The organism is Pseudodesulfovibrio pelocollis, assembly GCF_030282845.1.
Taxonomy (GTDB): Bacteria; Desulfobacterota; Desulfovibrionia; order Desulfovibrionales; family Desulfovibrionaceae; genus Pseudodesulfovibrio; species Pseudodesulfovibrio pelocollis.
In genome coordinates, this window is record NZ_JASTWE010000014.1 from 1 (window position 1) to 57,671 (window position 57,671).

At 61.8% G+C, this 57,671-nt stretch carries 42 protein-coding genes (1 of these 42 running past the window's edge); 25 read left to right on the top strand and 17 right to left on the bottom strand.

The genetic code is table 11. The features are described 5' to 3' along the window. Positions 1-236 precede the first annotated feature (236 nt). The 4 genes from QQS14_RS06770 to QQS14_RS06785 form a co-directional block, all read right to left on the bottom strand. Positions 237-1,037 (bottom strand): sulfite exporter TauE/SafE family protein, encoded by an 801-nt coding sequence (locus QQS14_RS06770; RefSeq protein WP_285906210.1) that lies wholly within the window; start codon positions 1,035-1,037, stop codon positions 237-239. 49 nt (positions 1,038-1,086) lie between these two features. Beyond that, positions 1,087-2,109: an alpha-hydroxy-acid oxidizing protein gene (locus tag QQS14_RS06775; RefSeq protein ID WP_285906211.1), complete on the bottom strand. Its 1,023-nt coding sequence runs from the start codon at positions 2,107-2,109 to the stop codon at positions 1,087-1,089. Next, positions 2,106-2,831: a FadR/GntR family transcriptional regulator gene (locus tag QQS14_RS06780; RefSeq protein ID WP_285906212.1), complete on the bottom strand. Its 726-nt coding sequence runs from the start codon at positions 2,829-2,831 to the stop codon at positions 2,106-2,108. Before QQS14_RS06780 ends, QQS14_RS06775 begins: the two co-directional genes overlap by 4 nt. Before the next feature lie 411 nt (positions 2,832-3,242). After that, positions 3,243-4,475 (bottom strand): metallophosphoesterase, encoded by a 1,233-nt coding sequence (locus tag QQS14_RS06785; RefSeq protein ID WP_285906213.1) that lies wholly within the window; start codon positions 4,473-4,475, stop codon positions 3,243-3,245. 142 nt (positions 4,476-4,617) lie between these two features. Here QQS14_RS06785 and QQS14_RS06790 point away from each other — a divergent pair, with 142 nt between their 5' ends. The 7 genes from QQS14_RS06790 (at position 4,618) to QQS14_RS06820 (ending at position 12,736) form a co-directional block, all read left to right on the top strand. Beyond that, complete coding sequence (locus tag QQS14_RS06790) at positions 4,618-5,838, top strand: mechanosensitive ion channel family protein (protein ID WP_285906214.1); 1,221 nt, start codon at positions 4,618-4,620, stop codon at positions 5,836-5,838. A gap of 600 nt (positions 5,839-6,438) precedes the next feature. Then, positions 6,439-7,146 carry an anaerobic ribonucleoside-triphosphate reductase activating protein gene (locus QQS14_RS06795; protein ID WP_285906215.1) on the top strand — a complete coding sequence of 236 codons (708 nt, stop codon included), beginning with the start codon at positions 6,439-6,441 and terminating at the stop codon, positions 7,144-7,146. Next, positions 7,094-9,151 (top strand): ribonucleoside triphosphate reductase, encoded by a 2,058-nt coding sequence (locus tag QQS14_RS06800; protein WP_285906216.1) that lies wholly within the window; start codon positions 7,094-7,096, stop codon positions 9,149-9,151. Before QQS14_RS06795 ends, QQS14_RS06800 begins: the two co-directional genes overlap by 53 nt. A gap of 310 nt (positions 9,152-9,461) precedes the next feature. Continuing rightward, positions 9,462-10,778 carry a multiheme c-type cytochrome gene (locus tag QQS14_RS06805; RefSeq protein WP_285906217.1) on the top strand — a complete coding sequence of 439 codons (1,317 nt, stop codon included), beginning with the start codon at positions 9,462-9,464 and terminating at the stop codon, positions 10,776-10,778. A gap of 31 nt (positions 10,779-10,809) precedes the next feature. After that, the gene (locus QQS14_RS06810; protein WP_285906218.1) at positions 10,810-11,472 is read left to right on the top strand and encodes a hypothetical protein; all 663 of its coding nucleotides are present in this window, start codon (positions 10,810-10,812) and stop codon (positions 11,470-11,472) included. Beyond that, the gene (locus QQS14_RS06815) at positions 11,469-12,302 is read left to right on the top strand and encodes a formate dehydrogenase subunit gamma (protein WP_285906219.1); all 834 of its coding nucleotides are present in this window, start codon (positions 11,469-11,471) and stop codon (positions 12,300-12,302) included. Before QQS14_RS06810 ends, QQS14_RS06815 begins: the two co-directional genes overlap by 4 nt. Positions 12,303-12,484: 182 nt before the next feature. Next, positions 12,485-12,736, top strand: a complete 252-nt coding sequence (locus QQS14_RS06820) for a hypothetical protein (protein ID WP_285906220.1) — start codon at positions 12,485-12,487, stop codon at positions 12,734-12,736. Positions 12,737-12,790: 54 nt separating this feature from the next. Here the strand turns inward: QQS14_RS06820 and QQS14_RS06825 are convergent, their stop codons facing one another. The 6 genes from QQS14_RS06825 to QQS14_RS06850 form a co-directional block, all read right to left on the bottom strand. Continuing rightward, positions 12,791-12,988 carry a YgaP family membrane protein gene (locus QQS14_RS06825; RefSeq protein ID WP_285906221.1) on the bottom strand — a complete coding sequence of 66 codons (198 nt, stop codon included), beginning with the start codon at positions 12,986-12,988 and terminating at the stop codon, positions 12,791-12,793. 279 nt (positions 12,989-13,267) lie between these two features. Further along, entirely contained in the window at positions 13,268-13,972 is a 705-nt protein-coding gene (locus QQS14_RS06830; RefSeq protein WP_285906222.1) for a hypothetical protein, read from the bottom strand. Further along, positions 13,969-15,225 (bottom strand): L,D-transpeptidase family protein, encoded by a 1,257-nt coding sequence (locus QQS14_RS06835; RefSeq protein WP_285906223.1) that lies wholly within the window; start codon positions 15,223-15,225, stop codon positions 13,969-13,971. Before QQS14_RS06835 ends, QQS14_RS06830 begins: the two co-directional genes overlap by 4 nt. Positions 15,226-15,291: 66 nt before the next feature. Continuing rightward, the gene (gene pyrE, locus QQS14_RS06840; protein ID WP_285906224.1) at positions 15,292-15,852 is read right to left on the bottom strand and encodes an orotate phosphoribosyltransferase; all 561 of its coding nucleotides are present in this window, start codon (positions 15,850-15,852) and stop codon (positions 15,292-15,294) included. A gap of 6 nt (positions 15,853-15,858) precedes the next feature. Further along, the gene (purB, locus tag QQS14_RS06845) at positions 15,859-17,154 is read right to left on the bottom strand and encodes an adenylosuccinate lyase (protein ID WP_285906225.1); all 1,296 of its coding nucleotides are present in this window, start codon (positions 17,152-17,154) and stop codon (positions 15,859-15,861) included. A gap of 96 nt (positions 17,155-17,250) precedes the next feature. After that, positions 17,251-17,661, bottom strand: a complete 411-nt coding sequence (locus QQS14_RS06850) for an FmdB family zinc ribbon protein (protein ID WP_285906226.1) — start codon at positions 17,659-17,661, stop codon at positions 17,251-17,253. Between the two features lie 332 nt (positions 17,662-17,993). Between QQS14_RS06850 and QQS14_RS06855 the strand changes: the two genes are divergently transcribed. Further along, on the top strand, positions 17,994-18,497 hold the full coding sequence (locus QQS14_RS06855; protein WP_285906227.1) for a hypothetical protein: 504 nt from the start codon (positions 17,994-17,996) through the stop codon (positions 18,495-18,497). Between the two features lie 70 nt (positions 18,498-18,567). Here QQS14_RS06855 and QQS14_RS06860 read toward each other — a convergent pair whose 3' ends face one another. Both QQS14_RS06860 and QQS14_RS06865 read right to left on the bottom strand, forming a co-directional pair. Continuing rightward, the gene (locus QQS14_RS06860) at positions 18,568-18,903 is read right to left on the bottom strand and encodes a hypothetical protein (RefSeq protein WP_285906228.1); all 336 of its coding nucleotides are present in this window, start codon (positions 18,901-18,903) and stop codon (positions 18,568-18,570) included. Between the two features lie 218 nt (positions 18,904-19,121). Next, positions 19,122-19,706, bottom strand: a complete 585-nt coding sequence (locus tag QQS14_RS06865; protein WP_285906229.1) for a hypothetical protein — start codon at positions 19,704-19,706, stop codon at positions 19,122-19,124. 184 nt (positions 19,707-19,890) lie between these two features. Here QQS14_RS06865 and QQS14_RS06870 point away from each other — a divergent pair, with 184 nt between their 5' ends. From QQS14_RS06870 to QQS14_RS06890, 5 genes are all read left to right on the top strand, one after another. After that, positions 19,891-20,163, top strand: a complete 273-nt coding sequence (locus QQS14_RS06870) for an acylphosphatase (RefSeq protein WP_285906230.1) — start codon at positions 19,891-19,893, stop codon at positions 20,161-20,163. Between the two features lie 103 nt (positions 20,164-20,266). Beyond that, entirely contained in the window at positions 20,267-21,724 is a 1,458-nt protein-coding gene (locus tag QQS14_RS06875; protein WP_285906231.1) for a HAMP domain-containing sensor histidine kinase, read from the top strand. After that, entirely contained in the window at positions 21,721-23,100 is a 1,380-nt protein-coding gene (locus QQS14_RS06880) for a sigma-54-dependent transcriptional regulator (protein ID WP_285906232.1), read from the top strand. Before QQS14_RS06875 ends, QQS14_RS06880 begins: the two co-directional genes overlap by 4 nt. A gap of 122 nt (positions 23,101-23,222) precedes the next feature. Next, complete coding sequence (locus QQS14_RS06885; protein ID WP_285906233.1) at positions 23,223-24,179, top strand: chemotaxis protein CheV; 957 nt, start codon at positions 23,223-23,225, stop codon at positions 24,177-24,179. A gap of 25 nt (positions 24,180-24,204) precedes the next feature. Beyond that, positions 24,205-25,788 carry a DUF885 family protein gene (locus tag QQS14_RS06890; RefSeq protein ID WP_285906234.1) on the top strand — a complete coding sequence of 528 codons (1,584 nt, stop codon included), beginning with the start codon at positions 24,205-24,207 and terminating at the stop codon, positions 25,786-25,788. Between the two features lie 119 nt (positions 25,789-25,907). Here the strand turns inward: QQS14_RS06890 and QQS14_RS06895 are convergent, their stop codons facing one another. The 5 genes from QQS14_RS06895 to QQS14_RS06915 form a co-directional block, all read right to left on the bottom strand. Further along, a complete protein-coding gene (locus QQS14_RS06895; protein ID WP_285906235.1) occupies positions 25,908-27,641 on the bottom strand; it encodes an HD domain-containing phosphohydrolase in 1,734 nt (577 codons plus the stop codon). 15 nt (positions 27,642-27,656) lie between these two features. Beyond that, the gene (locus QQS14_RS06900) at positions 27,657-28,037 is read right to left on the bottom strand and encodes a response regulator transcription factor (RefSeq protein WP_285906236.1); all 381 of its coding nucleotides are present in this window, start codon (positions 28,035-28,037) and stop codon (positions 27,657-27,659) included. 110 nt (positions 28,038-28,147) lie between these two features. Next, the gene (locus tag QQS14_RS06905; protein ID WP_285906237.1) at positions 28,148-30,670 is read right to left on the bottom strand and encodes an ATP-binding protein; all 2,523 of its coding nucleotides are present in this window, start codon (positions 30,668-30,670) and stop codon (positions 28,148-28,150) included. Further along, positions 30,667-31,947 (bottom strand): ABC transporter substrate-binding protein, encoded by a 1,281-nt coding sequence (locus tag QQS14_RS06910; RefSeq protein ID WP_285906238.1) that lies wholly within the window; start codon positions 31,945-31,947, stop codon positions 30,667-30,669. Before QQS14_RS06910 ends, QQS14_RS06905 begins: the two co-directional genes overlap by 4 nt. Positions 31,948-32,069: 122 nt before the next feature. Continuing rightward, on the bottom strand, positions 32,070-34,790 hold the full coding sequence (locus QQS14_RS06915; protein WP_285906239.1) for an ATP-binding protein: 2,721 nt from the start codon (positions 34,788-34,790) through the stop codon (positions 32,070-32,072). A gap of 288 nt (positions 34,791-35,078) precedes the next feature. On the opposite strand from QQS14_RS06915, the gene QQS14_RS06920 reads away from it, so the two are divergent. The 12 genes from QQS14_RS06920 to QQS14_RS06975 form a co-directional block, all read left to right on the top strand. Next, positions 35,079-37,904 carry an SIS domain-containing protein gene (locus QQS14_RS06920; protein ID WP_285906240.1) on the top strand — a complete coding sequence of 942 codons (2,826 nt, stop codon included), beginning with the start codon at positions 35,079-35,081 and terminating at the stop codon, positions 37,902-37,904. A gap of 122 nt (positions 37,905-38,026) precedes the next feature. Further along, complete coding sequence (locus QQS14_RS06925; protein ID WP_285906241.1) at positions 38,027-38,851, top strand: TnsA endonuclease N-terminal domain-containing protein; 825 nt, start codon at positions 38,027-38,029, stop codon at positions 38,849-38,851. Then, entirely contained in the window at positions 38,835-40,922 is a 2,088-nt protein-coding gene (locus QQS14_RS06930) for a DDE-type integrase/transposase/recombinase (RefSeq protein WP_285906242.1), read from the top strand. The genes QQS14_RS06925 and QQS14_RS06930 overlap by 17 nt, the downstream gene beginning before the upstream one ends. Further along, entirely contained in the window at positions 40,923-42,581 is a 1,659-nt protein-coding gene (locus QQS14_RS06935; protein ID WP_285906243.1) for an AAA family ATPase, read from the top strand. 4 nt (positions 42,582-42,585) lie between these two features. Next, positions 42,586-44,097 (top strand): TnsD family Tn7-like transposition protein, encoded by a 1,512-nt coding sequence (locus QQS14_RS06940; protein ID WP_285906244.1) that lies wholly within the window; start codon positions 42,586-42,588, stop codon positions 44,095-44,097. Beyond that, positions 44,094-45,698 carry a Tn7-like element transposition protein TnsE gene (locus QQS14_RS06945; RefSeq protein WP_285906245.1) on the top strand — a complete coding sequence of 535 codons (1,605 nt, stop codon included), beginning with the start codon at positions 44,094-44,096 and terminating at the stop codon, positions 45,696-45,698. The genes QQS14_RS06940 and QQS14_RS06945 overlap by 4 nt, the downstream gene beginning before the upstream one ends. A 722-nt stretch (positions 45,699-46,420) precedes the next feature. Further along, positions 46,421-46,624, top strand: a complete 204-nt coding sequence (locus QQS14_RS06950; protein ID WP_011927933.1) for a helix-turn-helix domain-containing protein — start codon at positions 46,421-46,423, stop codon at positions 46,622-46,624. A gap of 9 nt (positions 46,625-46,633) precedes the next feature. Next, positions 46,634-47,131: a BREX-3 system P-loop-containing protein BrxF gene (gene brxF, locus QQS14_RS06955; RefSeq protein ID WP_285906246.1), complete on the top strand. Its 498-nt coding sequence runs from the start codon at positions 46,634-46,636 to the stop codon at positions 47,129-47,131. 15 nt (positions 47,132-47,146) lie between these two features. Continuing rightward, positions 47,147-50,878 carry a DUF6079 family protein gene (locus tag QQS14_RS06960; protein ID WP_285906247.1) on the top strand — a complete coding sequence of 1,244 codons (3,732 nt, stop codon included), beginning with the start codon at positions 47,147-47,149 and terminating at the stop codon, positions 50,876-50,878. Between the two features lie 91 nt (positions 50,879-50,969). Beyond that, positions 50,970-53,774 (top strand): DNA methyltransferase, encoded by a 2,805-nt coding sequence (locus tag QQS14_RS06965; protein WP_285906248.1) that lies wholly within the window; start codon positions 50,970-50,972, stop codon positions 53,772-53,774. Beyond that, the gene (locus QQS14_RS06970) at positions 53,774-55,609 is read left to right on the top strand and encodes an ATP-binding protein (protein WP_285906249.1); all 1,836 of its coding nucleotides are present in this window, start codon (positions 53,774-53,776) and stop codon (positions 55,607-55,609) included. The genes QQS14_RS06965 and QQS14_RS06970 overlap by 1 nt, the downstream gene beginning before the upstream one ends. Then, on the top strand, positions 55,609-57,671 hold the 5' portion of the coding sequence (locus QQS14_RS06975) for a DEAD/DEAH box helicase (protein ID WP_285906250.1). Its footprint extends 832 nt past the window's final position; 2,063 of the gene's 2,895 nt are visible here — the first part of the coding sequence; its start codon is at positions 55,609-55,611; its stop codon lies beyond the right edge, outside the window. The genes QQS14_RS06970 and QQS14_RS06975 overlap by 1 nt, the downstream gene beginning before the upstream one ends.

The following is a 57,671-nucleotide window of genomic DNA, read 5'->3' on the forward strand; positions in this document are numbered from 1 at the left end:
ACTTGGCATATAGAGTAGATAAAGAAAAGGAACTCTACGGGTCATAAACGCCACTGATGAATAGGTTGCTTCCTTCAATGATAGCAACCGGGGAAAACATTTTTCCCATAAGATCAACCTTTATTCTTAATAAAGAATACTGGTTGCGATTTTTTTTGGCGTTTTCCTCAACATTTATGGGAAAGGCCGCCCCCTGCCGGGAGCGGCCTTTTCCTTCCATTCAATGCAACAACCCACTACACAAACACGGTCCAGAGCATCCGCGTGCCAACCAAAATGAGCAGGACGGCGAAGACGCGCTTGAGCTTGTCCACGGGCAGGCTGTGGGCCAGCTTGGCGCCCAGGGGGGCGGTGAGCATGCTCATGGCGATGATGCCGAGGAAGGCCGGGATGTAGACATAGCCGATGTGCGGGCCGGGGATGCCCGGCACGCTCCAGCCGCCGACCACGTAGCCCGCCGTGCCGGACAGGGCTATGGGCAGCCCCACTGCCGCGGCCGTGGCGATGGACACGTGCATGGTCTGGTTGCACCAGGAGAGAAAGGGCACGGTCAGGGTGCCGCCGCCGATGCCCACCAGGGCCGAGAACACGCCGATGCCCGTGCCCGCCGCCGAGGTGCCGACCACGCCGGGCAGCTCGCGGTTGGGCTTGGGCTTGATGTTCAGCAGCATCTGCACGGCCACATAGTAGAGGAAGAAGCCGAAGAACGCCTTGAGAAACCCGGTGGGCAGGGCCGAGGCGAGCATGGCCCCGATATAGGTGCCCAGCACGATGCCCGGGGCCAGCCGCCAGAAGGCGGGGTAGTTGATGGCCCCGCGCCGGTGGTGGGCGTACATGCTGGAGATGGAGGTGAAGATGATGGTGGCCATGGAGGTGCCCAGGGCCACATGCTGGATGTGCTCCTGCGGGAAGCTCTGCCACTCGAAGGCGATGTTGAGCATGGGCACGATGACCAGCCCGCCGCCGATGCCGAGCAGCCCGGCCAGGATTCCGGCCACGGCCCCGAGCACCATATAAATGATGTATGTCGTCAGCATTGTTACTCCGGCCCGCCTTGCGGCGGGCGATTCCCTGGATCTGGCGTCCCTAGCCGTTAAACAGGATGCGGGAACTCACCGAGGCCATGTCCGGGGTCCCGGTCAGGATCATGGCCTGGATCAGTTGCGCCTTGATGGTGGCCAGATACTGCTCCACAGCTTCCTGCAATCCGCCCACAGCGGCCACGGACACCGGGCGCCCGATCATGACCGCGTCCGCGCCCAGGGCGAGCATCTTGAGCACGTCCGCGCCGTCGCGCACGCCGCCGTCCACCAGCACGGTCAGCCGTCCGCGCACTGCCGCCGCCACCTCGGGCAGCACCTCGGCCGTGCCCGGAGTGTGGTCGAGCACGCGCCCGCCGTGGTTGGAGACCACAATGGCGTCGGCCCCCACTCGGGCGGCCAGCATGGCCTCATCCGGGGTCATGATCCCCTTGAGGATGAACTTGCCGCCCCAGCCGTGGACCCGGGCGATGATCGCCTCAAGCTCGGCAGGGGTCTTGGGCGACACCGGGCGGCCCATCTGGCGCAGGGTGATCAGCCCGGCCGCGTCCACGTCCATGCCGAAAACGGTGCAGCCCGTGGCCCGTGCCTTTTCGAGTTTCTCGTCCAGCTCGCCGCCCTCCCAAGGCTTGATGAAGGGGATGCCGTAGCCCTCGCAGGCGGTGATGGCCCCGAAGCCGGACTCATGGATGACCGGGGGCACGCCGTCGCCGGTGCAGCCGATGACTCCCGCGTTGCGACAGCCCGAGACCACGGCCTCGATGTAGTCCTCCTCGCTCACGCCGCCGCCCATGTTGAAGGACACGCCGCCGATGGGCGCGGCCAGCACGGGCATGGAAAGATCAAGCCCCAGAAGGGACACGGACGTGTCCGGCGCGGTGACCCCGTGCAGCAGGCGCATGTTGAGCCGCACCCAGGCCAGGGCCGTGACGTTGTTCTTGAACGAGGCGGCAGTGCCCAGCCCGCCCATGCCGGGCACCTCGCCCGCGCACGCCTTGCCGTCGCACACCCTGCACACGCGGCAGTATCCCTTCATCAGTTCCCTTGCCTTGTCGCGCGTTTCTTTCATGATTCCTCCATGGTTTGCGCCCCGGACCCGGAATCCCGGGCAAAGACGATGGTTTCTATTTCCTCAAGATGGTCGCGCATGGCCCGCTCGGCCTGCATGACATGGCCGCCCCTGACAGCCTCGACAATGGCCCGGTGCGCGGCCAGCGATGCCTCCCGCCGCTCCTGCGACTGGAGGGCCTCGACCCGGCTGCGGGTGAAATCCTCGTGCAGGGCCTTGACCACCTCGCCCAGCACCACGTTGCCCGACGCCTCGGCCAGCAGTACGTGCAGCAACTGGTCGTGATCTGCGGCCGGATCGCCGCGATGCACGGCCCGCTCCTGATCGGCCAAAGCGGCTTCGATGCGCGTGATGTCGCGCGGCGAGGCATTGCGCGCGGCCAGGGCGGCTATCTCCGGCTCGATGAGCTTTCTGGCCTCGAAAATATCGCGCAGGCCGGGCTTGGCACGCATGATCACCCCGGCCAGGGTGGCGGCAAAACGCGCCTCGTCCACGCTGCGGACAAAGGTGCCCGCGCCCTGGCGGCTCTCCACCAGCTCCTGCTCGGCCAGGGCCTTGATCGCCTCGCGCACGGTGTTGCGCGAGACCTCGAACATCTCGGCCAGCATGCGCTCGGGCGGCAGCCGATCACCGGGCCGCAGCTCGCCCCGGTCGATCATGGCCCGAATCTGGAGCACGATGTCTCCGTATATGCCCTTGCGGCTCACCGGCCTGACGTCCATTGACTGCTCCACTTTGCTCGCAGGTCTCTGCCCATCGCGTCACCTGCTGACCGATCTTTGCCGGGTCGTCCCTCCAGCCCCGGAGTCGGCCAGACAACCACAGGCGCCCAGCCAGCCTCCGGGGTCGGCAGGCAACCACAGGCGTCCAACCAACCCCAGGTCGCCCAGGCAATCCCACGACCGCCCGGTCCTGCACCATGCTCATGGGGCCTGACCCACACGGGCATGAAACCGCTGGCATTGGTTGGACCACTGATCCTGTTAGACCAATTCTCCCGGGTCGTCAACAGGCTGATGCACGCCTGGAGAAACCCGGACGCAATGCAACGCCCCACACGAGCACAGTCACCGGACATGGCGTGACATGGCGGGGACTGCGGCAAATGCGACCAAGGCCGTGGCGAACTTCGGCTAGGCGTCCATGCCAGAGGCACCGCCAGCGCCCGCCCTGAGGGTGTGCAGGGTAATCTCCGGGGCCGTGCCAAGGCGCATGGGCGGGCCCCAGTAGCCGGTGCCGGTGTTGATGTAGAGCAGAGTGGTGTCGTGCAGGTGCAGGCCGCGCACATAGGGATGGAAGAGATGGATGGCCAAGGTCCAGGGGAAGAACTGTCCGCCGTGGGTGTGGCCCGAAAGCTGGATGTCGAATCCGGCCCGGCTGGCCTCGTAAATCGACACCGGCTGGTGGGCCAGCAGGATGGACACGTCGTGGTCGGGCGCGCCATGCATGGCCGCCAGCGGCGAGGACTGATGGACTGGATGAAGCCGGTGGGCGGTGTAGTCGGCCACCCCGGCCAGCAGGACGCTGCCCCGGCCCGTGTCGATGAGCACATGCTCGTCCACCAGGGGGCGCATGCCCAGGCGCTCGGCCTCGGCCATCCACTCCTCGACCCCGGCGTAATACTCGTGATTGCCAAGGCACATCCAGACCCCGTGAGGGGCTGCAAGGTCGGCCAGGGGGGCCACGTGGTTGCGCAGCGAGGCCACAGAGCCGTCCACCATGTCGCCGGTGTGCACCACCATGTCCGCGCCCAGGGCGTTGATCTCGTCCACCACCATGCGCATCCAGCCGCCCCGCAATGTGGGGCCGATATGGGTATCGGAGATCTGGGCGATGGTGAACCCGTCAAGGCCGGGCGGCAGTCCGGGCACGAACAGATCATTGCGGACCACCTCGGGCGTGCGCCGGGCCTCGAATATGGAGTAGCCGGTCAGCGGCATGGCCACGACCATGATGGCCGCGTTGGAGGCGTTGAGCATGAAGCGCCGCCGCCGCAGATCCGGCTGGGTCGCGTCCTGGCACGATCGGCCGCGGCTGCCCCACCGCTCTCCGACCACGCACCGGAACAGGGCGAACACTCGCCCGGCAAGGAGGGGCAGATCGCGCAGGAGCATGAACATCACCACCATGGAAACCAGCCCGAGGAAGACGAAGACCACCCAGCTGAGTCCGTCGTAGAGCATGGTGTCCGCGCCGTCTTCGCGCAGGGTGCGCACCACGCGCTGGCCATAGAGCAGCGCACCCACGGCCAGCCAGGCCGCTATTCTGCGGCCCAGGCTCACGGGCAGAGGCATGATCAGCCGCCAGCCCAGGTACAGGGTCAGCAGCGTGGCAACGGTCAGGACGATATAGGACCACATGGCCATGGATACTCTCTCGGGTTGAATGGAGTGTTCATAGGAAATGGGTCGTGGCAGCCCGGTTGTCAATGCGTTGCACATGCCTGCACCCCTGGACGGTTCTCAGTCGGGATGCTTTGTGCTAGGTTCGGGTCAGCAAGGAGTGACAATGATTGCAGACCCCATCCCGACCCTGGCCGAGACAGCCCCGGCTCTGGAAACGGCCATCCGGGCGGCCGTGCTGCTGGCGGCGGCGCTGGCCGCCTACCTCATCGCCCGGTTCGTGGCCGTTCGCCTGGCCCGGACCCTGGTCCCGCGTTCCCAGAGCGTCTTCGCCATCCTGCTCATGGAAGAGGGCGTGTTCGCCCGGGCCGCCCTGCTCGCGCCTGCCCCGGTGCTGTCCATGGGCGCGGAGCTGTTCCCGGCCTCGGCCACCCTGCTGCGCGAGGCCGTGGGCGTCTACCTGTCCGTGACCGTGGTCCTCATCCTCCTGCCCACCATCAACGCCCTGGTCCGGCTCTACGAAACCTACGAGGTCTCCCGGCGCAGGCCCATCAAGGGCTACGCCCAGCTCTTCAAGCTCTTCATCTCCATCCTCGGCGCGGTGTCGGTCATCGCCCTGCTGCTGGGCCAGTCGCCATGGGGCCTGCTCTCGGGCATCGGGGCCATGACCGCGGTGCTCATGCTCATCTTCCGCGACACCATCCTCTCCCTGGTGGCCGGGGTGCAGATCGGGGCCAACGACCTGCTCAGAAAGGGCGACTGGATCGAGATGCCGGCCATGGCCGCCGACGGCGACGTCATCGACGTGGCCCTGCACACGGTCAAGGTCCAGAACTGGGACAAGACCATCACCGCCATCCCCACCCACAAGTTCCTGGATACGCCCTTCAAGAACTGGCGCGGCATGACCCAGGCGGGCGGACGGCGCATCAAGCGCTCCCTGCTCATCGACCTCTCGTCCATCCGCTTTGCCGACGACGCGCTGCTTGAGAGGCTCGCTGCTGTCCAGTCCCTGGCCCCGCACATCGCCCGGCGCAGGACGGAGATCGAGGAGCACAACGCGCGCGTCGGGGCCGACGCCAGATCACCACTCAATGGGCGGCGCATGACCAATGTCGGGCTCTTCAGGCTCTACGCCCTGGACTATGTGACCAACCACCCGGGCACGCGAACGGACATGACCTTGCTCGTGCGCCAGCTCCAGCCCGCGGCAGAGGGCGGCCTGCCCCTCGAGATATACTGCTTCACCAACGACACGGCCTGGAGCGCCTACGAGGGCATCCAATCGGACATCTTCGACCACCTGCTGGCGGCCCTGCCCCACTTCGGCCTGCGCGCCTACCAGCGCGATGCCCTGGTGGACGTCCGGGCCACTGACTGCGCCTAACGGCCTGGCGAGCAGCAAGAGCCATGCCGCCCCAGAGGCACGGTCGCGGCCGCACAAGGCCGCCACCGCCCTGACCCCTTGGGGGCCGGGCACTGCCGGGAACCCGGGAAAATGTCACGATTTATCTGTTCCTTTCCCTGTGGATTCCTGCCACAAAGCTGTTCCCAACCCCTGTCCCTTGTGGTAAGACGTTTTCACGCATTCGCCACTATCATTTCCCACCCCGCCACAAGCCCCCGCTGTCGAAAACCGATCACCTCGGAATGGCCGATAATTTTTTCTAAACTTGTTCTAGAAAAAAGTTAAGAATATGGAGCAACAGCCGTTGCCAACATCTGTTGAAAAAAAACACCAATCACCCATAATCGCTATAAACTGCCCATAAACACCTGCAAAGAACCGAGTGCCCGAATTTTTCCCAAAATCCCCCTGTACAAAAAGAGCCGCCTGGGTTAATTAAGCAGACACGTTCCGACAGCTTCTTCATCCACTTGAAGCGCACGGAATCGCGAGCGGCAGATGCGGGGGGAGCTGCGGCCGTTCGCCAGACCAGACCCCGGCGTTATCAACCCGGGTGATTTTTTTGAACCGAGGAGAGCGATGAGGACGAGCGAGCCCGCAGGGGCCTGGAAATACGTGCGGGGTTTCGAGAACCTGAGCCTGTGCGACTGGCCCGGCCGCCACTGCAGCATCCTCTTCCTGGGCGGCTGCAACCTGCGCTGCCCCACCTGCCACAACGCCCTGCTCGCCTGGGACATGCACGCCCTGCCCGGCGTGGACCCGGCGCGCATCAAGGCATATTTGCGCGACAGGGCGGGGTGGCTGGACGGCGTGACCATCACCGGCGGCGAGCCCACCGTGACCCCGTATCTGGCCGAACTGCTCCTTGAGGTCCGCAAGTGCGGCCTGCCCGTCAAGCTCGACACCAACGGCATGCGGCCCGACGTGGTCCGCGAGCTGCTGGAGCTGGGCCTCGTGGATGTCTTTGCCGTGGACGTCAAGGGACCATACGCCGCCTACCCGGCCCTGACCGGCCACGCTGTCTCCGAGATCGCGGCCCGGGCCAACCTCGAGCGCACCTTCGCCATGGCCGTTGCCCGGCCCGAGGCCTTCTACTTCCGCATCACCCGGGTGCCCGCCCTCTCGGACGGCGACATCGCCACCGCGCAAGGCTACCTGCCCCCGAACTTCACGCTGACCATACAGAACTATGTAGCCCCCCAGACCCATCTGCCTTCAAGGAGGACGTCGGAGCATGCCCAGCCAGATCATGAAGAGAGACGGCCGGTTGGAAACGTGGTCAACTGACCGCATCGCCCAGGCCATTTTCAAGGCGCTCGCCGCCAGCGGGATCAAGGACCCCATCCTTGCCAAACGGCTCGCAAAAAAAGTCGAGAAAATGCTCGACGGCATGGAGATTCCCGAGCAGGAGCACGTCCAGAACACGGTCGAACAGATCCTGATGGAGTCGCGCCAGTACGAGATCGCAAAGAAATACATTCTCTACCGCGAGAAACGCCGCCAGCTGCGCTCCCAGAAGGAGGCGTACCTCGACATCAAGGACGTTATCGACACCTACCTTGATCAGGCCGACTGGCGCGTCAACGAGAACGCCAACATGACCCATTCCTTTCAGGGACTCATGCTCCACCTGTCGGGAACGGTTCAGGCGCGATACGCCCTTGAGAAATATCCCGAGGAAATCCGGCAGGCCCACGAACACGGGTATTTCCACATCCACGACCTTTCCTTCGGCCTGGCGGGCTATTGCGCCGGGTGGTCCCTGCGCGACCTGCTCCTTGAGGGCTTCAACCTCGAAGGCCGCGCCTCGGCCGGTCCTGCCAAGCATTTCGACACTGCCCTGGGGCAGATGAACAACTTCCTGGGCACGCTTCAGAACGAGTGGGCCGGAGCCCAGGCCTTCAACAACGTGGACACCTACCTCGCGCCCTTTGTGCGCCACGACGGCCTCTCCTACAAGCAGGTGCGCCAGTGCATGCAGAAATTCGTGTTCAACCTGAACACCACCTCGCGCTGGGGCGGCCAGTCGCCGTTCACCAACCTCTCCTTTGACCTCGTGGCCCCCAAGCACATCGCCAGCGAGCCGGTGATCATCGGCGGCAAGCTCGATGACACCCTGACCTACGGCGACTTCGAGGCCGAAATGGCCATGATCAACAAGGCCTATATCGAGGTCATGCTCGAAGGCGACCACCACGCGCGCATCTTCTCCTTCCCCATCCCCACCTACAACGTGACCGAGGACTTCCCCTGGGATTCGGAGATCGGCGAGCTGCTCATGCAGTTGACCGCCAAGTATGGCGTGCCCTACTTCCAGAACTTCATCAGCTCGGACCTCAAGCCCGAGGATGTGCGCTCCATGTGTTGCCGCCTGCAGATGGACCTGCGCGAGCTGCGCAACAAGACCGGCGGCCTCTTTGGCGCGGGCGACCTGACCGGGTCCATTGGCGTGGTCACCTTGAACCTGCCCAAGCTCGCCTACCTTTCCCAGAGCGAGGACGACTTCCTTGAACTGATCAGCGAATACGCCGAGCTGGCCAAGGACTCGCTGGAATACAAGCGCAAGGTCATCAACAACAACCTTGATGCGGGCATGTTCCCCTGGTCGCGCCGCTACCTCAAGAACGGCTACAAGGGCCACTTCTCCACCATCGGCCTGCTGGGCGGGCACGAGGCCTGCCTGAACCTCATCGGCAAGGGCATCGAGACCGAGGGCGGGGTGCGCCTCATGCAACGGGTGCTTCACCACCTGCGCCGCGTGACCGCGAGCTTCCAGGAGGAAACGGGCAACCTCTACAACCTCGAGGCCACGCCCGCCGAAGGCACCAGCTACCGGCTGGCCAAGATCGACAAGGCCCTCTACGCGGACATCAAGACCCAGGGCAATGGCACCCCCTACTACACCAACTCCACTGCCCTGCCCGTGGGCATCTCCGACGATGTCCTGTACGCCCTGGAGCACCAGAACCAGCTCCAGCCGCTCTACACCGGCGGCACGGTCTTCCACACCTTCCTGGGCGAGGCGGTCCCGGACCCCAAGTCCCTCAAGAACTTCATCCTCAAGGCGTTCACCAAGACCAAGATTCCCTATGTCTCCATCACGCCGACGTTCTCCATCTGCAAGGAGCACGGCTACATCCTGGGCGAGCACTTCGACTGCCCCACCTGCGGCCAGGAGGCCGAGGTCTACACGCGCATCGTGGGCTATTACCGCCCGGTGAGCCGCTGGAACAAGGGCAAGCAGGAAGAGTACACCGACCGCGTGGTCTTCAGCGACTGCCTGTGCAACTGATTTGACGAGATTTCCCCAGGCCCCATTGAGGAGTGGGGCTTGAGGATAGTGGAATGCGAGGCCTTTGACGCGCATGCGTCAAAGGCCTCGCGCATTTCCTGCCCGCCCCGGGGGACTGTTATAAATTTCCCCTTCTCATTGACACGTCGTCTCCTCCATGTATGTGTGAGATACTTTGGGGGATGCCCTGTGACTCGCTCTTTTCTTGTGGTTCCGCACGAGACGCGACCAACTGCGAACAACCGCAGTGAGACCTCGTGTCATTCGGCCGAATGGGCGCCTCTGCAAATGCAACACACGGGGGGTGTGGATGATGACAAGCAGACAGATCATCGTTGTGACCACGGTCCTGATCATGTCCGCGCTGCTTTCAGCCTGCGGGCGGGAACCATCAGTGGACGTCAAAGCCGTGAAGGCCGAGCCCAAGACATTCGTCGGCTCGGACACATGCCGCAACTGCCACCTGGAGCACTATGATTCGTGGAAAATGACCCTGCACAGCCGGATGCTGATCGACGTGAAGGAAAATCCTCACGCGATTGTTGCGGACATGAACCCGGAGTTGATCCGGGCCGATCTCGAAAAAATCAAGGACAAGCTGAAGGTGCCCGTGGAGGACATCTACATTCCCGACCCGGCTGAGATCCTCTACGTCATCGGAACCCAGTGGAAGCAGCGGTATGTGATCAAGAAGGACGACATCTTCCATGTGGCGCCGGTGCAATACAACGTGGCATCCAAGCGCTGGGTCAACTACTATGAAGACGCCTGGGACAAGCGCGACTGGCTGGTGCGCTGCGGCGGATGCCACGCCACCGGCGTGGACCTGAAGAACTACACATTTTCGGAGTCGTCCATAGGCTGCGAGGCCTGCCATGGACCCGGCTCGCAGCACACCTCCATTCCCCGCACGGCCCTGTTTGAAAAACGGGAAACCATCATCAACCCGGCCAAGCTCACGGCTGGCGTGGCCGTGCAAATTTGCGGCTCCTGCCATACCCGCGGCAACTCCAAGGACCCCGACTTCAAAGAAGCGGGCTGGCCTGTCGGCTTCACGCCTGGCATGGTGCTTGAGCCCATCTATGAAAGCTCATACGACAAGGCCGACATGCGTCGGCTCTATCCCGATTTCGCGTCCCGTTCCCATCATCAACAGTACATCGACTGGATGCAGTCCAAGCATGCGGAGCAAGGGGTAACGTGTACATCCTGCCACTCCGTGCATCGCATGGGCATCGCCCCCACCCGCTTCCAGACCAAGGAGGCAGGCTCAAGTCAGTGCCTGAGCTGCCACACCATGGTCAACGCCAACCGGGCGCACTCCATCCATTCATTCGCCAACTGCCTGGGCTGCCACATGCCGCGCATCGCCAGCACCGCTGAGCCCAACGACATCCGCAGCCACACCTTCAACGCCAGGGCTCCCATGGACGCCATCGACAACCCGGCCCTGCCGAACTCCTGCCAGGTCTGCCACTACCACAAGGATGACAGCCTGCAGGAACTGCAACGCAAGTACGAGATACTGACCCAGTTGCCCCAGCCGCAAGGAATGAGCATTCCTGCGGTGACCCGCGACACCTTCCCGCTGCCGGGTTCCGGCGGCAAGGCGGCTAAGACGGAGTAGACCCGGAGGCGATCGCAACCCAGGGGGAACCATGTGGAAGACAAGCTTGCCACCCCTGCTGATCGTGCTGATCCTCCTCCTGCCCCAGCCCGCGCCGGGGCAGGAGGAGATGTCCTCCCGATACTATCGGTATCGCAGCACGGAAATGAGCACAGGGGTCTACGAAGAATATGAAGTCCGTCCGCGAGGAGTCCAGGGACGCACCGACGGGGCGCGACAACAGGGGCGTGGCCTGAACAGAATTGCGGATGAGGAAGGCCGGGCGTTGAACCGGATATTCCTTAATGACGCCCATCGCGGGCTCGCCTACTATGAACAGCGCCGGTGCGTGGATTGTCACGCCCAGGAAGCCGAAAACAACCGGCACTATGTGCGCTACGGCATCACGTGCAGGCAGTGCCACGGCGAGGAGCCCATCGCCAGCAGCAACCACTTCTTCTCGCGGCTCAACAGTCTGCGCAGGCACACTCATGTCTGCGCCAAGTGCCATGAGGGAGCTGGCGTCTCCTTTGCCCTTTACGCCGTGCACGAGCCCAACCCGGCCAGCGCCGCCACGCTGGAGGTCATGCCCGTGCTCTCCTACGCCTTCTGGATCATGATCGCCGTGGCAGTGGGGACATTCGCCCTGTTCCTGCCCCACACCGTTTTGTGGGGGCTTCGCGAACTCCTGACCCGAAAGGTGGGACGAAAGTGACGACATCCGCCAAGACCCGGATCAAGCGCTTCACACCGATGCAACGCTTGTTCCATCTGACGCTCATGCTGACCTTTCTGATCCAGTCTGCAACCGGGCTGGCCAGAATGTATCATGAGACTGGCTGGGGGCAAGGGCTGGCGAACCTCTTCGGCGGGTTCTCCGGCGCCCTGACCATCCATATCGCCGTAGGGATATTCATGGTCTGCGCCTTTGTGGTTCATCTGGCCTACGCCATTTTCCTGCTCAGCAGGCGCGGAATGGTCGCGGGTCTCAGAGGCCCGGACTCCCTGATCCCCGGCCCGGGCGACATCAGGGAATTCATCAGCCATCTGCGATGGATTCTCGGGCTGTCGGCGCATCCGCCCCTTGACCGCTGGGGATATTGGGAAAAATTCGACTACTGGGCCGTGTTCTGGGGCATGATCATCCTCGGCGGTACCGGGCTGCTACTGGCCACCCCGTTGGCCTCCAGCCAAGTCATTCCGGGATGGGGGCTCAATGTCGCCTTCTGGGTGCATCGGATAGAAGCAATCCTGGCCATGGCCCACATATTCATCATTCACTTCTTTGTGGTCCACCTCAGGCGGAGCCATTTTCCGATGGATTCTGCCATGTTTGATGGCAGCACAGATCTGGAAACAGCCCGAAACGAAAGATCCGCCTGGGTTGATCGGCTGACCGCCTCGGGTGAACTTGGCACGCGGCTGACAGTGGCCCCGCCCGCTCACAAGAAAATTATCCACCTGATCACGGGGCTCGGCGCCGTTGCCATTGGTCTCTTTCTGCTCGTGGGAAGCCTTATGCACGCGACCCGCATAACCTGGTAACCCCTGGCCTTGAGCGACCGACACGACGAGGCCGGCGTTAATCCAAACACCTGCTGAATGCGAGGCCTTTGACACCCAAGCGTCAAAGGCCTCGCGCATTGGCGAGGAATAATCCCGGGCGCGGGAGGGTCAACCCATCAGGGGGCTGTTCCGCCATGATTTTTTTTGCTAGAACAACGGACATGAAGTGTCCACGCTGCGGCAAGATCATCACGGCGGCAGCCGCCGCATGCAGGCACTGCGGGGTGCGCATCGCCAAGCCGTGCGAAAGGATCACGCGCAGGATGACGGCCAATGGCCGCATCGCCATGGCTTGCGGGGGCCTGCTCGCCTTCCTGGGCGTGGTCACCCTCATGGCCCAGGCCTATCCCGTGGGCATGCTCTTGGCCGTCATCGGCATCACCTTCTGCGTCATCGGCAGGATGATGAGCTGACCCCTCTGCCCTCCCGCCCGCCGACAGGCTGCCGGAACACTCCGGAGCAACGCCCTACTGCTGACAATCGCGAAAACCCAGCTTGCGCAGCAGGGTCATGCCCGGGCACCAGTTGGTGAACCCGGATTGGAACAGATTGACGCCCACGACCGCCGCCAGCAGCAGCCACAGCCGCGAATAGCCAAAGGCCAGGACCAGACTCAGAAGTATCAGAAACCCGGCCAGGGAACGGAGTATCCTTTCCACAGTCATACGGCCTCCTTGTGTTTGGTGCCGTGAAGCGGTGCGCCCCGCAGGGGATGCCAGGGGGCAGACAACGACCATAGCACTGCGGCCGCGCCATGGGAAGCGGACGATGGCGACGGCAGGCCGCGCCTGAAAACAGGGGACAAATATGGGGGAAGAGGGGAAGGCAGTGAAGAGTTCTCCCGGCCGCACCGCAGCAGGGTGCCTCCCACGGGCAAGGGAAATACGGAACGGTGGAAGATCAGCCCCTGGCCGCTCCCGGACATCGGAAACGCGAGGGGAGCGCTAGGCCAGGATGTGGTACAAGGGGTAGGTCTCGGCGAAGACGACCTCGCCGTCGCTGCCCTTGATCTCCAGCCTGAGGCCGAAGACGTCCTTCTGCTCCACCCCGTCGGGCAGGGAAAAGGTGGTCTGCATGCGCTTGAAGCGCTGGATCTGGAAGGCGAGATCGCTGGCGTTGGTCTTGGCCATCTGCGTACCGCCGTCCTTCTTGACCAGGGCGATGGTCGCCTGTCCGGCTGCGGCCCGGGCCGACTGGAGGTTGTTCAGGTCGAAGCTGACAGTCATTTTGCGGCTGGACACCCTGGCCTGGAGGTTCTCCACGCTGACCAGCTGGGTGTCCACCCGGGTGAAAATGCGGTTGAGGTCCACGGCGTTCCCTTCCTTCTCCCGCTCCAGTTCCGAGGTGGCTGCGGCGAGCAGGGACTGCAACTCGGCGGGATCATAGGACTGAAGAATCTTCTCCATGTTGCCCAGCCGCTCAAGGCGGACCTCGGCATCGACCAGCCGCTGCTCAAGACTCTTGTTCTCCGTGCGCAGATCAACGTTGCGCTTGACCCCGCGCACCCCCATGAAGATGCCGCCCGCCGCGCACAGCAGCAGGAACACCTGAACGAAGATGAACATCTTGAGCCAGAAGGGGCTGACGCGATACCGGGTCACGTCCCGATCATCGCGCATGAAGAGAACGCTGTATTTCGAATTGCTCATCGTCCCTGTCTCCACTCCTCGCTTTCGATCTTCAACGCGCCGCCGTCCGGGACGAGGACAAGGGTCTTGCGACCAACATCGGAATAGCCAGAGGCATCCTGAAAGGTCTGCAAAAAGGCGACCTGGAGCCCGAGCGGATGCTGGCTCACAGTCAGTTCACCGATATCGAGTCTAACAGGCGCGGTTCTTGCCCACAATGTCTTTTTGAACTCCGTGATGGCTGCCGCGCTCCTGCGGGTGCCCTGGACCGCTCCCCGGGCGTAGAATCCGCTGTAGGCATCGGCGTCCATGGCGAGCCACGCGGCGCGCCATGCCTCCACGAACTCCCGCGACTGCTCGGTCTTGGCGGCCATGTACTTGGGGGTCAGGTCCTCGCTCGGACGAGTGTACTCGCGGCCCACGATGCGCCAGCGGCCCTGGTCGTCGCGCTGCCAGTAGAACCGCTTGCCCGTGTTGGTGGCCAGCCCGGTGGTGCGGTAGTACTGGTCGAACCAGGTCACCCAGTAGTCCGGCCCGGGGACGGCTTGGATGTTGTCCACCATGACCTCTATCCACGGCTTGGAGGCGAAGACAGACTTCTTGTGCGCCTTGAAGGAGTTGAAGCCGTTGCGTTCGGACAGGGACATGCCCACCGGGTCGTAGTGCTCGAAAAAGGCATCGCTCATGCTCTCCCAGTCCCTGGCCCATTGTCTGAGCTGTCCGGCCAGGACCTCGGCCACCGCGTCCTCCTCGCCCGGCTCCTGGGTCCAGGTGAGGTCGTTGGCGATGATCACCGGGGTTCCCTGGACGAACTCGCGGGCCACATCGTGCATGTCGGGCACCTTGAGGGCCACGCACCCCTGGGTGTCGCGGGGCAGGAATTCCTTGCCCCGGCCGTGAATCCAGATACCGCTGCCCGTCTTGCCCTTGATGCGGTCAACGGGATTGGGATAATTGAGGGCGTAGGCGAGGTCGCCGTAGAGGTCCCAGTCCAGTTTCCAGTTGATGCGCTGGCCGATGAAATACACGCCCTCGGGGGTGCGCAGGTCGCCCTCCACCAGCTTGTCGCCGTCGGCCTGCCCCGTGGTGCAGGGGAAACGAAGCAGCTCGCGAAGCGGACTGAACCGCTCCAGCATGACCAGGGTCTGGGAGGTCTTGTCCACAGCCACTATCCGGGGCGGCCCGTAGGCGTGGGAGGACAGGGTGGAAACCCAGCCCTGGGCCAGGGCCGGCGCTGCGCACAGGATGTATGTGAAAATGACAAGTAAACGCATGCGGTTGCCAGACAACTCCTCGCCCTCAGGCTCCAGAACCCCCGAACAGGACCTTTGCGGGACGATTCATCGTCCCCCGGCCGCCAACAACGCCTTGCGGGTGAAGATGGCGTCGAGCTTGAGGCCCGCCTCTTCCAGCCGTTCGCGCCCGCCTTCTTCGCGATCAAGCACGGCCAGGACCCCCGCTATCTCAAGCCCGGCGTCGCGAACGCGCTCGGCCGCCGTGAGCAGGGTGCCCCCGGTGGTGCAGACATCCTCCAGCAGCACGATCCTGTCGCCCTGCGCGAAGTTGGCCAGCCCTTCCAGATACTGTCCGGTGCCGTGCCCCTTGGCCTGCTTGCGGATGATGAATCCGGGCATGGGCCTCCCCTCAATGTGGGAGACCACGGTCACGCTCGACACCAGCGGGTCAGCCCCGAGGGTCATCCCGCCAACCCCCTTGACCTCGAAATCCTTGAGCATTTCCACAAAGAGCCGCCCGATGAGGTAGCTCCCCTCCGGGTGCAGGGCGGTCTGCTTGCAATCGAAATAATAGTCGCTTTTTTTGCCCGAGGTCAACGTGAAGTCCCCTTCCTTGTAGGAAAGGTCCAGCAGCAGCCGGGCCAGCCGTGTCTTCAATTGGTTCATATATCCCTATCCCTTGAACACCCGGGCGAAGATGTCGTTCTCGTAACGCTTGTAATACGAGGGGTCGAAGGCTTCGTCAAGGACGTTAGCCCCAAGCCGGGCCGTCACCGACGGATCTCTGCGGATTTCCTCCTCGAACTGGACGCGCTCGGACCAGCAGCGCATGGCCACCTTCTGGACCATCTCATAGGCCTCCTGGCGCTTGAGCCCGGTGGCGATGAGGGCGTTGAGCACCCGCTGCGAATAGAAGAGGCCGAAGGAGCCTTCAAGGTTGCGCCGGATGTTGTCCTCCTTGACCACCAGCCGATTGAGCACGCCGCTCATGCGATGCAGCATGTAGTCGATGAGGGCCGTGGTGTCGGGCATGATCATGCGCTCCACCGAGGAATGGCTGATGTCGCGCTCGTGCCACAGGGCCTGGTTTTCCATGGCCGCCAGGGAGTTGGAGCGGACGAGCCGGGCCAGCCCGCAGAGATTTTCGGCCGAGATGGGGTTCTTCTTGTGGGGCATGGCCGAGGAGCCCTTCTGCCCGGCGCTGAACCCCTCCTCCACCTCCAGCACCTCGGTGCGTTGCAGGTGGCGCAGTTCAAGCCCCAGCCGCTCGATGCCGCCAGCCAGTATGGCCAGGGCGGTGAAGAACTGGGCATAGCGGTCGCGCTGGACGATCTGGGTGGAGTGCGGGTCCGCCTTGAGGCCGAGCAGGGCGCAGGTGCGCTCCTCCAGTTCGGGACTCAGGTGGGCGAAGGTGCCCACCGCGCCCGAGAGCTTGCCCACGCGCACAGCCTCGCGCGCGGCCTCGAACCGCTCCTTGTGGCGCTGGAATTCGGCGTGAAAGCCCGCGAACTTGAGGCCGTAGGTGGTGGGTTCGGCGTGGATGCCGTGGGTGCGGCCCATGCACAGGAGCCCCTTGTGCTGGTGGGCCATGTTCTTGAGGACGTCCAGGATGGTGTCGATGCCCTCGGCGATGATGGCCCCGGCACGGGTCAGGAGCACGCCGTTGGCCGTGTCCACGATGTCCGACGAGGTGCAGCCCAGGTGAATGTAGCGGGAATTGGGGCCGACCTTTTCTTCCACTGCGGTCAGGAAGGCGATGACGTCGTGCTTGGTGGTCTCCTCGATCTCGAGGATGCGGTCCAGGTCGAAGTCTGCCTTGGCGTGGATCTCGTCGCAGGCGTCCATGGGCACCCTGCCCATGTCGGCCCAGGCGCGGGTCACGGCCAGTTCCACCTCAAGCCATACCCTGAACTTGTTCTCCAGGGTCCACAACTCTCTCATCGCCGGGCGGGAATATCTGTCGAGCATGCTCTCTTCCTTGTGGAAATTCTCTGCGTGGAAATTCGATGCGGCGCGTGTGCCGTCAAGAAAAAAGGCAGCCGGGGCTGCCTTTTCCGCTGTTCGTCAGGATGCGGACCCTGCGGACGGCGTGTCCGCGGCCCCTTTCTTGCCCACTGGGACCGCGTCGCCGCCACCGGCCTTGCAGTCTGCTCCGCCACCGGCTTTGCGATCTGGCCCGCCGCCGGCTTTGCGATCTGCTCCGCCACCGGCTTTGCAGCCGGGCGACGCGCAGTCTGCCGTGCCCGATACGGCCTTGCAGTCCGCGTCGGCGCAGGACGCCGGGACATCGGGCTTCTTGCCCGCGTAGTCGGTCACATACCAGCCCGACCCCTTCAACTGGAAAGACGTGTGCGAGATGAGCCTGTTTGCGGGACAGCCGCACTCGGGACAGGCCATCTCACGCTCTTCAAAGCCGGACTGCCACTCCTCGAACACGGTGTCGCAGCCCGTGCATTGATACTCATAGATGGGCATAAGCAAGCCCCCTAGGACTTCAATGGATTACGATGATAATAAAGGCTTACGCCTTGGCCTCGGCCTTGGCCTCGCGGATGCGTGCCTTGATCGCCTTCATCCGGCGGTGACGCTTGCGATCCAGCTCTTTCTTGCGCTCATGCTTCTTGTGACGTGCCATTTCGGCCTCCTTGGATATTTCCGCCCTTTCGGGCTTTCTCTCTTGCGAGCCGCATCTGATATAACACTTGCCGCCCCTTTGTCCAGCCCCGCGCGCAAGGATTTTCCCTTGACTCGACCGGGCAGGATGACCATATTCCCTGTTCCATTGTCACTTCAGATGAGGATGAACCATGATCAGAAGCGTGAGTGTGAAGAGCGCCATCAAGGACGCCATCGAGATATTCCAGTTCGACCTGTGGCTCAGGTTCTACTTTGTCACCGAAGAGGACGACCAGCTCTGGATCAGGGTCCCCGACGAGGTCATGGGGCAGATAGAAAAGGATCACCTCGCCCTGCACCGGCTGGCCGACATGGTCAACAACGCGCCCATCGACTACAAACGGGCGCAGGAAAACGTTTGCGCCTACGTCGGCGCGCGCCTGGACGGTCAAAAGTACGAGCACACGGTCCTGCCCCAGGTCTTTGACAGCTCGGCCTTCAAGATCGAGATGTACATCTTCAACCTGTGGCTGAAGATGCATACGCAGCACCTGGACGAGGAGTACATGGATTTCGGCGGCTGGCTGGAAATGTACGAAGGCTGGAACTCCCTTGACGAGGTCAAGGAATACCGCGCCAAGCTGGTGGACAGCGGCACCGATCCCGGCACCCCGGCCTGCCCGACGGCCCAGTAGTCAAGACCAGCTGGTGCCACGCAAAGGCCCCGCCCCCATTACGGGTGGCGGGGCCTTTGCGTGGTGCCAGCTATTGTTGCGGGGGGTTTTCCGGTTCCGGCCCGGCCTCGCCGGGCTGCGTTTCGGCCTCGTCGGGCCCGGCCCCGCCACCCTCGCCATGGGTCTGTCCGGGCAGGGCCGTCGGTGCCCGCTCAACCCCGGTGACCTTGCCGTCGCGCCCCTTGATCACCACGCGCCCGCCGGGCGGCGCGGGCTCGCCGTCTCCGTTCTGCCGCCCATGCGGCCCGGTGGCCGCATGGGCGACCCCCTCCGGCAGGCCCGACAGCCCATCAGCCAAACCGGCCCCAAAAGGCGTCCCGATGACCGCCAGCAGGACGAGCACCAGGGATGCCACGAAACTCTTCATGCAACGCCTCCCGCGATGACTTCGACAACGACTCCGCCGATGACCCGGCAGCGCCTGTGGACCATGCCCCGCCCCGGCTCAAGCAAGGAGTGTGCCCCGGCCGACGCACCACGCCACCGGGCAGGCAGACGGTTCCGGGAGACGTCCCGCGCCAAAAACTGCGCACGGACGACGAAACCTTCCCGGATCCCGAAGCTACCCGCGCCGCCCGCCTGGTGTCAATCCTGGCGCAGACCGTGATCAAAGTACAGGGTGGAGACCACGTCGTCCACGGCCCGCAGGCCCGAGGCATCGCCGGAGGGCGCGATGCCCATGAAACGGAGCATGCCCGTGGTGGTGTAGACGATGTAGACCACGGAGACCACGGCGCGGCCGGACGGGTCCGTGCCGTCCAGTTCCAGGCGCAGCATGTTCCGGCTCTCGCTGAAGTTCGCCTTGCGCAGCCGAAGGGACGCTTCCCCGTCCGTGCGCGCACTGCGCAGCAGGCCTGCCACCACGAAGCGATTGAAGTTGCCGATGTCGTCCTTGGACACCACCCGCCCCTGGAGCCGGGAGACCAGCAGCCAGACCGAGGCCTGGCTCGACGCGAGCACATACCCCACTTCCTGGTCGGCCTGGGCCGGAACCACCGCGTTGCGCAGGCGGGCAAACCGGGCCAGGACAGCGTCGTCCGCCTCCAGCCAGCCGCCGGGCAGCCAGATGGTATAGCCGAGGTGTTGATTGTAATAGGGCAGCCCGGCCCAGGACGGGGCCGGAACCAGAAGACTGGCCGCCATCAGCATGGCGATGAATCGAAAGCGCATGGGATTTCCTCTGCTCCACGGTTGTGAAGCAGCCAGAGCAGACTCCCCGGATACGCCCATCCGGCGGCAAAGGCAAGCCCCCTGGACGCACAAGACAAAAATCCATTCCCCCTTTTCAGGCGCTGATTTTTTCCGTATAGGTAAAGCACGATGGAATCACATACAGTTACGGGAGACAACCACCATGAAGAGCTACACCTGCATCGTTGAAGGCAAGGTCACGGGCGGCAAGTTCCAATCCTGGGTTCTCGACACGGCCCTTCGTCTCGGCCTCAAGGGCTGGGTCCGCAACATAGACGACCGCAAGGCGGAAATCCTGGTCCAGGGCGATCCCGAGGCTTACGAGACCCTCAAGCAGGGCCTGGAGACCGAGGCCCCGGTGCCTGACCTCAAGAAGGTCACCTGCACCACCATCGACTACGACAAGGTTCACGAACGGTTCGAGGCGCGCGGCTGATCGCGCCGAAGACAACCGCACGGCATGGCCGCCGACCCGCCGCGCACCCCGGTTCGCCGCGGTCGGCGGCCTTATCCGTGCTCCTCGCCCACACCCACACCCCATGAAGAAGAGACGCGGCCCCTCTCTTGCGACCAAACTTTTGCTCTGGTCCTGCGCCCTCATCGTCGTCTTCGTGACCACCACCGCCTATCTTCTGCTCCAGGTGCGGCGCGACGCCGAGACGGCCAGCCGCATCGTCAGCGTCAACCATGATCTCGATTCGGCCATCCAGCGCATGTTGGAGAGGCTCAAGGGCGTGCAGGACAACATCCGCCGCTACCGGCTCATGGGCAATCAGGAGGCCGTGCGCTTCATTATCGAGGATCTGACCCGGTTCGGTGAGATTCTGGACGCCACCCTGGCCCGGCATCCGCACTACGCGGCGGACTGGCTGCCCCTGAGGAGCGAATTCGAAATCACCCTGACCCCGGCCGAGGCCCCGGGCGATACCCTGGCCCCGGACGCCACGGTCCGCGAGTGGTCGGACACCCTCGGCCACAGCCTGCTCGAAAACCAGATCGACACCGAGCGCGCCCTGATCCGGCTCCATCTCTCGGGCCAGCGCGCGGCAGACATCGGCCTGTATGGACTCATCGCCAGCCTGGCTCTGGGCGTGGGGGGCAGCCTGACCCTGGCCTGGCACCTCAACCGCTCCCTCTCCGAAGTGCGGCGCGGCCTGCGCGGCCTGGGCCACGGCGGCGAGGTGCGCGACGTGCGGGTGCTCTCCGGCGACGAACTGGGCGAGCTGGCCCGGGCCTTCAACGCCATGGCCGCCCGACTGCGGCGCGAGGAGCGCATGCGCGCCGACTTCGTGGCCATGCTCAGCCACGAGATTCGCACCCCCCTGACCAGCATCCGCGAGGCCGTGGACATGGTGGGCGCCGGGACCTTTGGCGAGGTCAACGAGCGCCAGCGCCGGTTCCTTGACATCGCGGAAAAGGAATCGGTGCGCCTTACGGAGTTGCTGACCCGGCTCATGACCGTCTCGCGTCTGGAATCCGGGGCCATGGACTTGTCGCATGAACCCACGGACTGCGCCGGGCTGGTGGCCTCGGCCATGGAGCGGCTGGCGCCCACGGCCCGGGCCAGGGACATCACCCTGGCCGCGGACCTGCCCGGCGCGCCGGTCCGCTGCCTGTGCGACCCGAGCCATGTGCAGCAGGTGTTGCTCAACCTCGTGGGCAACGCCATCAAGTTCGGCCCGCCGGGCACGACAGTGACCATCGGGCTGGCCGCCGGTCCGCCCGCATACCCCGCTGAAGTCGCCTTCCGCGTGACCGATGCCGGGCCGGGCATTCCCGAGGCGGAGCAGGAACTGGTTTTTCTCAAATACTACCGCGAGCCCGGGGTGCGCGACAGCGTGGACGGCGCGGGCCTGGGGCTGGCCATCGCCCGGCGCATCGTCGAGGCCCACGGCGGACGCATGACCCTTGAGAGCGAACCCGGCCAAGGCTCCACCTTTGGCTTCATCCTGCCCATGGACGGGCCTCCGGCCCAATCCCGCAAGGAATCCGCATGACCGACACCCGCATCCCGACCATCCTGGTGGTGGACGACGACGAGACCATCCTGGAAGTGCTGGAGGCGCGGCTCCTCTCGGCCGGGCTGAGCCCGCTCCTGGCCGACCGGGCCGAGACCGCCCTGGAGATGCTGGCCTGCGAGCCGGTGGACCTCGTGGTCTCGGACGTGAAGATGCCGGGCATGGGCGGCCACGGGTTGCTGCGCGAAGTGCTCTCCCACTGGCCGCACATTCCGGTGATCATGCTCACGGCCCACGGCACCATCCCGGAAGCCGTGGACTCCATCCAGGCCGGGGCGGCCGACTATCTGACCAAGCCCTTTGACGGCAAGGAGCTGGTGCGCCGCATCCGGGCCATCCTCGACGCCGCCCCGACAGAAGGCCAGCCTGGGCGCGCCGCCCACCCGGCACCCCGCGACACGCTCCGGGCCTCGGCCGACATCTGGGGCGGCGAGGCCCCGGCCATGGCCCGCTTCCTGACCCTGCTGGAGCGCGTGGCCCGGTCCACGGCCGGGGTGCTGCTGCTTGGCGAATCAGGCACGGGCAAGGAGCTGGCCGCGCGCTACCTGCACCGGGCCAGCCCCAGGGCCGACGGCCCCCTGGTGGTGGTGGACTGCGGCTCCACCCAGCCCAGCCTGCTCGAAAGCGAGCTGTTCGGCCACGTCAAGGGTTCCTTCACCCACGCGGTCAGGGACAAGCGGGGCCTCATCGAGGAGGCGGACGGCGGCACCCTGTTCCTGGACGAGATCGGCAACATCTCGCCCGAGATGCAGACCCGGCTGCTGCGCTTTCTTCAGGAGGGCACCATCCGCCGGGTGGGCGACACCCGGGAGCGGACCGTGTCCTGCCGGGTGGTGGCGGCCACCAACGCGGACCTGGCGGCCCGGGTTCGCGACGGACGGTTCCGGGAGGACCTCTACTACCGGCTCAAGGTGATCACCCTGACCATCCCGCCCCTGCGTCAGCGGGTGGAGGACATCCCGCTCCTGGCCGAGCGGCTTGTGGAGGCCCTGTGCCGCGAGCAGGGACGCCCGGCCCCACGCCTCTCGGCCCGGGCCATGGACCGGCTCACGGCCCACCCCTGGCCTGGCAATGTCCGGGAACTCAAGCACGCCCTGGAGGCCGCCCTGGTCTTCTGCCCGGAAGACGAGATCGGCCCCGACGACATCCAGCTGGAACCTCCGGCATCCAACGAGGCCCCGGGGGCGACCCCGGACGCGGCCCTGTCCCTGGAGGAGAGCGAAAAACGGGCCATCATCGACGCCCTCAAGCGCCACGGCGGCGTCAGAAAGGACGCGGCCGACGCCCTGGGCATCAGCCGCCGTGCCATGCATTACAAGATCAGGAAGTACGGCATCGGCCCCGGACACGGTTGAGTTGCATTATTATCTGCCGGTCGGCCCCGCCCGCGCACTTGCAAGGGGGGAGTCGCATGGTATAAGGGTGGTGGCTCGGCTCGCAGACCAACACCACGTGATTTTCCCTGGAGACCCCTTTCATGGCCGAAACCAAGATCCTGCTCGAATCCGGCACCAACGAGGTCGAGATCGTCGAGTTCTACCTCGACGAGGCGCGCCCTGTGGGCAGGTACAGGGGCTACTACGGCATCAACGTGGCCAAGGTGCTGGAAATCCTCCAGCAGCCGGAACTCACGGACATGCCCGAGGTCTCGCACCCGGCCGTGCTCGGCGCCTTCAACCTGCGCCAGGAGATCATCCCGCTGGTGGACCTGGCCGCGTGGCTGGGCAAGAAGCGCGATGAAAGCGAGCCGCCCAAGATCATCGTGACCGAGTTCAACCGCACCAAGAGCGCCTTCCTGGTCTCGGGCGTCACGCGCATCCACCGCATCAGTTGGAGCCAGGTGGAGGCGCCCACGGGCTACGTCTCCTCCCTCTCGGTCAACTCCATAACCGGCGTGGTCAAGTTCTCCGGCCGCATCGTCTTCATCCTGGACATGGAAAAGATTTGCGCGGACCTCAACCCGGACGCGCCGCCCATCCCGGAGCCGACCGAGGCGATGCGCAAGGAGATAGGCAGCCGCCACGTCAAGGCGCTGGTGGCCGACGACTCGACCATGGCCCGCAAGATGATCGCAGGCATCCTGGAGAAGGCCGGATTCACCGTCCATCAGGTGGAAAACGGCGACCTGGCCTGGCGCTACCTGACCAATGCCCGGCGTAGCGCGGCCGAGCGCGGCCAGCCCCTCTCCGACTATGTGGACGTGGTGGTCTCGGATATCGAGATGCCGGTCATGGACGGCCACAGCCTGACCCGGTACATCAAGGAAGAGCCTGCCTTCAGGGACCTGCCCGTGGTCCTGTGCTCGTCCATCATCACCGAAACTCTCCACCACAAGGGCGTGGCCGTGGGGGCCGACGACCAGATTTCCAAGGCCGAACTCGGGGAACTCGTCCCCAGGATATTCCGCCTGCTCAGGCAGCCCGACCGGGGCTAGCCCCCACCCCAACCCGGACCCCTCAATGAAGATCAAATCCGCCGATGCCTTTTTCTCGTATCTTGGCAAGCACTTTCCGGTCATGTGCGCGTCCGGGGCGTTCCCCCTCATGCCGCCCGTGGCCGCCTCGGCCGACTGGCTCGACCGGTTTGACGATCTCTCCCGCCGGTCCATTGCCAAGCATGTGGGCAAGCTCAACGGATTCCGCAAGGACTTCGAGACCGCCGCAGCCAAGGCCGCCCCGCCCGAACGCGGGGTGCTGCTCGCCCTGGCCCGGTCCGCGGCCTGCGCCATCACCGAGCTTGACCGGGTACGAAGCTGGGAAAAATCGCCCGAACTCTTTCTGCTGGTGGCCTTCACCGGCCTGGAGCAGGCCGTGGACCTGCCGAGCAAGACCCCGGCCGCGCGCGAAAAACGCTTTCTCAAACGGCTCAAGGCGATCCCCTCCCTGCTCGCCCTGGCCCCGGACGCCATCGAGACCGTGGACCACGCCGCCCGCGCCCGCAGCCAGACCATGATCCGCGACTGCGCCAGATACGTGACCGGCCTGACCGAGACCGACCTGGGCAGGACGGGCAAGGCCGCACGGCTGCTGGACGAATGTCTGCACGCCCTCAGGGATTTCGACCGCTTCGTGGCCTCCAGGCCCGAACCGGCCGATGCCGACGGCCCGTCCTTTGCCCACATGGCCGAGGGGCTCATCGACACCGAGCGCTCTGCCGAAAGCATATACGCCATCGCCGAGGCGGAATTCACCCGCCGGACCGAATGCCTGCGGGCGCTGGAAGCGCAGATTGGCAAGGGCTGGCAAGAGGCCCTGGCCGGATACGACGGCCCGGCCGATGCAGCCACTGACCCCATGGATGCCGTGGTCCGGGAGATTCACCGCCTGCGCGCCTTCACCCTGGACACGGCCCTGCCCGGCGTGTTTCGCGACAGCGGGCTGCGCGTCGATCCCCAGCCCACGCACATGGCCTCCACCCTGCGCCCCATCCACTACGACCCGGCTCTGGGCGCGTGGCCCGACGAGCCGTCGCGCTGCTACGTCAGCCCCCTGATGTTCGCCGGTCGCGGCTTCCGCGACGACCCGGCCAGGCTGGCCCGGATGCGGCGCGAGTATGTGTTCATGACCGCCCGGCAGACCTATCCGGGCCGCCACCTGCTCAATTCGATGCGCCGCGCCCTGGACGGCTCGCCCCTGTCGCAGATCACCAACCCGCTGTTCATGGCGGGCTGGTTCGCCTTTGCCGAGGACCTGCTGGACGAACTGGGCTATATCTCGTCCCCCCTGGACAGGATGGTCCTCCACCACCGGGGGCTGCGCCGGGCCGGGCTGGCCATGATCGACGCAGGGCTGGCCACGGGCTCGCTGGACCAGGACCGGTGCATGGCCATCCTGGCCGACTCGGGCCTCTCGCGCGATGAGGCCCTGGAACAGGTGCTGGCCATCCGCATGGCCCCCACCAGCCGGGTCATGCCCGTGCTCGGCCTGCACGAACTCAATGCCCTGCGCAGGAACTCCGGCCTGGAGCTGGGGCAGTTCTGCGCGGCGGTGTTCGCTCAGGGCCAGCTGCCCTTCCCGGCCCTGGCCGAGCGCCTCGCCCCCTGACCGGGCAACCCGCCCGCGCCTCCTTCACGCAAATGATGCGGCAGCCGCGTCGGCCTGCTCAGGCCAGCGCGATTTTCGTGCGCCATAAATCCGGCGCGTGCAGCAGCCTGAAGGCGGGCTCAGAGGGTGGCGAATCTGCCGATTTCGGAGAGGTGGGTGACGCGGGCGAACCTGACCCGGGCCGACAGGGCCTCGATGCGGGCCACATGGGCGCGGAAGAAGGTCACCAGGGCGTGGTCGAGCTTGCCCTGCTCGGCCTCGCGGTCGAGAATCCTGAGGGCCTCGCTGCGGGTGAAGGCGGGCTTGTAGTGCCGCTCCTGAGTCACGGCGTCGTAGATGTCCACGATGGCCATGATCCGACTCTGGACGAGGATGTCGTCTCCTTCCAGCCGGTCCGGGTAGCCGCTGCCGTCCATGCGCTCGTGGTGCTGGCGGATGATGGTCAGCATGTTGGCGTATCCCTCGTGCAGGGGGATGTGCTGGAGAATGCGCTCGCTCTCGGCCGGGTGGCGCTGGATTTCCATGCGCTCGTCATGGGTCAGATTGCCGTATTCGAGCAGCAGGGCGTCCAGCTCGTCGTCATAGAGCAGGGGCAGTTGCTCGCCCCCCCAGTGCATGGCCCCCAGCTGCCGGACATACTCCAGGTCGTCCTGGTCCGGGTTCATGGCCGTGTTGATGGCGCGCACCCGCTCATAGGCCTCGGCCCAGGCGAAGTCCGAGGTCAGGCCGTGCTGCCGGAACCGGGCGCGCACCACCTGCATGCGCCGCTCCGGCAGGCGCGAGTCCTTGGTCAGCACGTCTTCCTTGATGCCTATCTTGCCCACATCGTGCAGGATGCCCGCATAGTAGATCTCGCGCAGCTCCTGATCGTTGAACCGCACGCCGCAGGCCCCGCCCTCGCCCAGCAGGTAGGCAAAGGCCACGGCCAGATGGGCCACCCGCTCGGAATGACCGGCGGTATAGGGATCGCGCGAGTCGATGGCTTCGGCCAGCGCCTTGAGGATGGCGTTCATCAGGGTCTGCACGCCCTCGAAATTGAAGGCGTTGCTCACCGAGATGCCCGTGACCGAGGCCAGAGTGGACAGGCTCTTGCGATGGGCTGCCTCGAACACCCCTGGCGTGGCCGAGGCCAGGACCAGCATGCCCTCGCACCGGTTGGGCGACAGGAGCGGGATCAGGAGCATGGACGCGACACCGACCATCTCGCCATGCCAGCGGCAATCCCCGGCCAGGTCGTTGACTATCTCGCCGCGCCCTTTCTGGGCCACCTGGGTGAGCAGTTCGCACTCGGCCAGACCCTGGAGGTCGGCCCCGGAGGAAAAGCCGAACTGGGCCGCCAGCCGCAGCCTGCCGCTGCCCGGCTCGCACAGGAAGACCATGCCCATCTCGCCGGGATAGTTCTCCCGGCGGCACTCGTCCATGAGCGCCCCCACCACGTCGCGCATGCGCAGGGAACTGTTGATGACCGGAACCAGCCGATGCAGCAGAGCCAGCTCGCGGTATTTGGCCAGCGCCTCGTCCGCGATGGAGCGGCGGGCGCGGCCCATGTCGATGAATTCCTGGATGGTGTAGGCTGCGAAATCGAGCAGCCGCCGAGCCTCGCCGATGCGGCCCGCTTCGGCGGGCATGCGCAGCCTGAGTTCGCCGTCCGGCCCTTCGCCAAGACGCAGCGGTGCACGCAGCACGTCCGGGTCGGACCTGTCGAACACGGCCGGGTCCTGGCTGCCCTCGGACGCCAACACCTTGCCCCCGTGGACCAGGGCCAGGGGGCAACGCTCCCCGGTCAGCTCGAAGGCCTTGCGCAGCAGCGTGCGCAGCGCCCCGGGGCGGATGAATTTCTTGAGTGGAGTCATGGGGTCGAATTCGGTCTACAGCCCCAGCATATCCTTGGATACCTTGAGAATTTCGTCTGGGTCAAAGGGCTTGGTCATGTACATCTTGGCTCCCAGTTCAAGCCCCTGCTTGCGGTCCACCTCCTGTCCCTTGGCCGTGAGCAGGATGATCTTGACGTCACGCAGGCCCTCGTCCTCCATGACGATGCGACAGACCTCGTACCCGTTCATCTTGGGCATCATGATGTCCAGAAAGACGAGGTCCGGGTGCTCGCCGCGAATGAAGGCCAAGCCCTCCTCGCCGTCCGAGGCCGTGAACAGTTCCACATCGTACTCGTCCTCCAGCTCTTCGAGGGTCTGCTCAAGAAGCATCTTGATGTGTACCTCGTCATCGACAATGAGGATCTTCTTGGCCATGTCGCAACTCCTTGGAAACCTGAGTGGAATTATTTACCCCGACAGCCGCAGGGCGGGCCTTTCGGGTTCCAGCCGCATCCTAAGCCGTCCTGGCGGCGGCGGCAACCCCGTTATATTGTTTTTCCCCGCCCGGTTCGCGCGGGCATGATGATCACCGTCACTCCGGGTACCCGCGCGAGTAGATCGACGTCGATCCCCTCGGCCAGTTCGGCCGGAATCAGGACCAGCCCGCGAAACCCGCGCTCCACATGGCTCCATATCCGCTGCGGCGGGCAGAAGGTCGTATCGTCAGGACAGAAGACGGTCAGCCCTTCCACGGTGACGTCATCGAGATCGCCGAGCACGAGGCAGGAGTGGCGCACATCCTTCCTGAGCAGCAGGGCGCGCACCACCTCCACCAGCCGCCGGTCGTCCACCGGTTTGGTCAGGGACAGGTCGCAGCCCGGGGTCGCGGTGTCGCTAAGGGCCGAGAGGACCAGGACCGGGATGTGCCGCGTGAAGGGGTTGTGGCGCAGGCAGCGGATGGCGGTGCGGCCGTCCATGCCCGGCATCATCAGGTCCATGGTGATCAGGCTGGGCATGTGGTCCCTGGCCATGACCACGGCCTGTTCGCCGTCCGCGGCCACCATGACCCGGAACCCGTTGCCCTCGAAAAGTTCGGTGAAATAGGCCCCGAGGATGGGGTCGTCGTCCACCACCAGAATGAGCGGAGGCAGATTGCGCTCCTCGGGCAGGCGCATGAGCATGGCCGAATCCGGCTCGGGCAGCATGGCCCGGCAGGCGTCGTCGATGTCGCCGGTGCCAGCCCGGGCCACCAGGGCCGGGATGGTGAAGAAAAAGACGCTGCCCTCCCCCACCTCGCTCTCGACCCAGATGCGGCCGCCGTGGCGCTCCACGATCTGGCGGCAGATGGGCAGGCCCAGGCCCGTGCCCGAGGGCTTCTCGGTCAGGGTGTCGCCCACCTGCTTGAACTTGTCGAATATCTCGTCCATGGCCGAGGCCGGGATGCCGGGGCCATGGTCGGCCACGGACACGAGCACGTCGGCGCGGTCCAGATGCGCCCGGCAGGTCACCGGCCCGCGCGGGGCGAACTTGACCGCGTTGGAGATGAGGTTGACCAGCACCTGGACCAGCCGGGAATGGTCGCCGCGCACCGGCGGCAGGTCGTCCTCCATCTCGATGACCACCTCGATGCCCTTGGCGCTCCACAGCCCACGGGTGGCGTCCGCAGCCTGATGCATGACATCGCCCATGAACACGGCCCTGTCGTGCCAGACGATCTTCCCGGCCTCCATCTTGGCGATGTCGAGGACGTCGTTGATCAGGTCCGTCAGCCGCCGGGCCTCGGTGACGATGATGTCCACGTTGTCCGCCACCTGGACGGCCACCCGTCTGGCCTCGGGATTGTCGCCAAGGGCGGGCAGCACTGCGGAATCGAGCTTCTTGCCGATGAGCCGGGCAAAGCCGAGGATGGAGGTCATGGGCGTGCGCAACTCGTGGGACACGGTGGAGATGAAATCCGTCTTGAGCTGGTCCAGGGCCTTCTCGCGGGTGACGTCGCGCACGAGCACCACCCCGCCGAGGCAGCGGGCCACGGGGGCGGCCACCATGATGGAAGAGCCCACGGCCATGCCGATGCGCCCCTCGGCCAGGGGAATCTCGGCCGACTGGATGACCCCTTCGCAACTGCGGATGGCCCGGGCCAGGTCCGATACCTCCACCGGAAACACGTCGGCCGCCGAAAAACCCGAGTAGTCCTTGTCGCCCAGGCCGAAGAACTCCCGCATGGCCGGGTTGACCACGGACACGGCCCCGGTGGGGCTGACCACCAGGAGGCCGTCGGCCAGGTTGTCGATGATGGCCGAGAGGTAGACCATGTGCTCGCGCAGTTCGCCCGTGGCCTTGTTCACCTCGGATTCCATGTCCGTGAAGAGCCGGGCCAACTCGCGGGCCATGGCGCGCATGGTCCGACCCAGGTGTCCCACCTCGTCGCGCGAGGTCAGCTCGATGTCGGCCGTGAAATCGCGCGAGGCCAGCCGGTCCGCGTACTCGGTCAGCTGCTGCAACGGCCGCGAGATGCGCCGGGTGACCACGAAGAGCACGCCCACGCAGACCAGCAGGGCGACGAAGAGCAGCGCCTGCATCCTGATCACCGTGGCCCAGAAATATCGCATGATCAGTTCCTTGCTCATGCCCACATGCACATACCCGGCCACCCCGGCCAGGACCGGCGCGCCCACGTCGATGACGCGGCCGAGGGACTCCACGGTCATCCCGACCACCCGCACGCCGTCTTCGGGCTCGGCCAGGGTGGCCAGCCTGGCTGGCATCTCGGGCACAAAGGTGTGCGAGACCACGATCCGGTCGGCATCGCGCACAAAGACGTAGGCCACGCCCTCGATCTCCAGGTACTGGTCGATCATGGCCTGCACCGTGGCCGCGTCGCGATTGAGCAGGATGTCCTGGCTGGCTCCGGCGATGGACTGGGCGATGGCAGTGCCCTTGCTCACATACTCCGCCACCATCCGGTCATGGAGCATGTACGCGGCCAGGGCGGACGTGAGCAGGGCGACGACCCCGAAGAGGACCACCGCGAGGATGCCGGTCTTCTTGAAGATGGAGAGGCTTCTCATTGGCGCCACGCCTCCCAGCGGGCCTCGCCCACGGGCACGAAGGCTCCCTGCTCCACGGTGGTGAAGTACACGCGGTCAAGCCCCTGGCGCCTGTCCGGCCCGAAGCTGACAGGCACGTCGATGCCAAGGTCCATCTCCCTGACCGATTCGGCCGCGCCCACAAGACCGAGAGCCGGGTTCTCGTCCAAAACTCGCAGCACCTGGGCCATGACCACGGCATTGAGATAGCCCTCGAACCCTGCGAAGCTGTAGCGGGAGGGCGCGGGGCACGGTCCGGCCCCTTCCGGCGGCCCGGGGTTCACGGCGTCCATGGCTCGGCGGTATTCGCGCACGGCGGGCAGGCTCATGTCCTCGTAGCACGGCACCACCTGGGAATTGACCAGATCGCCGGTATAGTCGCGGCCGCGCTCCCGGCCCAGCAACGCGAGCAGATCGAGCATGTTCTCGCTGCCCACGAAGGAGAGATTGGCGATGGGCACGTCAAGCCCGGCGTCGCGGGCGTCGCGAATGAAGGCCGCGCTCGGGGCGTAGGTGCCCACGGCGATGACGGCGTCGGGCCGCGAGCGGGCCAGGATGCGCACCTGTTCGTCCATGGAGGCGTCGAACCCGGCACCGCGCCGGTAGGTGGCCTCGCCCGCCATGGCCAGCCCGTGGGCGGCCAGGGCCCGGCGCACGCCGTCCCAGCCGCTGCGGCCATAGGCGTCGGCCTGATAGAGGATGGCGATCCGCTTGCGGCCAAGGGAGACGAACCGGTCCACCAGCCCGGCCACCTCCTGGCGGTAGGAGGCGCGCAGGTTGAAAACGTTGCGGCTGTGGGGCGGCTCGCGCTGGGGCTGGGCCCCGGTGAAGGGAAAGAAGAGCGGCTTGGCCGTGCCCGCACCGCCGCCCAGGAGCGGCAGGATGCGCGTCACCGTGGGCGTGCCCACATACCCGTACAGGCACAGGACATCGCCCCGGCGCATGAGATCGATGGTGTTTCGGATGGCCGGTTCCGGCTGATAGCCGTCGTCGAGGGTGACGAGGACCACGGGCCTGCCATTGATGCCCCCGTTTCTGTTGAGCTGGGTAAAATAGGCCACGGAGCCTCGATACAACTCCACCCCCAGGCCCCGGCTCTGTCCGCTGAAATCGGCCGACATGCCGAGCACGTAGCTTCCCGCGCCACCTGCCAGCGGCTCGGCGCGCGCCGGGCCGACACCCCACACGGCGCAGAGCGCAAGCAGCAGAAGCGCAATGCCCCGCCCCCCTGCGGGCGTCATGGCGTAACAGCGTCTCATGTTCCTCCGGCCCTGGCCGCGCAGCAGGATGCCACGCAGCACTCGGATGGCCCATCTGGCTACCATGTTACAGCGGATATGAGAAGTCGTTTGTATCCGGCAATCCACCGGCCTGCCGGGAATCAGCCGGAATGGGTTCCCTTGGCCGGGGTGTCGGCCGGGGTGTCAGGAAGAAGCAGCACCTGGACAGAGCCCATACCGCACAGGCGCGGCAGGTCCAGGGAATCGGCCATGGCCTCGGGCACCACCACGGTCCCCTCGAAGCCGTCGCCGAGCATGGCCCACAGCTCGTCCACCGAGCAGCGGGTGACGCTCTCGCCACACAGGCCGGGCAGGCGGCATGTCCCGGGCCCGGCCGCGCCGCCAAGGGCCAGGACCGGGCGCGGCGCGGCGCTGTCACCGATGAGGGCGTGAACCGCGCCGATGAAGGCGTCCGCGTTGACCGGCTTGATCAGGGTGGCGTCGCCGCCCGCGTCGTGGCACGCATCCATCACCGAGACCACGAGGATCGGGATGTCGGCCAGACGGCCGTCCCTGCGCAGGGCGCGGATGGCCTCCCGGCCGCCCATGCCGGGCATGAGGATGTCCATGGAGATCAGGGCGGGCCTGCGCCGGGCGGCCAGGACCAGCGCCTGCTCGCCGTCGCAGGCGGCGTGAACGCCGTAGCCCTCCCGCTTGAGCAGCATGGAGAGGTAGTCCCGGGTGGCCGGGTCGTCGTCCACCACCAGCACCAGGGGCCTGTCGCTGGGATCGGCCGGGGGCAGGGTCACGTTCATGATTGTGCCGCGCCCCAGCCGGGATTCCGCCCAGATCCGGCCCTGATAATGCTCGATGATCTGGCGGGAGATAGCCAGCCCCAGTCCGGTGCCCGAGGGTTTCTCGGTCAGGGTGTCGCCCCTGTGCGCCTGATGGAACTTGTCGAAAATCTGCTCGATATCCCGCCGCCTGATGCCCCGGCCCGTGTCCTCCACCCGCAGCCGGACCATGCCCTGGCCGTCGAGATAGAGATCAACCGCCACCTCGCCGAACTCGGTGAACTTGATGGCGTTGCTCAGCAGGTTCATGAGCACTTGGTGGATGCGGTCCTGATCGGCGTGGACCAGCGGAACCGGGTCCATTCGGCGGATGGTCAGGCGAACCTGGGACTTGGGCGCGAGCAGCCCGCTGGCCGCGCCCACGGCGCGGTTGACGCACCCGGCCAGATTGACCTCGGTAAAACGCCAGTCCTCCCGGCCGGACTCGATGCGGCTCAGGTCGAGCACGTCGTTGATCAACCGGGTCAGCCGCTCGCCCTCGCTGCCGATGATCTCGAGGTTGCTCTGGATGCGCTCGCCAAGCCGCCTGGCCTCCCCGGTGTCGGCCAGGGGCATGAAGACCTTGGTGAAGTCGCGACGGATGATCTTGGAAAAGCCGAGCAGCGAGGTCAGGGGGGTGCGCAGTTCGTGAGAGACCGAGGAGAGAAAGGCGGATTTCAGTTCATCAAGCTCCATGAGCCGCGTGTTGGCCTCGCGCAGCTCCATGGCCTTTTCCACGAGCACCTTGGTCCGCTCCCGCACCAGATCCTCAAGGTTGGAATTCCTGGTGGCCAGCACGTCGGCCGCGCGCTTGCGCTCGGTGATGTCGGTGACCACCACCACGGTCTCGCCCCGGCCGCTGCGATAGGTCTTGATGAGGGCCCAGCGGCCGTCGCTCAAGGGCTCGTCCACGGGCGGCCCCAGGGTACGATGCCGCTCCAGGCGCTCCCGGACCCACGCCTCCTCGCGGCCCATGGCGTTGAGGAAGAGGCCGCTTTCTGCCACATGGCGGCAGACCTCCTCCACGGTGGCTCCGGGCCGAAGCACCCGCTCGGCGCCGCGAAAAAGCTCCTTGGCCATGGTGTTGGCGATGATCAGCCGCTCGCGATGGTCGTAGAGCAGGAACCCCTCGGATATGGCGTCGATGGCCTCCACCAGCCTGTCGCTGGCCATGGCCGCCCGCCCCTCAAGGTCGTTGACCAGGGCGGTGATGCGGTGGGCCATGCCGTTGATGGAGTCTGCCAGCCTGCCAAACTCGTCGTCGCTGTCCACCATGGCCCGGGCTTCGAGGTTGCCGAGGCTCAGTTCCGTGGCCGTGCTGCTCAGGAGCACGACGCTGCGGGCCACCGTGCGGTGGATGACGCTGATGATGCTGGCCGCCAGCATGAGGGCCAGAAGGACCGAGGCAATGAGCATGGAGCGGGCCAGCCCGCTTGACCGGGCTATCTCCTGGTGGGCGTCGCGCGCCCTGTCCGTGGCTGCGGTGGCCATCTGGCGGACCAGGGAGGTCAGCCGCAGGTACTCGCCCTCCATCTCGCCATGGGCTCGGATGAAGGCTTGGTTTTCAACCCCCACGGTTCCCGCGAGGTCCACGACCCTGGTGAAGAGGCTGCCATAGCGCTCAATGGACGCGCTCAGCTCCTCCAGCCGGGCTGCGGTATCGGCCGCGAAGTCGCCCGGCGCGTTGCCGAACCGGCCCATGTCCCGGAGCCACGCGGCATTGCGCCCGGCCTCGCCCAGCCGCTGGGAGAACTCGGGCACATAGACCCGGCGCGCCCCGGCCAGCCCGAGGTCGTTGATACGCTGGCGGAAATCCCGCTCGGCCTGACGCGCCAATTGGAGCCGGGAATCCATCTCCAGGGCCAGCCGCTGCAGGCGCATGGAATCGGCCACGATGTCCCCGGCCTTCTTCTCCAGCACAAAGAGGGAGGCGATACCCACCGCCGCCACGAGCAAGATGAGGACGAGCATGGACCCGAGCGCCGCCGCAAACTTGCGCACGACCCCCATGGAACGCCATCTGGATTCGAAAAAATGAAGAATTTTCATGCCCTTTTGCCCATGCGTCGGCCAACATCCCCACCGCCGGGAACACCACCGCCAACGCAACCTCCCCAAGGCAGCATCACCCGGCGACTGGCAAGTCACCAATGCGTCATCACCCCTAGTCCATATAATAATGGATGTCCAGAGGCCGCCGGAGAGTCGGGCTTGCCAAGGCAGGGCAGGTACAGTAATTCCTAGGACGCGGCCCGGCTACGCCCTGCCCCGCCCCACGCCGGTGGAGCGAGGCACCCCCAGGACCGCCCAATATCTCACCAGGAGTTAACACCGCACATGTGTGGAATCGCCAGCTTTCTCAGCAACAGGCAGTGGACCGGAACCCCTGACACCGCATGGCTCGACCAGGTGGCCGAGGCCTTCGAGCAGGCCCTGTCCGGCCATGACCTCATGGAGGCGGCCGACCCGCTCGCCCAACTGACCGAGCGTTTTTACGACCTGATGGCCTTTGGCCTGCACCTGCGACTGGTGGCCGACCCGGCTACCCGGCAGCGCCTCGAAGCCATCCGCGACGCCATCCGCACCCTGCGCAACGCGGCCGCCGTCAAGCTGGAGCAAGGCCCGCGCACCGATGCCCTCGAAGCCCTGCGCGAGCAGCTCGACGACTACCTCTGGCAGATCGACCAGGAGGTGCTGGCCAACGTGGACCGCACCCTGGCCCTGATGCCGCCCGCCCTGGCTGCCAACCCCGAAGCCAGGGACCACCACTTCCTGGCCTGGGGCATGGAACTGGTCCTCGAATCCATCGACAAGCTCGAAGTGCGCGGCCGCGACTCGGCAGGCGTTGCCGTGGCCTTCATCCTGCCTGCGGACATGGACCCGGAGCTACGCCTTTCCTCCACCCAGAAGGCGGAGTTCTGCGACCGCTGCTCCATCGCCCACGCCGACACCCGCCAGGTGCTGGTGCGCAAGCTCGACGACGGCCGCACCGCCTGCCGCTTCCTCTACAAGGTGGCCCAGCTGGTGGGCCAGCTGGGCGACAACGGCGCGGCCCTGCGCCGGTTCATCGTCGAGGACGAACTGCTCTGGACCATGGCCGAGGGATTCGAGACCCTGAACATCATCGCCCACACCCGCTGGGCTTCCAACGGCATCATCTCCGTGCCCAACTGCCACCCCGTGGACGGGCTGGTGGAGGGCGGCGTGTCCACCGGGCTTGAAAAGACCATGTTCGTGCTCAACGGCGACGTGGACAACTACCGCACCCTGGTGGAGGAGACCGTGGTCTCCAAGGGCGCGTACATCCCGCCCATCATCTCCACCGACGCCAAGATCCTGCCCGTGCTCTTCCACATGGACGCGCCGGAGAACGGCGACGCCGAAGAGCGCTTCCGCAGCGTGCTCACACGGTGCCAAGGCTCCCTGGCCGTGGTCATGCAGAATCTGAGCGACTTCGACAGCCAGTTCCTGGCCCAGAAGGGCAGCGGCCAGAGCTTCTACGTGGGCCGCACCAACGACGGCTGGCTGGTGGCCAGCGAGGCATACGGCATGGCCGCCAGGGCGCGCGCCTCCTACCCCATCGCGGTGCACAGCCATGGCGGGGTCTCGGTCATCCTGCGCGACGACGACCCGGCCGACGCCGTGCCCATGGCCCGGTTCCTCGACTCGGGCGAATCCGTGCCGCTGAAGGCGGAGAAGATCGAGATCTTCTCCCGCGACATCTTCCGCGGCGAGTACAACCACTACATCGAAAAGGAAGTCCACGAGGCGGCCAATTCGGTGCGCAACACCCTGCACGGCAAATATCTCAAGCAGCAGGGGCGCGTGGCCTTCCTGCCTGAGGGGTTCGGCAACGGCCCCGGGCTGGTGGCCCGGTTCACGGCCGCGAGCGTGCCCGTGCGGCGCATCGTGTGCGTGGGCCAGGGCACGGCCGCCGTGGCCGCCATGGCCGTGGCCCGGCTGCTGCGCCGCTCCCTGGCGGGCAGCGACATCGCCATCGAGTCCTACACCGGCAGCGAGCTGGTGGGCTTCATGGGCGATGAGGGCATGGATGACGTGGTCCTGGTCCCGGTCTCCCAGTCCGGCACCACCACGGACACCAACCGCGTGGTGGACCTGTGCCGCGACAGGGGCGCCTGGGTCAACTGCATCGTCAACCGGCGCAACTCGCCCCTGGTCCAGAAATCCGACTCCTACATCTACACCAGCAACGGCCGCGACGTGGAGATGGCCGTGGCCTCCACCAAGGCCTTCTACTCCCAGGTGGCGGCGGGCAAGCTACTCGCCCTGTGGCTGGCCAGCGTGCTCGGCACCATGGACGAGGCCGCCGTGCTGACCGAACTGGAGGCCCTGGAGGGGCTGCCCGCCCACATCGAGCGGGTGCTTGACGGCAAGGAGGCCATCGCCGAGGTGGCCCGGAAATACGCGCCCGTCCACCGCTACTGGGCGCTGGTGGGCAACGGGGCCAACTGCGTGGCCGCCCAGGAGGTGCGCATCAAGCTCTCGGAATTGTGCTACAAGTCCATCCCCTGCGATGTGACCGAGGACAAGAAGCACATCGACCTCTCCACCGAGCCCCTGACCCTGGTCATGGCCAGCGACCTGCCCGAGCTGGTGGTCACGGACACGGTCAAGGAAGTGACCATCTTCAAGGCGCACAACGGCTCGCCCATCGTCTTCTGCGCCGAGGACGAAACCCGGTTCGACGACGTGGCCGAGGCAGTCATCAAGGTGCCCCGCGTGGGCGGCGGGCTGGACTTCCTGACCGAGACCGTGGCCGGGCACTGGTGGGGCATCGCCGCAGCCCAGGCCATAGACGCCCATGCCGAGCCCTTCCGCGCCGCGCGCATCACCTTGGGCGACATGATCGCGGCCCCGGCCACCTGGGACCGCACCCTGGTCCTCAACCAGCTCAACAAATGCGTCGACCGCATCGCCTCGGGCGCCACAGATTCGGCCCTGCCCGCCCGCGTGGCCGCCGCCCTGGCCAACTACATGCTTTGGCTGGTCAACCAATCCCCCTCCATCTGCGCCACCGAGGCCCGGCTGGCCGACATCCTGACCATCCTCAACAAGGCCATCGAGGAAATGACCCGCCCCATCGACACCATCCGCCACCAGGCAAAAACCGTAACAGTGGGCATCAGCAGGCCCCAGGGGTAGGAAATGTTGTGGGAGAACAATAAAGTTGTTAACAAGACAATAAAGTTGTTAACGACACAATAAAGTTGTTAACAAAAGCCGCTCCGGCTGCTATGAAAATGGCAAATCAGGAGCGGCTTTTTATGGCCATGCGATATTCCCATTCCGAGGTAACCTTCCAGCGGTGGCTGAAGGAAGGTCGCGGCGACGGCAGACGAAACGAGTACAAGCCCTGGCTGACGGTACGGGACCTGCCCTCCCAGGGGCGCTCCCATCGCGTCTTCGGCCATAAGTCGCTACGGACCCACCACCTATTCTCGGATCTCGAACTTGCGGTCTTCCTTCTCTTGGAATGGCAACGAGACGTCATCGAGATCCGGGAACAGTTTCCGCTTCAAAGGGAACTCACCCTTGAGATTGCCGAACAACACGGCATCCCCCACCCCGCAATCTCCGGCGTACCCCAATACATGTCATCGGATTTTCTCGTGGACACCTCCCGCTCCGATGAACCCCGATTTGCCTTGCAGGCCAAATATTCCAGAGAGCTGCAGAAGCCCCGTGTGATCGAGAAGCTGGAATTGGAGCGCAGGTACTGGGAGCGCAAAGGGGTGCCGTGGCATCTGATCACGGAAAAGGAGATCCCGGTCGCCGTCCTTGCAAACATCAAATGGCTCTACCCGGCGCAACGTGACGAATTGCCTGAGATTGATCTGGCGCATAAAACGAATTTCTACAGCCACCATTTCGCCCAAAGCAAAGCCCCCACGATGATTGATCTGGCCAAATCCCTGGATGTCGCCTACGACCTCACCCTCGGCGAATCCCTTGGGGAAATCCGGCAACTGCTTGCCCAGCGTTGCTTCCTGTTCGACATTCACATCGCGTTTCGCAAACTCGCACCGACAGATCTGGTTCCCGCCGAAACCACCGCCATGCAGGAGATACTTCATGTTCAGGGTCAATGAAGTTCTCAAGTATGAAGGGAGACTGTTCCGGGTCCTCTCGCTGCTTGGGCCACAACTGGTCTGGATCGGCCTGGAGGATCCCAAAGGATTCCCCTCGCTGGTCCTGGTGGACGACCTGGCAAAAGCATTCGAGGACGAAATCCTTTTCCGGGTGGAAGATCCGCACGCCAAACTTGCACTGGAAATGCCTGAACAAGGCAGCCCGGCCCAAACCAAACGGGATGCAAACTTTACGCTGATCCGGGGGATCGTCGGCGATCCAGAATATTACAACCGCAAGGTTTTGACCGCCCGCATCAAGGAAGTCCTGGAGACCGGGAAAGCCTCAAAGCCGCACTTGTACAAGTTGCTGCGGCGCTATTGGCAAAGGGGCCAAACACCCAATGCCTTGCTTCCTGATTACAAAAATTCCGGCGGCAAAGGGAAAAAGCGGGTCGCCACTGGCAAGAAACTCGGCAGGCGCCGCACGTTCACGCCCGGAATCGGGGCGACCATTGATGCTCAGACCGAACGGCTGTTCCGGATGGCCATCGACAAGTACCTGCTCAAGGACAAGGGATGCAGTTTCCCTTATGCACACAGGCGATTCAAGGACATCTACGAGCAGTATTTCCCGGACATCAAAGAATCGGAAATGCCTACGCGAAGGCAGATGCAGCACTTCTATCAGCGTGAGTACCAGTTGCCCGAGACGCTCAAGAAGCGAAAAAGCAGAATCGAATTCAACAAGGACACCAGGCCTATTCTCTCGACAGCTGCGGCAGACGCGCTTGGACCGGGCTCCCGTTACGAGATAGACGCCACCATTGCCGACATCTATCTGGTTTCGGACAGTGAAAGGCGGAACATCGTCGGGCGGCCCGTGGTCTATTTCGTCATGGACGTATTCAGCCGCATGGTGGCCGGATTCTATGTGGGCTTTGAAAATCCCTCCTACCCCGCCGCCATCCAGGCCCTGACCATGGCCTTGGGCAACAAAGTGCGACTTTGCGAAGAATTCGGGTTCGAAATATCCGAAGCGGACTGGCCGGCAATCGGATTGCCGGACGCGATACTGGCGGATAGAGGCGAACTGTTGGGACACCAAATCGAATCCCTGGAAAGCAGCTTCTCTGTGCGGATCGAAAACACCCCTCCCTATCGGGGGGATGCGAAAGGGATTGTGGAACGCAATTTCAGGACGATCCAAGCCGACTTCAAGCCCTTTGCCCCCGGCGTCGTGGGGGACACCATGGTACGGAAACAGGGCGGCAGGGATTACCGGCTGGATGCCAAGCTCTCCATACGAGACTTCAAGGAGATTATCCTGTCGTCCGTGCTGATGCATAACCAGTACGCCGTACTCGAACGGTATGACAGGGAGCCGGACATGCCTGGGGATCTGGAAATGACCCCCTTGTCCCTTTGGAACTGGGGAATCCAACACCGGACAGGACGGTTACGCGCCGCCTCGGAGGATGCCATTCGCATCAGCCTGTTGCCGAGAACCAAGGCCACAGTCTCCGAAATGGGCGTTTCAGTGTTCGGAGTATACTACACGTCGCCGGAAGTGGTTGCCGAGGGTTGGCTCCATCGGGCCAGAGAGGTCAGAAGGCCTGCAGGGCTTCAGGCCGCCTATGACCCTGCCTGCGCTGATATCATCTACCTCTTCCCTGTCAAGAACTCCACGGAGTACTGGACTTGCCGCCTGACGCCCCGGTCGCGGGAATTCGCCGGCGCGTCCTTCTGGAACGTGTGGAATATCAAGAACGAGCAGAAAAAAGCCTTAGCCAACAGCAAGATGCGCATGGAAACCCATAAGCGACAGCATGAGAAACATGTGGCCGCAATTATCGCCAAGGCCGAAGGGAAGCCTCTCCCTGAGGACGGAAGAACGAAAGCCGAGCGAATTCGCAGTATCCGTGCAAACAGGGAACGAGAGAAGGGCGAAGAACGCCGAACACTGAATAATGGGTTCCAGCAGGCCACTCCACCATCCGTTGCGAAAACGGTTCCTTTCAAGGAGACGAAAAAGGAAACCTACGGTTTCCCGGATCACATCGATGCTCTATTTGGCGATGAGGATACCTAAATGACGCTCCCACAACATATGTTCAAAGCCATTTACCAAGAAGCTGAAATACCCCAATACCGGGAAAACCCGTTCATCGAGGCTCTGCCCCCGTCCATGACACTTCAGCAGGTCAAAAAAGGACTTACCGGCACTATCCAATTCGATCCACGGGACATTACTGCGGATGGGCGGACTCGGGCACACATCATAGCCTCACTGCTCGACGATTTTTTCCAGCCCCTCTCGGCGCACCTGCAGCTCGAAGAGAAGATCTCCATCATGATCCGCCGGGGATATGTCGGCCGCAACCTGAAAGACGGCTCGCTGCACTTGCACATGCAGAACGGATACGAACGGGTCATGACTGGTGACCTGGAGGTCTGCCGCTTCCATCAGGCCAAGTCCACAGCATTGAGCCTCTCGCTGATTGGATGCTCCGGGAGCGGAAAAAGCACAACCTTGAGCAGAATACTTTCCTTGTACCCGCAGGTGATCTTTCACGAGGAGCACAACTTCACCCAACTCGCCTATCTCAAAGTGGACTGCCCGCACGACGGTTCCCTCAAGAACCTCTGCATCCAATTCTTCCGGGCGCTCGACCAAGTGCTCCACACCGACTACGAGACCAAGTACACCGGTAAACGATATGGTTTAAACCCCCTCCTGGCAAAGGTGAGCCAGGTGGCCAACGCCCACGCCATCGGCGTGCTGGTCATCGACGAAATACAGCACCTCAGTCGCAAACGATCAGGTGGCGTCGAACAAATGCTCAATTTTTTCGTCTCATTGGTCAATGTCATCGGCCTGCCGGTTGTTTTTGTCGGCACGCCAAAAGCCAGGCCCATCTTTGAAAATGATCTGCGTTCCGGGCGGCGCGGCGCGGGATTCGGCTCTCTCCTTTGGGAGCCGATGACAGCCCCGCCCGCCGTTGTCGACCATGCGACAGGAAAACCCCGCAAGACCGAATGGGTGGCATTCACCGACAAGCTCTGGTCCTATCAATGGCTGCAACGGGGCGGTGAAAGCCTGAGTGAAGAGGTGCGGGCTTGTTGGTACGACTTGTCACAGGGCGTCATCGACATCGTGGTGAAACTGTTCGTCCTCGCTCAACTACGCGCCATTGCCACGGGAGTGGAGAGGATTACGACCGGGCTCCTGGAAAAGGTCTACGAAGACGAACTGAAGCCAGTCCATCCCATGCTGGCAGCGCTTCGATCCGGTGATCCGGATCGCATAGCAGCTTTCTCAGACCTTATCGTCCCGGACATCGACAACAAGCTGCTTCGACTAACAGCTTCGATAGGGGTAAAGGAAATTAATGATAGCGCAAAGACAGGCTTTGAAGGGAACCCCAAAGCCCAGCGCCTATACAACCTGCTCGTGGCCATGGATTGCGAGCGAAGCACCATCACACCGCTGGTCAGGCGAGTTGTTCAAGAATACCCTGAGCTCGCGACGAAAGATATGGTTGCAATGGTCCTGTCTTGGTATGAATCAAATGAACTCCCTCGAGAAAAACCCAGGAAGAATCGATCCTCGATTCCTCGAAAGAAGTGGCATACGCTGGAATCAAAGGATCTCAGATTCATGTATTCCCAAGCGGACGCCGACATGTATGGATACCTGAAGCGGTCCTCCGTCATCTTCAACATGGAGGATTGGCTGAAAACGGGATAGGCCCATGCTCAATTTCCCCGTGCCATACCCTGAAGAGCTCATATACAGCACTGTGGCGCGAGCCGGAGTCCACTTCGGCATAACCAGCCCCAAGCGACTGCTCGACGAGGCCTTCGGCAATCGAATGATCGTCGCCACGGTCGACCTGCCGTCCCACCTCGAAACCTTGTCCAAGCATTACCCACAGTCTCTGGGGCTCACCCCTGAGCAATTGGCATACAAGCATACGCTGCTTCCGCTCTATGCGCCATTCGTCCCGGAAGCCCGGAGACAGAAATGCCTTCAATGGATGGCCCGCGCCTCCAAGGGGGCAGCCCACCTATCCTTGGGCATCACCACTTCCCGAGTTAAACCCAGAAGGCATTTCAGACTATGCCCCTCTTGCCTGAATGAGCAGCTTGCTCGGTACGGGGAATATTACTGGGAACGCCTATGGCAAGTTGCCGGCTGTGATGCCTGCCTCAAGCATGCAACGTTGCTTAAGACGCAACACAGGCTCCGCAACTATCACCGGCATGAATTCATTGCGCTCACCCCGGAAAAGGCCATCGATCCCCAGCACAGCCTTCCTCCTCCGGTCGATAAGCGCATCGAACTCCGGGTCTTTGAGCTTCTCAACCTCCCCTCCTCGCCATCTCCCTCCCTTGAACAATGGGGCCTCTTCTACAAGCACTTCGCTCACGACACGGGTATCACACGCGGCGACAAGGTCATATACGATCTCCTCAAGCAGAAAATTCTAACCTGCTGGCCGGAGCGCCTGCTGCAGCGGATCGGGATTCTGATCGACGACAGCCAATCCTCTTGGTTGCGCTTGATAATGCGCAAGCCCCGGAAGGCGTTCAGCTACATGGAGCATATCATCGTTCTGGAGGCTCTGCTGGGCCCAGATTGGCATATCCTCGAAGTGATGAACCAAGTGCGAAAACAGAAGCAAAGAAAAGCTCCTGCGGCCTCCCTCCACACCCCAAGAGTATCATCCGCCAAGCTCACCAGAATGCGCGAAACATGGATGGTCATCCTGAAAACACACGGAACGAGGCAGGGAAGATTACTCGGTGCCGACTCCATTTACACCTGGCTTTACAGGCATGATAAAAAGTGGTTACTGGAAATCAATGCGCGATATCGCAAATCAACTCGATCAGATGGGAAAAGGATTGATTGGCAAGCGCGGGACCTGGAAATTCTGGAACGGCTGGAGCATGTGAAAAGATCACATGGGGACAAGCACACCGATCCACGACGAAGCGCGAACTGGTACCTCGCGCAAGCTGCTTGCCGGCACCTGTCGCGAAAGATGGACAAACTGCCGCTTTCGGCTGCATTTTTGAAAAAATACAGCGAAGACGTGGCCAGTTATCAGATTAGGCGGATTAACCGCGTTCTTCAGGACAAGGAATCATCAGCTGGCTCACTCCTCTACTGGGAACTCATGCGACTGTCAGGCCTGAACGAGCAGAGAATGACCAAGCGAACCAGAGAGTTCTTGCGCCAATCAGGGTGGTCAGCATGACCAAATACTTTCTCGACGGCATTGATGACAACGTGACGGTGTGGGAGATTGGCTCGCTCTTCAGAAGCCTCACTGGAAGCAAGTGGAACATCAACGTTAGCTTCTCACCACCTCAGTCAAAAAAATATACAAGTATATCTAACGCCTCGCTCCTAGCCAGAAGGCGGCTGCTCAGGGCAACTCAAACGTTCAAAAAACCCGGCCACCCGCTGAACTTCACCCTTTCGGGTACAAGCCATTGGGAAGTCAAAACGATCGGCCAATGCCCCATCGGTGATGGGTACTCAAAAAAACAAGAGTTCGGCCAATTCTGCTTCGTCTTCACAACCCCGGACGGCATAACCGTCTATCTCCCCCAGTTTGAACTGGCACGGATACTTTTCTTCCATGGAGGCTATCTTTCCAGAACCGCAATCGAATCGGACTGCTTGGAGACGGACTTCGCTGTGGAAATTGATGATAAAGACAACGCTGTCATTCGTGTGATGCCTTGTACCAGTTATTCGCTCTCGCACCTCAATGATCCAACATGCCGCAATTATTTATCCTGGATATTGTTGAATGCCGACGTCAAAGGTTCCTACCGAAGTATCACAAAGTATCAACGGCTTTATGGGTACGACACCTACAAATACAGAAAATGGAAATTCCAATTTGATCCTCCACAACTTGAACAAGTCGATCTTTATGCACGCGGGCATTATGAAACAAATTCCAAGTTGTTTTTTCTGTACGAAATTGACCGGATAGAAAACATCCCGAACACCCCGTTTCGGAGTGTCTCGATGGAACACCCAGAGTTTGAGAATACGATACATGGAGAAGGACATGGCGCTCGTCCTGCCGGAGGGGGATCAGATACTCCCACAATTGTCCATGATGATATCGTCTCAAATGCTAATATCCAACCGGCAACATTGGAAAACGAACGCGTCACTATAACATTCAAACATCCATTCTACGTGGCTAAGGTCACCACAAAAGAAAAAAAAAGAGCCACATCGCACTCTGATCACGAAAACTCCGACTCCCAACCGCCCATAAGCACGGAAGAGGGAGTAGCAGATCACGGGCTCCCCGGAGGGGATTGGGCTACGTTGAATGACGAAACGAACTACGATGATATTTTTGAGAACAAATTCAAATGCTTTTTGGCCATGATCAACGTTCTGATTGAAGCCCATGGATGCGTTCCCGTTTCAGAAAAGGTCATGCCCCTTCCCAGCGAAGGAAGGTGTACGAAGCACCAACTTTCAACAACGGGGGAACCAAGGAGCATGGCGATAATTGGTTTGGGTGTTGACCACAAGACAGTATATCTACTTGAGGTCGACACCTCTGATGCTGAAAAGGCCCTGTCCACACAGCTGCTTGTCGTCGAGAACCAAGAGGACTGGGCCAAAAACCTTGATCGCCTCCAGCGGGAGATGCTTCGGGCATCCCTCAGATGGCCGAGAAAGCTGCTTGAAGAGCTTTGCGGGAAGGACCACCACATTGGGGTCAATCACCCACAAACACCTTCTGACAACAAGGGCATTCTCCCTCCCGATTCAATTACTGGCTGGGCAGGACGGGTTTATGGGTGGATGCAGAATCTGTAGGCCCAAAAGGGCCTATACTCCAGGCCCAGAAACTCGTCTTATGCTTGATATAATTATCAAAAACTTCAATTAATCACGATTCAACTTTTTCGTTTCAATAAGATTGAATCGCCAGCTTTTGTACGATTCTAACCTGTGCGAGGCCAGAGACAAAAAGAGGATCTGATGCTCAAAATTTCATTGGCCCTGATTCCCTTCGGTGATTCGGACAAAACTCGCAATCTCGGTGAAATGAAAATCGGGAATGTAGGAAAGAAGGAATGCCACCAAGTGGCTATAGACCTACAACAAGGAAAGGCTGCAACATTGTGCTTACGTCCATGACCGCCACCTCGTTCTGTTTGGTGCTCAGGTGAGGATGTAAAGTCTAGACCTCTGCACGGCAAAAACCACACCTATCTCTTTAAATATCTGATTTATTATGCTATTATTCCTTCAGCAAAAAGAGGAAGGCATGGCTATTCGGCAGAAAAGACCTCGGCCTTGCACCTCAACAACTCCATTAAAATCCTCCATGCCCTGCGATTGTGCTTGATCGTCTGAAAAGGCGCGCCTCCTGCCAAAAGCTACACTTCGACACTATTCGGCACAAACCGCTTGTGTTTGGCAAATCTTCATTGTAGTTTTGGAATGACTAATATTGAGTGTTGTATTCTGACTTCTTAGGCGGCAGATAGCCCTCGGGCTTTTACCGAAAACATAATGAACGAAGGACGAAGGCTATGGATGAGAGATGGCTGACTGTCGATGACATTTGCAAATATCTGAATGTAAGCAACGAGACCGTTTACAAGTGGATCGAACAGCGGGCTATGCCCGGTCATCGCGTCGGTCGTCGCTGGATGTTCAAACAAGACGAAGTGGACGAATGGGTCCGCTCCGGCGGTGCGGCTGACAAATCCGATAAGCCTGACACCGAGCAATAAGGAGCGACCATGGCCGAGCCGATTCACGACAAGATAAAACGATCCCTACAGGCAGCCGAAGGCTTGTATCACCGCCTGGTGCTGCTGGTGGGTGAGACCGGTTCCGGCAAGACCAGCGTTCTTCGGGCTATTGCCGAGGAATTCGGCTCGTCCGTCGTCAACGTCAATCTGGCGCTCTCGGGCGAACTGCTGGAACTGACAGCCAAGCAGAGGTCGCTTCGACTACCGGGCATTCTCGACCAGATCGCGGACCAGGCTCAGTCACCCGTGGTGCTGGATAATCTCGAGATCCTTTTCGACAAGGATCTCCAGCAGGACCCCTTGCGCCTGCTGCAGGGCATTTCAAGAAACCGGGCCGTGGTGGCTTCGTGGAACGGAACCATGAATTCCAGGAGGCTTTTGTACGCCGAAACCGGCCATCCCGAGTACCGCAGCTATGACTCGGTTGATGCCATGATTGTGGGCATGGATGGCACGGCCACGGTCGATTCGGCAAAAAAACAATAGAGAGGCAGGACAAGCATGAAATACGGAGACCTTATCCAATTCGACCCGATTGAGTCGGTCGTTCAGTTGCGTGACGCGGACAAATCGAGCGCCGCGCACACCCTCGTGAACACCTATGTCATTTCCGAGGAAATGGCCGAACGGCTCACCCAGCTTGTCATTCCTCAGATGCAGTTCGACCAGCCGGTCGATAACAAGGGCCTGCTGGTGGTCGGCAACTACGGCACCGGTAAGTCGCACTTGATGTCGGTGGTCTCCAGCCTTGCCGCAGACGCCTCCCTGCTGGAAAGGCTGAAGAACGATGGTGTCCGCGACGCAGCCGCTCAGATCGCCGGACGTTTCAAGGTTATCCGTACCGAGATCGGAGCCACTACCATGTCCTTGCGCGACATTCTAGTGGCCGAACTGGAAGAGCATCTCGAAAAACTCGGTGTGGAATATGTCTTTCCCGAGGCGGGCACCATCTCAAGCCACAAACGGGCCTTCGAAGACATGATGGCCAAGTTTGGCGAGGTCTTTCCCGAACACGGCCTGCTGCTGGTGGTCGACGAGCTGCTCGACTTCCTGCGCACCCGCAAGGACCAGGAGCTGATCCTCGACCTCAACTTCCTCCGCGAGGTCGGCGAGGTCTGCAAGAACTTGCGCTTTCGCTTCATGGCCGGTGTCCAGGAAGCCATTTTCGATAGCCCGCGCTTCGCCTTTGTCGCCGACAGCATCCGCCGGGTGAAGGATCGCTTCGAGCAGATCCTCATTGCCCGCAGCGACGTGAAATTCGTCGTTGCCGAGCGTCTGCTCAAGAAGACCGCCGAGCAGCAGGCCAAGATCCGCGACTACCTGATGCCTTTTGCCAAATACTACGGCGGGCTCAACGAGCGCATGGACGAGTTTGTCCGCCTCTTCCCGGTGCATCCTGATTACATCGACACCTTCGAGCGGGTCACCGTGGTGGAAAAACGCGAGGTGCTCAAGACCCTGTCCATGGGCATGAAAGGCATTCTCGGCAAGGACGTGCCGCAGGACGAGCCCGGTCTGATCGCCTTCGACAGCTATTGGGGTACCCTCAAGCAGAACGCTTCGTTCCGTGCCATTCCCGAGATCCGGGCAGTCATTGATTGCAGCCAGGTACTGGAATCCCGCATCGAGAACGCCATCACCCGCAAGCAATACAAGCCGATGGCGCTGCGCCTGATCCATGCGCTGTCCGTTCACCGTCTCACCACTGGCGACATTTACGCCCCCATGGGCGCATCCGCCGAGGAACTGCGCGACCGCCTTTGCCTGTTTGATCCGCTGATCGCCGAGCTAGGTAGCGATGAACCGGATAAGGACCTGCAGACCCATGTAGAAACCGTTTTGCGCGAGATCCACAAGACAGTCAGCGGCCAGTTCATCTCCTTCAATGCCGACAACCGCCAGTTCTATCTCGACCTGAAGAAGACCGACGACTTCGACGCCCTGATCGACAAACGGGCCGAAAGCCTGGGGCAGGCTCAGCTCGACCGTTTCTACTACGAGGCGCTCAAGCGGGTCATGGAATGCCAGGATGCCACCTATGTGACGGGTTACAAGATCTGGCAGCACGAGCTACTGTGGCATGAGCACAAGGCAGCCCGCGCCGGCTACCTCTTTTTCGGCGCTCCCAACGAGCGCTCCACCGCCGTGCCACAGCGGGACTTCTACCTGTATTTCATCCAGCCCAACGATCCGCCGCGCTTCAAGGACGACAAGGTCAACGACGAGGTCTTTTTCCGGATGAAAGGCACCGACGAGGAATTCCAGACTGCGCTGAAGAGCTATGCGGCCGCACTGGATCTTGCAGCCACCTCATCGGGCCATGCCAAGGCCACCTATGAATCGAAGGCCAACGGTTTCCTGAAGAAGCTGGTCCAGTGGCTGCAGAAGCACATGAGCGATGCCTTCGAGGTCACCTATCAGGGCCGCGCCAAGTCCATGACCGAATGGGCCAAGGGCAAATCCATCCGCGACCTGTCGGGCCTGTCACCCAACGAGACCATCAACTTCCGCGACTTGGTGAACACCATCGCCGGTGTCTGCCTGGCACCGAACTTCGAGAACCAGGCCCCGGACTACCCGTTCTTCTCGGTCCTGATCACCGGCAACAACCGCGCCCAGGCCGCGCAGGACGCCCTGCGGGCCATCGCCGGGCAGAACCGCACCAAGCAGGCCACCGCCGTGTTGGACGCCCTGGAGCTGCTCGACGGCGATAAGATCGACCCCTACAAGTCGAAATACACCAAGTTCATCCTCGATGCCGTCAAGGCCAAGGGCCACGGCCAGGTGGTCAACCGTAGCGAGATCATCCAGGACGACCACGGGCTTGAATACATGAACCCGGGCGGTTCGCGCCTGGAACCCGAATGGGTGAGTGTCCTGGTGGCTGCCCTGGTCTACTCAGGCGACATCGTGCTCGCCATCCCGGGCAAGAAATTCGACGCCACCGGGCTACAGCAGCTTGCCGCGACCGGCATGGACGAGCTGACCCGCTTCAAGCATCTGGAACAGCCGAAAGAATGGAACCTGCCCGCGCTCAAAGCGTTGTTCGAACTGCTCGGCATGACGCCGGGCATGGCTCAGCTCGTTACCCAGGGCAAGGACGAGCCGGTGCAGAACCTGCAGCAGGCGGTGGGCAAGATCGTCAAGCGCATTGTCATGACCCAACAGACCCTGCGCGAAGGGCTCTCCTTCTGGGGCCTGGACCTGCTCGCGGGAACCGACCTATCCAGCCAGGCCAGCGGGCTGGACGAGGCCAAGGGCTTCTTTGAATCGCTCCAGGCCTACTCCTCGCCGGGTAAGCTGAAAAACTTCCGCTACAGCGCTCCCGAAGTGCTGGCCCACGAAAAGGCCGTGAAGGCCCTGGATGAGCTGGACGCCCTGCGCGAGTTCATCATGGACCACAACCCGACGGCGTCCTGGCTCTCCACCGCCGAGGCGGTGCTGCCAGCCGAGCACGACTGGGTGGATCGTATGAAGACCACCCGGCAGGACGTGCTGGATGCCCTCAAGCAGGCCGACCTGACCGAGCTGGCCAGCCAGTCCCAGTCCATCGGGGCCAAGCTGCAAAAGCTGAAGAAGGATTACACCGTCGCCTACATCGGCCTGCACACCAAAGCCCGGCTGGGGGTGAACGACGACAAGCGCAAGGCAGGCCTGCTCAACGACCAGCGCCTGCAAACCCTGCTCAAACTGGCTGGTATCGACCTGATGCCCCGGCAGCAGCTCACCGATTACCAGAATCGCCTGGCCGGACTGAAAAGCTGCTTTGCCCTGACCGAGCAAAACCTCGACGCCTCGCCCATCTGCCCGCATTGCGGGTTCCGGCCTTCGGTGGAAACAGGTGCGGCGGCAGGCTCGCAGATGATCGACCAGATGGACGCCCAGCTCGACGCCATGGTGACGGCCTGGACCTCCACCATCCTCAGCAACCTGGAGGACCCGATCACCCAGGCCAACATGGACCTGCTGAAAATCGACGACCGCGAGCCCCTGGAGGCCTTCATCAAGTCGAAGGAACTGCCGGTGCCGCTGGACAGCAACTTTGTCCATGCATTGAAGGAAGTACTCTCCGGCCTGGTCAAGGTCACCGTCAATGCGCAGGAGCTGCAACAGGCCCTGCAGGTCACCGACGGCCCGGCCACCCCGGCGGAGATGAAGAAACGCTTTGAAGAGTACATTGATCAGCTCACCAAGGGCAAGGACCCGGCCAAGGTGCGGATCGTCATGGAATAAGAGTGACTAAGCGAGTGACCAACTTCGCCGAGTTTGGTCACCCGCAAAGTGACCAAGCTGAGACAAAAGACGAAAGCCAAGGATTATGAAGATGAAAGAAACCAGTTTGTTCGACTCGCTGCTTGAAGAGACGCAGAAGCCCTCCGGCCCGGTGACTTGCCTCGGCATGACCTTCGAGAACGATGAGGCCCGCCGCGCCCACTTTACCGAGGAGCTGCGCAAGAAGCTGCGGGACCCGGAGTTCCGCAAGATCGAAGGCTTTCCCATCGGCAGCGACGAAGACATCCTGAACCTGAGCGATCCGCCGTACTACACCGCCTGCCCGAACCCATGGATTGCCGATTTCATAGCTGAATGGGAGGCGCAGAAGCCAGAGCAGCCTGAAGGCTATCACTATCACCGTGAGCCTTTTGCGGCCGACGTGAGCGAGGGGAAAAATGACCCCATTTACAACGCGCACTCCTACCACACCAAGGTGCCGCACAAGGCCATCATGCGTTACATCCTCCACTACACACAGCCGGGGGACATCGTGTTCGACGGATTCTGCGGGACCGGCATGACGGGCGTGGCTGCGCAGATGTGTGGCGATCGTGAAGTGGTAATGTCTCTCGGCTATCAGGTGAAGCCGGACGGGACCATTTTGCAGGAAGAGGTGGATGAAGGTGGCAAAAAGGTTTGGAAGCCTTTTTCAAAGCTTGGTGTCCGCAAAGCTGTACTAAACGACCTTTCACCGGCGGCGACGTTCCTCGCGCATAACTACAACCTTTATGTTGATACGGCATCATTTGAAAATGAAGTTAAGAAATTCATCAAAATAATCGAGCGAGAATGTGGATGGATGTATGAAACAACTCATACAGACGGGGTGACCAAGGCGAAAGTGAACTACACAATCTGGTCAGATGTATTTGTCTGTCCTGATTGCACTAATGAGATTGTATTCTGGAATGTTGCAGTCGACAAAGAATCTGAGACAGTAAACGATGAGTTTCAATGTCCTAATTGCCAGGCCAGCTTAACAAAGCGCAATATGGACCGTGCTTGGGTTACCACTTATGACCGATTCTTGGGAGAGACGATTCGGCAGGCCAAGCAGATACCTGCTTTGATCAATTATAGCGTTGGTGGAAAACGATATGAGAAGAAACCTGACGAGGGTGACTTCGAAATTTTGGAGAAGATAGAAAACGAGGGATTAGACGGATGGTTTCCTATCAATCGCATGATTGAGGGGCATGAGTCTAGGAGAAATGATCCGGTTGGTATCACGCACACTCATCACTTTTATTCACCTCGAAATCTATCAGTGATGTCGAAGATTTTGTATTTGGCTGACAAATCTGAACTTACTCCCTTCAAGTTCGGTTTTCTGAATACCTCTTGGCACGCCACGCAGATGAGGCAATACAACCCAGGTGGCGGGCACAGACCTAGAACGGGTACTTTGTATATGCCTTCCATCCATAGTGAAGGTAACATGATTCCCGTTTACAAGAAAAAGCTGAACCAGCTTGTTCAGTTTTATAAAGTCAAGTCTCATCGAGATCGGGTTGCCATTATTCAGACCATGTCGTCTACGGTGGACTCATCTATCGAAGCGGGTTTGGACTATGTATTCATTGATCCGCCTTTCGGCGCAAATCTGAACTACTCAGAACTAAATTCAATATGGGAGGCATGGCTTAAAGTAGGTACGAATAATGCCGAGGAGGCAATTGAAAATAGGTCACAGAACAAGGGGATTGATGAATACCGATCTCTTATGACTCAGTGCTTTCGACAGGCATACAACCAATTGAAACCTGGGCGCTGGATGACTGTAGAGTTTTCTAATACAAGCGCTGGTATTTGGAACAATATTCAGACGGCAATATCAGACGCTGGATTTATTGTCGCGAATGTCTCTGTTCTAAATAAAAAGCAGGGGTCGATAATGGCTTACACTACCCCAACTGCGGTCAAACAAGACCTCGTCATCTCGGCCTACAAACCTAATGGTGGGTTTGAAGACCGTTTCCAGAAGGAGGCGCAGACTGAAGAAGGCGTGTGGGATTTTGTCCGCACGCACTTGAAGTATCTGCCGGTAACCAAGCTCCAAGGCGTTTTGTTGCTAATGGTGCCCGAGCGCGATCCGCGCATCCTATTCGACCAGATGATCGCATTCTATGTCCGCAAGGGTTACCCGGTGCCGATCTCAAGCCAGGAATTTCAGATCGGGCTGGCACAACGCTTCATCGAGCGTGACGGCATGTATTTCCTGCCGGATCAGGTGGCCGAATACGACCGCAAGAAGATGACTTCCGGTGCCCCACAGCAGCTTTCGATGTTTGTCTCCGACGAGGCCTCGTCGATCCAATGGCTCCGTCAGCTCATCAAGGAAAAGCCGCAGACCTTCTCCGACATCACCCCGCAGTTCATGCAGCAACTCGGCGGCTGGAGCAAGAACGAGGCCCAGCTCGATCTGCGCGAACTCCTGAACCAGAACTTCCTCTGCTACGACGGCAAAGGCCCGGTGCCCGAGCAAATCCACGCCTACCTTTCCACCAATTGGAAGGAACTGCGCAACCTGCCCAAGGATGACCCGGCGCTGGTGACCAAAGCCCGTGACCGGTGGTATGTGCCCGATCCCAAAAAGCAGGGGGACCTCGACAAACTGAGGGAGCGAGCCCTTCTTAAGGAATTTGAGGAGTACAAGCAGCGAGCCAAGAAGTTTACCACCCGAGAGAAATTCCGTTTGGAAGCTGTCCGCGCCGGATTCAAGAAAGCCTGGCAGGAACGCGACTACGCCGTCATCGCCGCCGTGGCCGACAAGATCCCCAACAACGTCCTTGAAGAAGATCCCAAACTGCTCATGTGGTACGACCAGGCGGTAACACGGATGGGAGGGGAATAATGTTTCTCAGAGAAGTCGTTCTTCAAAATTTCCGTGGCTACAAGAATCAGCATCGAATTCAGATAGACCAGCTCACGGCGTTTATCGGAAAAAATGATGCGGGAAAGTCCTCCATATTTGATGCCTTGGCCGTTTTTTTTGACCACCCATTGGGCAAAATTGACGCTTCAGATATTTGTGTTCATGCCGGGGGCAGCGGCGAATTAAGAATCGGCTGCGTTTTTTCGGATTTTCCTGATTCGATCACCATTGACGCGTCTTCTGTCACAACGCTTGCAGACGAGCATCTACTGAATGTCGATGGCTTACTTGAAATCCATAAGGTCTACGAGTTTTCCGACGGAGCGCTAAAGAAGCCAAAGGTGTTTGCGATTGCCAACCATCCAACGGCCAACGGCTTCGATGGTCTGTTATCAAAAAAGAACGCTGAATTGAAAAAAGCTGGTGAGGCTGCGAATATCGATGCCGGAGTAGATAAACGATCTAATGCAGCCCTTAGAAAGGCCATTTGGGGGAGCGCAGCCGATCTGGAATTTGGGCCTTCCGAAATCCAACTAGACAAGGAAGATGCCAAAGCCATCTGGGAACAGCTCTCCAAATACCTACCCGAATACGCCCTTTTCCGAGCAGACCGCCCGTCAACAGACGAAGACTCAGAAGTCCAGGACCCTCTCAAGGTCGCCATAAAACAGGCAATCGAAGAAGTGCAAGCTGAACTGGACGCAGTGAAGGAAAAGGTCAAAGCACGCACGCTTGATGTAGCCAATCGTACCATTACGAAGCTTGCTGATTTCGATAGTGCGCTTTCATCGCAACTCAACCCGAATTTCAAATCAGACCCAAAATGGGACGGACTTTTCAAACTCTCTCTAACAGGAGACGATGAAATACCAATCAACAAGAGGGGCAGCGGTGTCCGGAGATTGGTTCTGTTCAGCTTCTTCCGTGCTGAAGCGGAACGGCTTCGAGAAGAGCATAAGAAAGGGAATATTATTTACGCAGTGGAAGAGCCGGAGACTGCACAGCATCCAGACAACCAGCGAAAGGTCATTGAAGCATTGCAGGCTATCGCCGAAGCCGATGGTTGCCAAGTTATGCTTACCACACACGTCCCTGCTTTGGCGTCACTATTACCAATCACTTCCATTCGATATGTCTGTTCTCACGACCTAAATGGCAGAGATGTCTGTATTGCAGATGATGATGTAATCAAGACGGTTGTCGCTGATCTGGGAATCATCCCTGACAAACGGGCAAAAGTTTTGGTGTGTGTAGAAGGTCCGCATGACCTGCAATTTTTGAAGCGTATTAGTGGCCATCTCCGAGCGGAGGACGCATCCGTCATTGATATGTTTGCAGATCCAAGAGTTGCGTTGGTCGTCTTGGGTGGAAGCACCTTGAAGGAATGGGTAAATCAGCATTACCTAAAAAATGTGGGGCTTCCAGAAGTCCATATTTACGACCGTGACGAACTGAAGAACGGAAAATACAAATACCAGGACGATAGAGATGCTGTAAATGCAAGAGGAGACGGGTCCATTGGATTTTTGACTTCAAAGCGGGAAATGGAGAATTACCTACACATTGATGCAATAAGTGAAGCATTGCAGCCTGTCGTTGGCTTTAACTTCACGTTTGGGCTTTCAGACGACTGTGATGTTGAAACCGAAATAAAAACACTGTTGAACGGGCAAGGAAAAATCCAGAGGCGTTCGATTAAACATTGGCTTAACGAAGACGCGGCAAGTCGTATGACCATAGATCGCTTGAAAGAGCGAAACGGCTATGAAGAGATCAAAGGCTGGTTCACTGAGATCGCAAATAGGGTCGTTTGATGAATCAACCGCTTTGGCAATACAGCACCGTTCATAACGGCGCCTGCAAGGTCATCGAAGAACAGACCTTGTGGGGGCAGACGGTGTGCCGAGTCTGGTTGCCGAACCAGGACGCGGTGGTGCGCGTGCCCCGCTCCGCTTTGCGGCCGTTGAGTGCCGACCTGCGGCCAGAGATCGAGGCCGGACGCATTGCCTATGTGGCCGCCGCAGCAAAGGTAGCCGAGGTGCTTGAAGGCTCCACCAGCGCCACCGACGGTCATGTGCTGCTGGCTCCCATGGAGTCCAACGTCATTCCGCTACCGCACCAGATCCACGCCTTGTCCCGGGCCATCTCCGGCGACCGCGTGCGCTACCTGCTGGCCGACGAGGTGGGTCTCGGTAAGACCATCGAGGCCGGTCTGGTCATGCGCGAGCTCAAGCTGCGCGGGCTGGTTCGACGAATTTTGGTCGTCTCTCCCAAAGGCATCGCTACCCAGTGGGTGGCGGAAATGCAGACCCATTTCAACGAACAGTTCCAGCTCGTGCTGGGCGACGACATCGGCACATTGCAACGCCTGGCTCCAGGGGCGGATCACCGGAGCTCAGCCTGGTCGATGTTCGATCAGGTCATCGTTTCCCTGGATTCGGTCAAGCCCATGGACAAGCGGCGCGGCTGGACCGCCGAGCGCGTTGCCGAATACAACCGCAGCCGATTCGAGGATCTGATTACCGCCGGTTGGGACCTGGTAGTGGTGGACGAAGCGCACCGCCTGGGTGGAAGCACCGATCAGGTCGCCCGCTACAAACTCGGCAAGGGCCTGGCGGAGGCCGCGCCCTATGTACTGCTCCTTTCGGCTACACCCCACCAGGGGAAGACCGATGCCTTCCATCGGCTGATGAACCTGCTGGATGACGATGCCTTTCCGGATATGGACAGCGTCTCCCGCGACCGGGTGGCTCCGTATGTCATCCGTACCGAGAAGCGCAAGGCCATCGATGCCGACGGCAAGCCGCTCTTCAAACCCCGGCGGACGCAGATGGCCCCGGTGGCCTGGGAGAGCCGTCACCAACTGCAGCAGCTTCTCTACGAGGCGGTGACCGACTATGTGCGCGAGGGCTACAACCAGGCCCTGCGCGAGAAGAAGCGCCACATCGGCTTTCTGATGATCCTGATGCAGCGCCTGGTGGTCTCCAGCACCCGGGCGATCCGCACCACTCTGGAGCGTCGGCTTGCGGCACTCAAGGATGGTGAGCAACAAGCCAGCCTGCGCCTGGCGGAACTCGAAAATAGCGCGGAGGGATCGGAAAGCCCAGACGATGAAATAGCCGAGCTGTACGACATGGACGGCCAGGAATTGCTCGATGAGCTGCTGAAATGCCATGTGTCGGCTCTGCAGAGCGAAGGCAGCCATGTTGAGACCCTGCTCGACGCGGCGGTCCGTTGTGAACAGGCTGGCCCCGACGCCAAGGCCGAGGCGCTGATCGAGTGGATCTACAAGCTACAAGCCGAGGAAAACGAACCGGATCTGAAGGTGCTGATCTTCACGGAGTTCGTTCCCACCCAGCAGATGTTGAAGGAGTTTCTGGAAGCCCGGGGAATCTCTGTGGTCACCTTGAACGGCTCCATGGACATGGGGGAACGTGGGGCAGCCCAGGATGCCTTCCGTAAATCGCATCGCGTATTGGTCTCCACCGATGCGGGCGGTGAGGGCCTGAACCTGCAGTTCGCCCACGTCATCATCAACTACGACATCCCCTGGAACCCCATGCGGCTGGAGCAACGTATCGGTCGTGTGGACCGTATTGGTCAGTCAAAAACCGTACAGGCGATCAATTTCGTTTTTGAAGATTCGGTCGAGTTCCGCGTGCGCGAGGTGCTGGAGCAGAAACTCTCGGTGATCTTCGAAGAGTTCGGCATCGACAAGACCGGTGACGTGCTCGACTCGGCCCAGGCCGGTGAGTTGTTCGAGGATGTGTTCGCCTCGGCCATCCTTAATCCTGACGGTATCGAGACCTCCGTCGAGAACACGGTGGCCAAGATTCGTGATGAGATTCAGCAGGTGCGCGAGTCCTCCGCCATCTA

Coding starts and splice junctions, on each gene's coding strand:
- QQS14_RS06770 (WP_285906210.1), bottom strand. CDS start 1,037: ATGCTGACGACATACATCATTTATATGGTGCTCGGGGCCGTGGCCGGA.
- QQS14_RS06775 (WP_285906211.1), bottom strand. CDS start 2,109: ATGAAAGAAACGCGCGACAAGGCAAGGGAACTGATGAAGGGATACTGC.
- QQS14_RS06780 (WP_285906212.1), bottom strand. CDS start 2,831: ATGGACGTCAGGCCGGTGAGCCGCAAGGGCATATACGGAGACATCGTG.
- QQS14_RS06785 (WP_285906213.1), bottom strand. CDS start 4,475: ATGGCCATGTGGTCCTATATCGTCCTGACCGTTGCCACGCTGCTGACC.
- QQS14_RS06790 (WP_285906214.1), top strand. CDS start 4,618: ATGATTGCAGACCCCATCCCGACCCTGGCCGAGACAGCCCCGGCTCTG.
- QQS14_RS06795 (WP_285906215.1), top strand. CDS start 6,439: ATGAGGACGAGCGAGCCCGCAGGGGCCTGGAAATACGTGCGGGGTTTC.
- QQS14_RS06800 (WP_285906216.1), top strand. CDS start 7,094: ATGCCCAGCCAGATCATGAAGAGAGACGGCCGGTTGGAAACGTGGTCA.
- QQS14_RS06805 (WP_285906217.1), top strand. CDS start 9,462: ATGATGACAAGCAGACAGATCATCGTTGTGACCACGGTCCTGATCATG.
- QQS14_RS06810 (WP_285906218.1), top strand. CDS start 10,810: ATGTGGAAGACAAGCTTGCCACCCCTGCTGATCGTGCTGATCCTCCTC.
- QQS14_RS06820 (WP_285906220.1), top strand. CDS start 12,485: ATGAAGTGTCCACGCTGCGGCAAGATCATCACGGCGGCAGCCGCCGCA.
- QQS14_RS06825 (WP_285906221.1), bottom strand. CDS start 12,988: ATGACTGTGGAAAGGATACTCCGTTCCCTGGCCGGGTTTCTGATACTT.
- QQS14_RS06830 (WP_285906222.1), bottom strand. CDS start 13,972: ATGAGCAATTCGAAATACAGCGTTCTCTTCATGCGCGATGATCGGGAC.
- QQS14_RS06835 (WP_285906223.1), bottom strand. CDS start 15,225: ATGCGTTTACTTGTCATTTTCACATACATCCTGTGCGCAGCGCCGGCC.
- pyrE (WP_285906224.1), bottom strand. CDS start 15,852: ATGAACCAATTGAAGACACGGCTGGCCCGGCTGCTGCTGGACCTTTCC.
- purB (WP_285906225.1), bottom strand. CDS start 17,154: ATGCTCGACAGATATTCCCGCCCGGCGATGAGAGAGTTGTGGACCCTG.
- QQS14_RS06850 (WP_285906226.1), bottom strand. CDS start 17,661: ATGCCCATCTATGAGTATCAATGCACGGGCTGCGACACCGTGTTCGAG.
- QQS14_RS06855 (WP_285906227.1), top strand. CDS start 17,994: ATGATCAGAAGCGTGAGTGTGAAGAGCGCCATCAAGGACGCCATCGAG.
- QQS14_RS06860 (WP_285906228.1), bottom strand. CDS start 18,903: ATGAAGAGTTTCGTGGCATCCCTGGTGCTCGTCCTGCTGGCGGTCATC.
- QQS14_RS06865 (WP_285906229.1), bottom strand. CDS start 19,706: ATGCGCTTTCGATTCATCGCCATGCTGATGGCGGCCAGTCTTCTGGTT.
- QQS14_RS06870 (WP_285906230.1), top strand. CDS start 19,891: ATGAAGAGCTACACCTGCATCGTTGAAGGCAAGGTCACGGGCGGCAAG.
- QQS14_RS06875 (WP_285906231.1), top strand. CDS start 20,267: ATGAAGAAGAGACGCGGCCCCTCTCTTGCGACCAAACTTTTGCTCTGG.
- QQS14_RS06880 (WP_285906232.1), top strand. CDS start 21,721: ATGACCGACACCCGCATCCCGACCATCCTGGTGGTGGACGACGACGAG.
- QQS14_RS06885 (WP_285906233.1), top strand. CDS start 23,223: ATGGCCGAAACCAAGATCCTGCTCGAATCCGGCACCAACGAGGTCGAG.
- QQS14_RS06890 (WP_285906234.1), top strand. CDS start 24,205: ATGAAGATCAAATCCGCCGATGCCTTTTTCTCGTATCTTGGCAAGCAC.
- QQS14_RS06895 (WP_285906235.1), bottom strand. CDS start 27,641: ATGACTCCACTCAAGAAATTCATCCGCCCCGGGGCGCTGCGCACGCTG.
- QQS14_RS06900 (WP_285906236.1), bottom strand. CDS start 28,037: ATGGCCAAGAAGATCCTCATTGTCGATGACGAGGTACACATCAAGATG.
- QQS14_RS06905 (WP_285906237.1), bottom strand. CDS start 30,670: ATGAGAAGCCTCTCCATCTTCAAGAAGACCGGCATCCTCGCGGTGGTC.
- QQS14_RS06910 (WP_285906238.1), bottom strand. CDS start 31,947: ATGAGACGCTGTTACGCCATGACGCCCGCAGGGGGGCGGGGCATTGCG.
- QQS14_RS06915 (WP_285906239.1), bottom strand. CDS start 34,790: ATGAAAATTCTTCATTTTTTCGAATCCAGATGGCGTTCCATGGGGGTC.
- QQS14_RS06920 (WP_285906240.1), top strand. CDS start 35,079: ATGTGTGGAATCGCCAGCTTTCTCAGCAACAGGCAGTGGACCGGAACC.
- QQS14_RS06925 (WP_285906241.1), top strand. CDS start 38,027: ATGGCCATGCGATATTCCCATTCCGAGGTAACCTTCCAGCGGTGGCTG.
- QQS14_RS06930 (WP_285906242.1), top strand. CDS start 38,835: ATGTTCAGGGTCAATGAAGTTCTCAAGTATGAAGGGAGACTGTTCCGG.
- QQS14_RS06935 (WP_285906243.1), top strand. CDS start 40,923: ATGACGCTCCCACAACATATGTTCAAAGCCATTTACCAAGAAGCTGAA.
- QQS14_RS06940 (WP_285906244.1), top strand. CDS start 42,586: ATGCTCAATTTCCCCGTGCCATACCCTGAAGAGCTCATATACAGCACT.
- QQS14_RS06945 (WP_285906245.1), top strand. CDS start 44,094: ATGACCAAATACTTTCTCGACGGCATTGATGACAACGTGACGGTGTGG.
- QQS14_RS06950 (WP_011927933.1), top strand. CDS start 46,421: ATGGATGAGAGATGGCTGACTGTCGATGACATTTGCAAATATCTGAAT.
- brxF (WP_285906246.1), top strand. CDS start 46,634: ATGGCCGAGCCGATTCACGACAAGATAAAACGATCCCTACAGGCAGCC.
- QQS14_RS06960 (WP_285906247.1), top strand. CDS start 47,147: ATGAAATACGGAGACCTTATCCAATTCGACCCGATTGAGTCGGTCGTT.
- QQS14_RS06965 (WP_285906248.1), top strand. CDS start 50,970: ATGAAAGAAACCAGTTTGTTCGACTCGCTGCTTGAAGAGACGCAGAAG.
- QQS14_RS06970 (WP_285906249.1), top strand. CDS start 53,774: ATGTTTCTCAGAGAAGTCGTTCTTCAAAATTTCCGTGGCTACAAGAAT.